Here is a 56,713-nt window from a genome sequence, read left to right as displayed (position 1 = left end):
TACGGCTTATGGCGCGCTCTCCCCGGGGAGCGTTGCACTATTGCCCCCGTCGCCTTGCGGATGAGCGATGCGCGTACCGGTCGGCCGCCACACCACCGCAAGCCTTGACGCACAGACCCCGGGCGTCAGGACCACACGCTTTTGCCGTCCGCGGACGTCCCTCCCCGGACATTCGAAAGCTCGCGCGTGCTCGCCCCCGAAGCGGAAAGGAAACGCTGTGACGGCGCCGTGTCGTTCCGCGGATCGTGATGGCTCACGGACGTAGCCCGCCCTGCCATCCCGTCGCGCGCCGGCGCTGCCGCGTCCATCGCATCCCGGCCTACGTATCGTGACGATCGCGAAACGCCCCTTTGGCGGGCCGGGATGTTTTGCGGTTTACCCGAAGAGATGAATTCGGTCAATCAGAATTTATTAAAGCCCGTCGATTGACCTTCATGTGGCGTGTTTTGCCCGTCGGGCAACGCGAGGGATTGTGCGAAGGCGTAGAAGGGTAGAGCGAAAACGAAACCCATCCTTCGAGCTATCAGCTTCGAATAGGCTGCCCGATTCCAAGAAGGTTGCCTTCGCTGTTGCGGAACCATGCGCCTCTCTCACCGATGCCCTTGCTTGCGTAGTTCCCGGCTATCTCGGCGATCCCGTTCACGGTCTTCAGGCCGGGCAGGTCGTATTCCTCGAACTTGACTCCGCGCGCGCGAAGCTCCCGCACCGTTGCCTCGATGTCCTCGACTTCCCAGCCCATCTGCGTGTGCGTGCCGGATTGCACGCCGGCCGAGATGAAAATGGCAAACTCGCCACTTGCGCAGACGTAGCGCAGTCCACCCTCGCGCTGTTCGACCGGGTCGAGCCCGAGCTTCTCGGAATAGAACGCCCGCGCCCGCTCCAAATCCTTGGCGGGAAGACGGGAGGCCACCTTCGCTTTCCCTAGCATCCTTCTCTCCCTCCGAGGCCGTTAAGCACGTAGAAGGCCGACATTGACGGATCCGCGCCTCAAGCCGGCACGATCACCTTGCCGATCGGCCAGAGCGCGATGCCGGCGAGCTTCAGATGGGCCCAGGCGAAGGGGATGCCGATGATGGTGACCGCGAGGACTAGCGCGGTCACGAGGTGGCCGAGCGCCAGCCACCAGCCGGCGAGCACGAACCAGATGATGTTGCCGATGACCCCGAGCGGGCCGGTGCCGATATCGCTCATGCCGGTGACGTCGTAGCGGTTGACCGCCTTCGAGCCGAACGGCAGCAGCGTGTAGACGGCGATGTTGAACGCCGCCCGCGCCCAGGGCAGGCCGATGATGGTGACGGCCATGATGACCGCCGCGATCAGCCAGCCGAACGCCATCCAGGCGCCGCCGATGAGAATCCAGAGCAGGTTGAGCAGGATGGAAACGGGGGTCATGGGTTTTATCCAGGGGGCAATGACCCCGCTTATATAGGTGCGAAAATCGTCGATGCGAAGACGGCCATCGGCGGCGGCAGGATGTGACTGCCTCAAATGGCGTCACCCGCTCTCACTTCATTGAATTGACGCACGCGACGACCACAATGGCACGGCTCTTGAAACATTCAGGACGCAACGGCGTTGCCGTCGCGGCCATCGGGGCCTGGGGGGTTCACATGTCCGATTTCATCATCGAGGAAGGCTTGCCCTATCCGCTGGGTGCCCATTGGAGCGGCAAGGGCACGAACTTCGCGGTCTTTTCAGCCAATGCCACCAAGGTGGAAGTCTGCCTGTTCGACGGCGACCGCGAGACCCATCGCTTCGAGCTGCCGGAATATACCAACGAGGTCTTCCACGGCTACATCTCCGGCGTCCGACCCGGCACCTTCTACGGGTACCGTGTCTACGGTCCCTACAATCCCGACGCCGGTCACAGGTTCAATCCCAACAAGCTTCTGCTTGATCCCTATGCCCGTGCCCATGCCGGGGCCCTGACATGGAATCCGGTCGTGTTCGGCTACAAGATGGAGACGGGCGACGACCTCACCTTCGACGACCGCGACAGCGCGCCTTTCGTGCCCAGATGCGTCGTCGTCGACCCCGACTTCGACTGGCACGAAGAGATCGCGCGCGACGATGTTCACTGGGACGAGACCATCATCTACGAAACCCATGTGAAGGGGTTTACGAAGAAGCATCCCGATGTGCCCGAGAACCTGCGCGGCACCTATGCCGGCTTCGCCACCCCGAAGCTGATCGACTATCTGACATCGCTCGGCGTGACCTCGGTCGAGTTGCTTCCGATCCACTCATTCGTCAACGACGACAATCTTCTCCGGAAGAACCTCGTCAACTATTGGGGCTACAACACCATCGGCTTCTTCGCGCCGGACCCGCGTTACGCCTCGGACGTGCCGAACAGCCTGCGCGAGTTCAAGGAAATGGTCTCAAAGGTGCACGGCGCCGGCATCGAGGTGATCCTCGATGTCGTCTACAATCACACTGCCGAAGGCAACCATCTCGGACCGACGCTGTCCTTCAAGGGCATCGACAATGCCAGCTACTATCGCCTGCTGCCGGACCGGCGGCGTTATTACATCAACGACACCGGCACCGGAAACACGGTGAACCTGTCGCATCCGCGCGTGATCCAGATGGTGATGGATTCCTTGCGTTACTGGGCCGACGACATGCATATCGACGGCTTCCGCTTCGATCTCGGCACCATTCTCGCGCGCGAGGTCTACGGCTTCGACGAGCAGAGCGGATTTTTGAAGGCGATGGACCAGGATCCGCTGCTGTCGACCATCAAACTGATCGCCGAACCCTGGGATTGCGGCCCCGGCGGCTATCAGGTCGGCGGCTTCCCGCCCGGCTGGGCGGAATGGAATGACAAATATCGCGACACCGTGCGCGACTATTGGCGCGGCGAGGCACCGCCGTCCGCGCTTGCAACACGGCTGCTCGGCTCGGGCGATATCTTCGGCCGCTGGGGCGGCCGCCGCTCATGGGCCAGCGTCAACTTCATCACCGCCCATGACGGTTTCACGCTGAACGACTGGGCGAGCTACAACGACAAGCACAACGAGGCCAATGGCGAAGGCAACCGCGACGGCAGCTCCAGCAACCGCTCCTGGAATTGCGGCGCCGAGGGCCCGACCGAGGACAAGGACGTCCTCGCGTTGCGCGAGCGGCAGAAGCGCAACATGCTGGCGACCCTGCTGCTCTCGCAGGGCACGCCGATGCTGCTCGGCGGCGACGAGTTCGGCCGCACCCAGCAGGGCAACAACAACGCCTATTGCCAGGACAGCGACATCTCCTGGTTCGACTGGAATATGGGCGAGGATTCGCAAAAGCTGCTGGCGTTCACCAAGCGCGTGATCCAGCTCCGGCGCGACTATCCGATCCTGCGCCGCAGCCGCTTCCTCACCGGCGCACACGACACGCAGCTCGACATCCGCGACGTCGTCTGGGTCAACGCCAATGGCAGCGAGATGTCGAACGGCGACTGGGAAAGCGGCTGGCTGAAATGTTTTGGCGTCGTCCTCGATGGCCGCGCGCGCAAAACCGCGATCCCGCGCCATGGCGAGGACGACAGCGTGCTGATCATCCTCAACAGTTTTGGGGGCGAGGTCGACTTCAAGCTGCCGCACACTTCGGCAGGGCCGTGCTGGTCGCTGCTGCTCGACACCAATGTCGGGGACGGCGGGTCCGGGGCACGGTTTGAATTTGACAGCATCTACAAGGTGCCGGGACGATCGTTCCTGCTGTTCGTTGGCGGAGAGCTGGTCTAGGCGCGCCGCCTGCGTAGCCCGGAAGGAGCGAAGCGTAATCCGGGGTCGTGCCACGAGCCAGAGCGGCCCCGGATTTCGCTACAGCGCAATCCGGGCTACGAACTGTCAGATTTTGCGACCGGCCTGCTCCCAATAGGGATCACGCAGGCGGCGTTTGAAGATTTTCCCCGAGTCTTCGCGCGGCAGCCCGCTGCGGATTTCGATGTGCTTCGGCACCTTGTAGTCCGCGAGCGAGGTCTTCAGCCGCGCACGGACGTCGGCGGCGTCGAGCGTGACGCCCGGCTGCGGCTCCACCATCGCCATCAGCGCCTCGCCGAATTCGGCATCGGGGATGCCAAACACCGCGCAATCATGCACGCCGGGCACGGCATGGAGCACCGACTCGATCTCCGCCGGATAGATGTTGACCCCACCTGAGATCACCATGTCGCGCTTGCGGTCGCAGATGAAGACATAGCCGTCTTCATCGATGTAACCGACATCGCCCGAGGTGATAAAACCGTCGCGGTCGATCTCGGCGCGCTTCTCCGGCTTGTTGTGGTAGGTGAAGTCGGCCATCCCGGCCATGCGGGAATAGATCTCGCCGATCTCACCGACATCAAGCACACGGCCGTCGTCGCCGATGAAGCGCAGCTCGGCGCCGGGCGAAATCTTGCCGACGGTGCCGGGCTTCTTCAGCGCGTCCTCGGAGGTCGCAAACGTGACGGCACTGGATTCGGTCGAGCCGTAGAACTCGTAGATCACCGGCCCCCACCATTCGATCATGCCGCGCTTGACGTCGGCCGGGCATGGCGCAGCGGCATGGATGATGTGGCGGAGCGAGGAGACGTCGTACTGCTTGCGCACCGCCTCCGGCAGCTTCATCAGGCGGATGAACATGGTCGGCACCATGAAGATGGTGTCGATCTTGTACCGCTCGATCAGCTCCAGAAATTCCTCGGCCTCGAAGCGCGGCATCAGCACCAGCGCGCCGCCGAGTTTTCCGGCGCGAATGCCGAACGAGTTCGGCGCGGAGTGATAGAGCGGGCCCGGCAGGATCGCGCGGGCGCCGGGCTTGAGCCCATAGATCATCGCGCGCATGCGCTCGCCGGCGGCCTGCTGATCCGGCGTCGGCGCATCGCGGCGCACGCCTTTGGGATGACCCGTCGTACCCGAGGTGTAGATCATGTTCATGGGCTGCGGCACGACCGGACCGTCATAGGGCTGGTGCTGCGCGAGCCAGGATTCGAAATCGATCGCGAAGCCCGGCGTTGTCAGGTGATCGGGATCGATCTTGTAGTTGGACAGGATTTCCGGCGGCGTCGGCACGCTGAGCACGGTGACATCAGCGGGAATCGCATCGCGCAAGGCGTGCAGCATGTCGGCGTGCCCTATCAGCACGGAGGTGCCGGTGTCATTGAGGATGTAGTTGATCTCCTCCGGCTTGAAGTGCCAGTTGATCGGCACGCCATAAGCACCCAGCCGCATTGCGGCGTAGGCAGCCTCCAGGAACGCAATGTCGTTGCGCATGAGCATGCAGACGCAATCGCCCTGCTTGACGCCGATCCTGGCGAGGCCGCTCGCGATGCGGTCGGCGCGGGCGGCGACTTCAGGATGGGTACGGCGGCGCTCGCCGGAGACGATGCCGAGGAACTTTGACGTTTCGCTCATTCTTGTTTTTCTTCGTTGTTCAGCGACGGTGCCAATTGGTCGTCATCACCGGGCTTGTCCCGGTGATCCACGTTCTTGCTTCGTCGCTGCCAAGAACGTGGATGGCCGGGACATCTAGCGCGAAGACGCGCTTCGCGCTTTTGCCCGGCCATGACGGAGAACTCGTTAATCCACGTACTTCGCCGCGCGCTTCTCGAGATTGGCGCGCACCGCCTCGGTCTGGTTCGCACTGCCGATCAGCTTCTGCTGCTCGACCGACTCCGCCAGTAGCGCGGGACCCGGATCGACCGAGAGATTGTTCAGCAGGCGCTTGGCGGCGCGGATCGCATCGGGGCTCTTGCCGGCGATCTCGCGCGCGACTTCGAGGGCAGCTGCGCGCGGATCATCGCAGATGCGGGTGGCGAGGCCGTAAGCCATCGCCTCCTGTGCCGAGAAGATGCGACCCGTGTAGGTAAGATCGCGCAAGATATCGTCGCGGACCAGCGAGGCCAGAATCGGCGTGCCCGCCATGTCGGGGACGAGGCCCCATTTGATCTCCATCACCGACATCCGCGCGTCGGGTGCGAGGAAGCGCATGTCCGCACCAAGGGCCAGCTGAAAGCCGCCGCCGAAGGCGACGCCATGCACGGCCGCGATGACAGGCACCGGAAGCTGCCGCCATCCCCACACCGCCTGTTGCGCAAAGTTCGCCTGGCCGTGGGTGCGCGCGGTAAGGTCGCGATTTTCGCCACCCGGAATTCCGTTGCCGCCCTTCTCCTTCATGGCGGCAAAACGCCCCATGTCGAGACCGGCACAGAAGGCGCGGCCCTCGCCGGAAAGGACAACAACGCGCACGCTTTTGTCCTGCGAAAGCCGCTTGGTTGCCGCGACAAGGGCATCGAACATCGCCTGATCGAGCGCATTCATCTTGTCCGCGCGCACCAGCCGCACGTCGGCGACGCCTTCCGAGATCGAGATCGAGACGCGCTCTTCCATGGATGAATTCTCCCCTAGTTCTTGCCTGTTCTTGTTCGGTGCCGCTTTACAGAAAGCCGGCGGCCGGATTTAGTCAATCGACCAATTAACTGACAATCCGTACGGGAGAAACAGCCATGTTCAAGGAAAATCTTTTGGCTGGACGCCGCATTCTCGTCACCGGTGGCGGCACCGGGCTCGGCAAGTCGATGGCGGCGCGCTTCCTCCAGCTCGGTGCCGAGGTGCACATCTGCGGCCGGCGCAAGATCGTCTGCGACGAGACCGCGACCGAGCTGATGGATCAATATGGCGGCCGCGTCACCAGCCACGGCGTCGACATCCGCAATGCGCTCGCGGTCGAGGAGATGATCGAGACCATCTTCCGCGATGCGCCCCTGACCGATCTCATCAACAACGCCGCCGGCAATTTCATCTCGCGCAGCGAGGAGCTCTCGCCACGCGGCTTCGATGCGGTCGCCAACATCGTCATGCACGGCACGTTCTACGTGACGCAGGCGGTCGGCAAACGCTGGATCGCTTTGAAGCAGCCCGGCAACGTCGTGTCGATCACCACGACCTGGGTGCGCAACGGCTCGCCTTACGTGGTGCCGTCGGCGATGAGCAAGTCGGCGATCCACGCGATGACGATGTCGCTCGCTGCGGAATGGGGCCGCTACGGCATCCGCCTCAACACCATCGCGCCGGGCGAGATCCCGACCGAAGGCATGAGCAAGCGCATCAAGCCGGGTGATGAGGCCGGCGCGCGCACCAAGGCGATGAACCCGATGGGCCGCGTCGGCACCATGGAGGAATTGCAGAACGTCGCGGTGTTTTTGATTTCAGGCGGCTGCGACTGGATCACCGGCGAGACCATCGCCATGGACGGCGCCCAGGCGCTCGCGATGGGCGGCAATTTCTACCAGCTGCGCGACTGGAGCGACGACGACTGGAAGACCGCGCGCGAGAGCATCATGGCGCAGAACGAGAAGGATCGGGCGAAGCGGGGTTAGCTCACTCTCCCGTATTGTCTTTGCCCGCGGATGACGCCAAACTCCGCGGCATAAAAACAAAGCGCTACGGGAGAGACATGTCCACACAGCCATTGGCGAATCTTGCCGACATGGTGCGCGAGCGCGCGAAAAGCCGCGGCAACGCCATTGCCTTTGAGTTCGAGGGTCGCGTCACCAGCTTTGCCGAATTCGACGCTAGGACCAACAAGGTCGCCAACGCGCTCATCGCGATGGGCGTGAAGAAGGGCGACCGCATCGCCTATCTCGGCAAGAACAGCGATTTCTATTTCGAACTGCTGATGGGCGCGATGAAGGCTGGCGTGGTGATGGCGCCCGTGAACTGGCGGCTCGCTGGGCCCGAGGTCGCCTTCATCGTCGCCGATTGCAAGGCGCCGGCGCTGTTCGCAGGGCCGGAGTTCATCACGCAGGTTCGCCAGATCAGGGATCAGTTGCCAAGCGTGCGCACTGTCATCACCACCGAGGGCGGCGCGCCGGAATGGCAGGATTTTGCCGCATGGCGCGATGCGCAGAGCGGCGATGATCCCAGGGTTACGATCGACACGGGGGATATCGCGATCCAGCTCTACACGTCGGGCACCACAGGCAAGCCGAAGGGCGCGATGCTGTCGCATGCGAACTTTCTCAACCTGGTGCAGACCGGCAATGCCGAAGACAAGCCGGAGTGGAACCGGTGGTCCACCGACGACGTGTCGCTGGTGGCGATGCCGATCTTCCATATCGGCGGCTCCGGCTGGGGTGTCATGGGACTCTATCACGGCGCCCGCGGCGTGATCGCGCGCGAGTTCGATCCGACCAAGGTGCTGGATTTCTTCGAGCAGTCCGGGATCACAAAACTGTTCATGGTGCCGGCGGCGATGCAGTTCGTGGTGCGGCAGCCGCGTGCAAAGACGGTCGACTTTTCACGATTGAAATACATGCTGTATGGCGCCTCGCCGATACCTGCAGCGCTCCTGAAGGAATGCATCGAGGTGTTCAAGTGCGGCTTCGTGCAGATGTACGGCATGACCGAGACGACGGGCACCATCGTCGCGCTGCCGCCGGAGGACCATGTCGAGGGCCTCGAGCGGATGCGCTCGGCCGGTAAGGCGCTGCCGGGCGTCGAGATTTCGATTTTGGATGCGGAGGGCAAGCCGCTGCCGCCGCGCGAGGTCGGCGAGATCGCGACGCGCTCGGGCTCCAACATGGCCGGTTACTGGAATTTGCCGGAGGCCACCGCCTCGACGCTGCGCGGCGACGGCTGGCTGCGCACGGGTGACGCCGGCTACATGGACGAGGACGGCTATCTCTACATCCACGACCGCATCAAGGACATGATCATCTCCGGCGGCGAGAACATCTATCCCGCCGAGGTGGAGAGCGCGCTGTGCGATCATCCTGACGTCGCGGAAGCCGCCGTGATCGGCATCCCCGACGACAAATGGGGCGAGGCGGTGAAGGCCGTCGTGGTGATGAAGCCCGGCAAGCAGGCCACCGCCACCGACATCATCAACTTCACCCGGGAGCGCATCGCCGGCTTCAAGACGCCGAAGAGCGTGGAGTTTCTGCCGGCGCTGCCGAGGAACCCGAGCGGCAAGATCTTGCGGCGGCAGTTGAGGGAGCCGTATTGGGCGGGGAAGGACCGGCGGGTGAATTAGGGATTAGGAGCGACGAAGCAATCCAGAATCCTCCCGCGGCGACATTTCTGGATTGCTTCGCTTCGCTCGCAATGACGGTGTGGAGGCAGAAGCGCGCCTCTCTCCTGCGTCATTGCGAGGAGCCCTTGCGACGAAGCAATCCGGACTGCCTCCGTGGAAGGGCTCTGAATCGCTCCGCTCGCAACGACAGCTAATGCTTCCCCGGCCCCATATACCCGAACAAGAATCCCGCCACCTTGCGCATCTGGATCTCCTCGCTGCCTTCGGTGATCCGGTAGCGGCGGTGGTGGCGGTAGATGTGCTCGAACGGCTTGTGGCGTGAATAGCCCATGCCGCCATGGACCTGCATGGCGCGGTCGGCGGATTCGCAGCAGAGGCGGTTTGCAAAATAGTTGCACATCGAGACACGGTCGGAGAGCGTGCGCTCGATCTGCTCTTCGTTGAGCTGGTCCATCTCCCAGGCGGTCTTGCGGATCAACAGGCGCAGCATCTCGGCCTGCGTCGCGAGCTCGACCAGCGGAAACTGGATCGCTTGGTTCTCGGCCAGCGCTTTGCCGAACGGTTTTCGCTCACGCGCGTACTTCACGCTCTCGTTGATGCAGTAGACGGCGGCGCCGAGCGAGCTCGCGGCCTGGCGGATGCGGTTCTGGTGCACGAAACACTGCGCCAAGGACAGGCCGCGGCCGACCTCGCCGAACAGGGCATCCTCGGGCACGAACACATCCGTAAAGCTAACGCGGGGATGATCGGTCGGCATGTTGAAGGTCCACATGTACTCTTCGATCTTCACGCCGTGGCTCTTGGCGGGCACCAGGAAGCAGGTGATACCGCGGGCATCGCCGTCATTGCCTGACGTGCGCGCAAACAGCGCGCAATGCGTAGCGACATGCATGCCGGTCGTCCACATCTTCTCGCCGTTGATGATCCAGCCCTTGACGTTGTCGCGGGTCGCCGGCACCGCGCGCGTCTCCATGTGGGTGGCGTCGGAGCCGTGATTTGGCTCGGTCAGGCCGAACGTGATGCGGTACTTGCCCCTGATCGAGCCGTCGATCATCGCCTTCTGGTCGTCGCGACCGTAGCGGTCGAGCATAGTGGCGACGGGAAAATTGCCGACGATGGAGTGCTCGTTCTGGAGATCGTTGTGCAGGCCGAGACCCTTGGCGGCAAAATGCTCGCGGATCACGGCCATCCAGAGATTGGAGCCGTCCTTGCCGCCATATTGCTTCGCCACCGGAAAACGCAGATGGCCGGCGGCGTCGGCAAGATCCTTGGCCTTGCGCAGCAGCGCTTCCCATTCATGACGCGGCAGGCCGCCATTCTCGAAATCGGTGCGCGCCCATTCGCGGCGGTGATCGAAGAAGCGGATGTTGTCGTCGGCTTCTTCGAGCGGCTTGATCTCGCGCTCGATGAAACGGTCGAGCTCTCCGAGATAGGCGACGAGATCGGCAGGCAATGAGAAATCCACAGGTTCTCTCCCGGATTGATTTTATGTTTTGCGTTAAGGCGCTAGGCGCATTTGTGCTTCGCACGATTAAGGTGAGAAGAGCGTGCGCAAGTCAAGCAATGCGAGGCGTGCCGGATGCGCAAGGCGCGCCCGCGCAATTCGATGGTGCTCCGGCGCTGACGCGCGGTAGTATGACGTCCATATTCCTTCACGAGAAAATGCGGGAGCGCGCGATGGAGCTGAAATTCTCAAAGGTGGAACGCAAGGGGCCGATCACGATCGTCACGCTGTCGCGGCCCGAGGTCTACAACGCACTGCACACCGACGCACATTTCGAGCTCCAAAAAGTGTTCGACGATTTCTCCGCTGACGCCGAACAGTGGGTCGCGATCGTCACAGGCGCCGGTGACAAGGCGTTTTGCGCCGGCAATGATCTGAAGTGGCAAGCGGCGGGCGGCAAGCGCGGCTGGGACAAGGGCGGCTTCGCCGGCCTGACTGCGCGCTTCGACTGCGACAAGCCGATCATCGCTGCTGTCAACGGCGTCGCCATGGGCGGTGGCTTCGAGATCGCGCTCGCCTGCGACCTGATCATCGCCGCGGAGAACGCGACCTTCGCCCTGCCCGAGCCGCGCGTTGGCCTTGCCGCACTCGCCGGCGGCCTGCACCGCCTGCCGCGCCAGATCGGGCTGAAGCGCGCGATGGGCATGATCCTCACCGCGCGTCACGTCAGCGCCAAGGAGGGCCACGAACTCGGCTTCGTCAACGAGGTGGTGCCGCAGGGCGAGGCACTCTCAGGCGCGCTGCGCTGGGCCGAGATGATCACCAAGAACTCGCCGATGTCGATCCGGGCCTCGAAGCAGACCATCCAGAAGGGCTTGGCCGTGTCGCTCGAGCAGGCGATCGAGGAGCAGCGGGAGTATCCGGCGGTGAAGGCGATGGTGGCCTCGCAGGACTACATCGAGGGGCCGAAGGCGTTCTCGGAGAAGCGGCCGCCGAAATGGGTGGGGAAGTAGGCGGGCCCTCTGTCGTCATTGCGAGCGTAGCGAAGCAATCCAGACTGCCACCGCGGAAAGATTCTGGATTGCTTCGTCGCAAGGGCTCCTCGCAATGACGGGGATGGAGCGTCGCCCAGCCGCGTAGGATGGGTAGAGCGCAGCGAAACCCATCAATGGCAGGGCAAGATGTGAGATGATGGGTTTCGCTTCCGCTCTACCCATCCTACGAATTGCGCCCCAGCTCGCGCTTGTAGGACGCATAGTTCGGCTGATCGACTGCGAGCTTGTCCATCGTGGTTGCCCACAGGTGCTCCGCGAGGCCCGGCGTTGCGAGATCGACCTCGCCTTTCGCAATCCGCTCGGCGAGCGCGGCGTTGAGCTCTGTCACCGAGCCGTCCATGCCGAGCAGTACCCGCAGCCGTTCCACTTCCGCAGCATCGCTCCCCTCCTCCTGCGTCAACTGCCGCGTGACGAGCTCGAGGATGTTGACGGCGACGCGCAGCTTGAAGGCCTGGTGGCCGGAGACCAGCGGCGCGATGTCGTTGCGGAGGAAATCGGCGACTGACTTGGTCAGCTCGACCGGTGTCGGTTCGTCCTGCATGTGTCAACTCCCGCGCGGCGCCAGCAGCCGCAACAGATCGATCTCGGTCTCGCTAGCGCGGCGGCCGATCATGGCGCGCTCCATGGAATGATCCGGTCCCTCGCGAAACCGCTGCATCATGCCACCGCACATGATGCCCCAGCGCAGCGTGCCCATGACTTCCCAGAATTTGACGCGCAACGGATCAACGCTGCGCCCGGCGGCCTCGTAGCCCGCGAACAACTCCTCGCGCGATCCAAAGCCGCCCACGGGCTTGTCAATCTCGCCAAAGCGCCACGAGTTGACGCAGACCCAGCCGAGATCCTCCATGGGATCGCCGAGATGGGCGAGCTCCCAGTCGAGCACGGCGCGAACGCCCTCGGCGCCGATGATGAGATTACCATTGCGGAAATCGCCATGCACCAGCGTCGTCTCGGCCGAGGGGCCGGGGTCGTGGTCGCGCAGCCAGCGCAGCGCAAGCTCGAACACCGGCTTCGGCCAGTTCAGGCTGCGATAGTCGCGCTCGAACTCAGAGATCTCCTGGGTCGCATTGCGGCTGCGCAACTCGGGCAATTTGTCCAGCGGCAGCCCGTGCAGGCCCGCCAGCACGTCGCCGATCTGCCGCGCCAGCTTCGGCCGCACCGCCGCGAACTCCTCATCGCGAAGGATCTTGCGGGCGATGGTCTCGCCCTCGACCCGTTGCATGATGAAGCCGGTGCCGAGATCTTCGTCCGGCGTCAGCACATGCATCACGCGCGGCGACGGCACGCCCGCCTCATAAGCGAGCTGCATCAGCTGCGCTTCAGCTGCGAGCCCCGCCGCGCGCGTTGGCGCTGCGCCATAGCCCTTCGGCGAGCGGCGCAGGATCGCGCCGATCGGCCCGTCGGGATGCGTGATGTCGAAGCGCCACGTCTCCTGACTGGCTCCGCCGGACAGTTTTGCCGCGCCGGTGACGCCGGTCGCACCGGAACACCAGCGCTGGACGCTGCGAAAAAGCTCCGCCTCGATCATTTGCCTTTGAACTGCGCGGGCCGCTTCTCCAGGAACGCACCGACGCCCTCACGAAAATCCTGCGTGTCGCCGGCGCGGAGCTGGCACTGGAATTCGAGATTAAGCTGGTCCTCGAAGGAATTTTCCGGGCTGTCCCAATAGAGCTTGCGGATCAGCGACAGCGCGATCGTCGGGCCGCTGGCGAGATCGCGCGCGAGCTTCATCGCCTCCTCCATCAGCACGCCGTCGTCATAGACGCGGTTGACGAGGCCCCATTCCAGCGCCTTCTCCGCCGGCAACCGCTCGCCCATCAGCGACAATTCGATCGAACGCGCCTTACCGATCAGGCGCGGCAACAGCCAGGTCGAGCCGCAATCCGGCACCAGGCCGATGCGGCGGAAGGCCTGCAGGAAGTAGGAGGAACGTGCGCATAAAATCATGTCGCCGAGCAGCGCGAAGCTCATGCCGGCGCCAGCGGCCGGACCGTTGACCGCGGTGATAATGGGACAGTGCAGATTGCGAATGCGGCGCAGGAACGGGTGAAAGCCGGTCTCCAGCGTGAGGCCGGCCTTGGTCTTCTTCGACTGGTTGTTGCGGCCCTGGAGGTTCGCACCGGTGCAGAACGCCCGCCCCGCGCCGGTCAGCACGACGCAGCGCACCTCGTCCTTTTTCTCCTCGATCGTATCGAGCGCCTCGGCGAGACCGCCCAGCATGTCCATGGAGACCGCGTTCATCACCTCCTGATGGTCGAGCCTGAGGACCGCTACCGAGCCATCGAAATCGAGCGTGACGTGTTTGAACTGCATGGTTTCCTCGTCGGTTGCTGCCCGCGATGTTTCGCAGACCGGAATTCGTTTTGCCGGGGCGCATATTTGATTTTTGGCGCGGCCTTGTCCATGGTGATCAGAGCATAGCAAGCAATCTTGCGCGCAGCGGCTGATGCGCGCCGTACCTAGAGACCTTGCCAAGAAGTCTTGCCAAAAACAGGAAACGCGCCATGAACCTTTTCGACCTCACCGGCCGCGTCGCCGTGATCACCGGCGGCAATGGCGGTATCGGGCTCGGCATCGCGCAGGCGCTCGCCGGCCAGGGCTGCAGCGTCTCGATCTGGGGCCGCAATGCTGACAAGAACAAGGCCGCTGCCGCGAGCATGGCGGGACTATCAGGCAAGGTCGACAGCCGCGTCTGCGACGTCACCGATCCGGCCTCGGTCAACGCCGCGATGAAGGCCACGCTCGACACCTTCGGCCGGGTCGACGGCTGCTTCGCCAATGCCGGCATCGGCGGCGGCGGAAGGCGTTCCTTCATTGAGCGCACCGAGGAGGAATGGAGCTCGATGTTCGCGACCAATCTCGACGGCGTGTTTCACGCGTTCCAGGCCGCCGCCCGCCATATGGTCGACCGCGCCGGCGCCGGTGATCCCTTCGGCCGGCTGGTCGCGACCTCGAGCCTCGCCTCGATCTTCGGCACCGCGCGCAACGAGCACTATGCCGCGACGAAAGCCGCCATCAACGCACTGGTGCGCGCGCTCGGCGTCGAGCTGGCGCGCCACGGCGTCACCGCGAATGCGATCCTGCCCGGCTGGATCAAGAGCGACATGACCGCGGGTATCATGAGCAACGAAAAATTCGTCGCCAATGTGATGCCGCGCATTCCGCAGCGCCGCTTCGGCGACGCATCCGATTTCGGCGGCATCGCGGTGTATCTGATGAGCAAGGCGTCGTCGTATCACACCGCCGATACGTTCGTGATCGACGGCGGCTATACGGCGTTTTGATTTTAGGTTCGTAGCCCGGATGGAGCGCAGCGCGATCCGGGACTGCCAAGAGCAAACAAGACCCGGATTGCGCTGCGCTCCATCCGGGCTACACTCTGAGGGGAATGGGCAAATGTTCTCACACATCATGATTGGTACCAACGACCTCGACAAGGCCAAGGCCTTCTACGACGATTTGCTGAACACGCTGGAGGTGCGCCCGGCCAGGGTCGACGGCCACCGCATCTTCTACATCACCAAGACCGGCGTGTTCTCGGTGTCAAAGCCGATCAACGGCGAGCCGGCAACGTGTGCGAACGGCGGCACCATCGGCTTTGCCTGCAATTCGCCTGAGCAGGTCGATGCGTGGCATGCAGCCGGCCTCGCCGCCGGCGGAACGTCGATCGAGGATCCGCCCGGCGTGCGCCAGGGTCCGGGCGTCAAGCTCTACCTTGCCTACTTGCGCGACCTGGACGGCAACAAGATCTGCGCGATGCACCGGATGGCGAACTGACGTCAAGCCCCGCGAAGGCGGGGCATCCAGTACGCCGCGGCCCCTCGATTCATCACTGCCGTCTCTGGAACACTGGATCGCCCGGTCAAGTCGGGCGATGACAACTGAGAATGTGGCGCGCGGCTCTCCCCACCTCGTCATTGCGGGCGTAGCGAAGCAATCCAGACTGCCGCTGCGGAAAGACTCTGGATTGCTTCGCTACGCTCGCAATGACGGAGGGAAGCCGCACTCCGTCTCGTGCGGCGCACGCTAAGCCTCGCCCGTTTCGGGCGCAACTCGCGGCACGATCATCTGGATCCGTGTCCCCACGCCGGGTTTGCTTTCGAGCTTGATACGTCCGCCCAGCCGACCCGAGACGATGTTGTGGACGATATGCAGGCCGAGGCCGACATTGCCTTCATGACGGCGCGTGGTGAAGAACGGATTGAAGGCCTGTCGGCGCAAGTCCGCGCTCATGCCGCAGCCATTGTCGGAAACGGCAATCTCGATATCCCCCTCACCGCACGCGCGGATCGCGAGGTCGATCCTTCCGCTCTTGCCATCCGGAAACGCGTGCACGATCGCGTTCATGAGCAGGTTGGTCAGCACCTGCCCACATGGTCCTGGATAACTGTTCATGGTCAGGCCGGACAGGCATTCGACATTCAGCGTCAGGCCGCTCTTCCGCAGTTCCGGCTCAAGACTCGCGGCTAGCCGCTGAGTGAGTTCACTCGGATCGAAGGTTCGGCGCTCGAGATGGCCTTGATCGACTGCGACCTGCTTGAACGACTGGATCAATTCCGCCGCTCGGGCGAGATTGCCAGTCAAATGCGTCGATGCGGTCTTAACGACTGCGAGAAACTCGTTCAGGCTCGACCGCTTCAGACCGCCCCGCGCGACTTCGGCCGCAAACTTCGCCGTCTTGCTCTCCAGCACGGAGGCGACAGTCAGGCTGGTGCCGACAGGACTGTTGATCTCATGCGAAACGCCCGCCACCAGCCGCCCGAGCGCAGCTAATTTCTCTGCCTCCACCAATGAGTCCTGAGCTTCCTTCAGGCGCCGCAACGCCGCCTCGGCCGTGTCGCGCGCGCTGCGAAGCTCCCGTTCGTGTCGCTTGCGGTCTGTGATCTCTTCGGCCGCGACGTTGACGCCGACGATGTTGCCGTTCGGCCCGCGCTGCGGATGCCAGTGGGTGATCCAGCAGCGCTCGTCGTTGTGGCCGGGGCGCTGGCCGTAGACTTCGATCCCGGTGACGGGCTCGCCGCTCTCCATGATGGACCGAACGATGTCCTCGACGGCGGACGCGAGCCCAGGCACGCAATCCCGCACCGTGCGCCCGAGGTGCCCTTCGACCGAGATGCCACAGATCTCGGTGAGGCGCTGGTTGATCTGCAGATAGCGGCAGTCCGGAGAGAGATAGGCAAGGCCGATCGGCGCCGTGTCGTAGATCAACTGCAACGCCGGCTGCTTTGGAAACTGCACTTCGCGTACGACGGAAGAACTCATGTGCTCTCTCCCTCCGCGCGAGCGGCAGGTTAGCCGGTTACGGGGCGACGTAACAGCCCAAATAACCCTGAAAACAGGCTCAGTCAGCCCCGGAGCCGGCACGTTGCCGGGCGGTTAAACAGCGTTTGAAACGCCGTCGCGATATTCCACGACGTGGTATGGGTCGGATGGAAAATACGCGCTCGCGCTTTGGCTTCGCCGCGTTTATTCTCGCCGCAACACGCTGATCCGAACGGGAGGAACAATGACAAAACACGCCTACATACCTCGCACCACCAACTACACCCTCAATCCGGGTGATGAGCTCAACGACCTGCGCATGTCGGACCAGGTCCGGCCGCTCTACGATCACGTCAGGAAATTCATCCGCGAGACCGTCGAGCCGATGTCGATCGAATTCGCCAAGGCCGGCGAGAAGAAGGAAGACCGTTGGAGCTTTACGCCGAAGCAGCTCGAGGTGCTCGAGGTCGCCAAGAACAAAGCCAAGAAGGAAGGCCTCTGGAATTTCTTCCTGCCCGATGACGAAACCGGCCAGGGCCTGAAGAACCTCGACTACGCCTATATCGCCTCCGAGCTCGGCAAGAGCCCGCTGGCCTCCGAGAGCATGAACTGCTCGGCGCCCGACACCGGCAACATGGAGGTGCTGGAGCGCGTCGGCACCAAGGAGCAGAAGGAGAAGTGGCTGAAGCCGCTGATGAACGGCGAGATCCGCTCGGCCTATGTCATGACCGAGCCGAACGTCGCTTCTTCCGACGCCAAGAACATCTCGACGACCGCAAAGCTCGTCGGCGACGAATGGGTCATCAACGGCGAGAAATATTACATTTCCGGTGTCGGCGATCCCCGCTGCAAGATCCTCATCGTGATGGTGAAGACCAATCCGGACGCAGCGCCGAGCAAGCAACAGTCGCAGATCCTGGTGCCGCGAGACACGCCCGGCGTCGAGGTGCTCGGGCCCATGTATGTGTTCGGCCAGGATCATGCACCGCGGGGCCACATGCACATGCGCTTCAACAATGTCCGCGTGCCGAAGGAGAACATGCTGCTCGGCGAGGGCCGCGGTTTCGAGATCTCGCAACTGCGTCTCGGGCCGGGCCGCATCCATCATTGCATGCGCACCATCGGCAAGGCCGAGAAGGCGCTCGATTTGATGGTGCAGCGTGGCCTCACCCGCGAAGCCTTCGGCAAGAAGATCGCCCATCTCGGCGGCAACATGCAGATCATCGCGCAGGCGCGCTGCGAGATCGAGGCGATGCGGCTGATGGTGCTGAAGGCGGCGAAGGCCATGGACGTGCTCGGCAACAAGGAAGCCCGCGTCTGGGTCTCCATGGTCAAGGCCATGGTGCCGGAGCGCGCCTGCAAGATCATCGACCAGTCGATCCAGATGCACGGCGCCACCGGCATCTCGCACTGGACCCCGCTCGCCGAGATGTACCAGGACGTGCGCCATCTGCGCTTTGCGGATGGTCCGGACGAGGTGCACTGGATGGTGGTGGGACGCCACGAGCTGAGCATGGCGTGATTCACGAGATGCCGTAGGGTGGGCAAAGGCGCGCTCTTCGCGCGCCGTGCCCACCATCACGGCCTGCGCAAGGAGTGGTGGGCACGCTTCGCTTTGCCCACCCTACGAGAATCTTCCCTTCAACGGAGCCACCATGCAATACGCCGCCAGCGACCTGACGCCACGCGAGCGCTACAAGGTGCTGACGTCCTTCATTCTGCCGCGACCGATCGCTTGGGTGACCACGGTCGGGCCATCGGGCGTGGTCAATGCGGCGCCGTTCAGCTTCTTCAACGCCTTCTGCGAGGATCCGCCGCTGTGCATGTTCGCGGCGAACCGCAAGCCGAACGGGCAGGACAAGGACACCTTCCTCAACATCCAGCGCACCGGCGAATTCGTGGTCAACCTCGCCGACGAGCCGCTGGCGAAAGCCATGCACGAGAGCAGCGGCGATTTTCCGCCTGACATCGGCGAACCCGATTATCTCGGCCTGAAGCTCGCGCCCTCAAGCAAGATCGCGGTGCCCAGGCTCGCCGACACGCCCTGGGCGATGGAATGCAAGCTCTGGAAGATGATCGACGTCAACGACGACCGCCGCCTGATCATGGGCGAAGGCATCCACTTCCATATCCGCGACGAGTTGTGGGACCACAAGGCGATGCGAGTGCACATGGACCGCTATCACCCGATCGGTCGCATGTTCGCCGACCGCTACTGCCGCACCGACGACCGCGTGGTGTTTCCCGCGGCGGAGGGGGCGAAGGGGAAGTAGAGGTTGCCGCGGAGAAGGGGCGCCCCCTCGCCCCGTTCTTACGGGGAGAGGGTTGGGGTGAGGGGCTTCTCTCCACGCGTGAGATCGCTGTGAGACCTGTACCTCCTCACCCGGATCGCGAGAGCGATCCGACCTCTCCCCGCAAGCGGGGAGAGGTAAGGAAGCAACCACCTACGCCGCCGGCGCGATCTTGTCCTGCGTCTTCGTCTCGAAATCGCTGGCGTCGTGGCGCTCGTGGAGCTGGCTGGCGGGATCGCCGGAGACTCGGTTGACCATGCGGCCGCGCTTCACGGCCGGACGCTGCGCGATCTGGTCGGTCCAGCGCTGCACGTTCTTGTAGTCCTGCACCGACAGGAATTCGCCGGCGCCGTAGACCAATCCCTTGGCAAGCGCGCCGTACCACGGCCAGGTCGCCATGTCGGCGATCGTGTAGTCGGAGCCTCCGAGATATTCGTTGTGGGCGAGGCGGCGGTCGAGCACGTCGAGCTGCCGTTTCACCTCCATGGCATAGCGGTTGATGGCATATTCGATCTTGGTCGGCGCATAGGCATAGAAATGGCCAAAACCGCCGCCGAGGAAGGGCGCGCTGCCCATCTGCCAGAACAGCCAGGACAGGGTTTCCGCCCGCGCCGCCCCGCTGGTGGGAAGGAAAGCGCCGAACTTCTCCGCAAGGTGCACCAGGATCGCACCGGACTCGAAGATCCGGATCGGCGTCGGCCCACTGCGATCGATTAGCGCCGGGATTTTCGAGTTGGGGTTGACCCCGACAAAGCCGCTGCCGAACTGGTTGCCGTCAATCCTGATCAGCCAGGCGTCGTATTCCGCGCCGCTATGGCCGGCGGCCAGCAGCTCCTCGAACATCACCGTGACCTTCACCCCGTTCGGCGTCGCCAGCGAATAGAGCTGGAAAGGATGCTTGCCGACCGGCAGCTCCTTATCATGGGTCGCGCCGGCAATCGGCCGGTTGATGTTGGCGAATTGGCCGCCGTTCTCCTTGTTCCAGGTCCAGACTTTGGGCGGCTCGTAAGGGGCGTCGGTCATGAGGGGGCTCCGGCGGAAAGATGCGCCTGCATTAATTAGCCCGCAAACAGCCGATGGCAAGCCCTGCCGGCCCTGCGTCCGGCGCGGGCCTCGGGCCGGCGTCATGCGACCAGCTGACCCGGCGAGCACTCTGCGGGCTGATGATCTGGCCGCGCTTGGCGGCAAGCGTCCATGCCCTCCCGACATATTTTATGCAGCGGAATGGTCCGTCCACGACGCAACGCCTGCGCGCAAGATGCTCCTCCAAATCCGGCGTGGCATCACCGGCAACGAAGGGCTAGCGTCAAACGGCCCTCGCAAGGCAAAACAAGAAGAGCAACGCAACGGCCGCCGGGAGAGAGCCATGAAATCGCCGATCTGCGACATGCTGGGCATCGAGTTCCCGCTGCTCGCCTTCAGCCATTGCCGCGATGTCGTTGCCGCCGTCAGCCGCGCCGGTGGCTTTGGCGTGCTGGGTGCGACCGCACATACGCCTGATACACTCGAACGCGAGCTGAAGTGGATCGACGAGCACGTCGACGGAAAACCCTACGGCATCGACGTGCTGATCCCCGAAAACATCTCGACATCAGGCGAGAAGGACGTCACCTGGAAGAGCCTGGAAGCGCGCATCCCGCAAGAGCATCGCAGTTACACGCGCGACCTCCTGAAGAAATACGATATCGAGCTGACCGCGACCAGCGTTGCCGACAACCAGCCGCAGCCGTTCGACGCGAAAACCGCGTTGGAGCTGCTCGAAGTCTCCTTCAATCACCCGATCCGCCTGATCGCGAATGCGCTCGGCGTGCCGCCGAAGGCGATGATCGAGATGGGCAAGACGCACGGCGTGCCCGTTGCGGCGCTCGTCGGCGCCAAGGAGCATGCGCTGCGTCAGGTCGCAGCCGGTGTTGATATCCTCGTGGTGCAGGGCACCGAGGCCGGCGGCCATTGCGGCGAGGTCTCGACCCTGGTGCTGGTGCCGGAGGTGATCAAGGCGATCAAGCCGATCCGCGACGTGCCGGTGCTGGCGGCGGGCGGCATCATGACGGGACGCCAGATGGCGGCCTGTATGGCGATGGGCGCGGCCGGCGCGTGGACCGGCTCGGTGTGGCTCGCCACGGTCGAAGCCGAGACCTCGGAGATCTTTCGCGAGAAGATGATCGCAGCGTCCTCGCGCGACGCGATCCGCTCGAAGGGCCGCACCGGCAAGCCCGCACGCCAACTCCGCTCGGTCTGGACCGATGCCTGGGACCGCGCGCCGGAAAGCCCGGGGGCGCTGCCGATGCCACTGCAAAGCATCATCAGCCGCGACGCCTTCAATTCGATCGACCGTGCGGCGGCGAGCGGCAACGCCAAGGCGCGCGATCTCGTCAGCTATTTCGTCGGCCAGGGCGTCGGGCTGATCGACAGCGTGAAGTCGGCCGGCGCGGTGGTGCAGGAGTTCAAGGAAGATTTTGCCGAAACTGTCGAGCACATGAATGCACTGGTGGCGGAGTAGTTGCCCGTGGCCGGAATGGTACTCGTGGCCCATCCTTCGAGGCTCGGCCACCGGCGCAAGTGCGCCGCCGGCCTCACACCTCAGGATGACGTCCCACCCGTAGCCGTCACCCTGAGGTGGCCGCTTCTTCAGCGGCCCTCGAAGGGCGACGGCGTGCCAAAGATCTGAAACGTGAAGCAAGAAGAAAATGATCAATATCCCCGAAGACCGCATTCCCGTCATCGTCGGCATCGGCGAGATCGTCGACCGCCCGAAGGACATCACCGCCGGTCTCGAACCGCTCGACCTGCTGGAGCAAGCTCTAGAGCGCGCCGAGGCCGATGCCGGCGCAAAACTGCTCGGCGAGGTGCAGTCGCTCGACGTCGTCAACTTCCTGAGCTGGCGCTATCGCGAGCCCGAGAAGCTGTTGGCGCAACGCCTCGGCGTTACGCCCGCGCATTGCTATTACGGCCCGGTCGGCGGCGAGAGCCCGATCCGCTACATCCACGAGGCGGCCAAGCGCATCGCGCGCGGGGAATGCACCGTGGCGGCAGTCTGCGGCGCAGAGGCGCAGTCGACCGCGACCAAGGCCGAGCGTGCAGGCGCAACACTGCCGTGGACGCCGTTCGCCCATGATGTCGAGGAACCGAAGCGCGGCGCAGCGTTTCAGAAGCCGCTGGCGGTGACGCTCGGCGTCTTCCGTCCGGTCACCGTCTATCCCTTCTATGAAGCGGCCTCGTCCGCACATTGGGGCCAGACGCCACGCGAGGCCATGGCGGAATCGGGCACGCTGTGGTCGCGCTATTCGGAAGCCGCCGCGCAAAATCCCAATGCCTGGCTGAAGCGGCGCTATGCGCCTGACGAGATCACGACGCCAACGGCGGACAACCGCCTCATCGCCTGGCCCTACAACAAGCTCATGGTCGCCAACCCCAGCGTCAACATGGGCGGCGCACTGCTGCTCACGAGCCTCGCCAGGGCGCGCGCGGCAGGTATTGCGGAGGACAGACTGGTCTATCCGCTCGGCGGCGCCTCGGCGGAGGAGCCGCGCGATTATCTCTTGCGCGACCAGTTCTACGAGAGCCACTCGCAGAACGCGGTGCTGAAGGCGGTGATGGACCTCGCCGGCGGCGATGGCAAAAAGTTCGACGCGATCGAGCTCTACAGCTGCTTCCCCTGCGTGCCCAAGATGGCACGGCGGACGCTGGGCCTTTCGTCCGACGTGCAGCCGACCGTGACCGGCGGACTCACCTTCTTCGGCGCGCCGCTCAACACCTACATGACGCATGCGGCCTGCGCGATGGTCCGGCGATTGCGCGACGGCGCCAGGCTCGGCCTGCTCTATGGCCAGGGCGGTTTTGTCACCAAGCATCACGCGCTGGTGGTGTCGAAGGCGCCGCCGCGCGGGGCGCTGGCTCAGGAGACGAGCGTGCAGGGCGAGGCCGACCGCAACAAGCGCGCGGTGCCGGAGTTCGTTAACGAGGCTTCAGGCAAGGGCAAGGTGGAGAGCTTTACCGTGCTCTACGGCCGCGGCGGCGATGTCGGGCATGGCGTGGTGATGCTGCGCACGGAAGATGACCGGCGCACGCTGGCGCGGATTCCGGCGAGCGATGGTGCGACGCTGGCGCATCTGCTGAATATGGATCGCACGCCGGTGGGGTCGCTGGGTGAGATCACGATGGCCGCGGATGGCGTGCCGGAGTGGCGGGTGGCGTAGCTCGCTCTCGTGTCCCGGACGCGGTGCGGCATGCAATGCCGCTCCGCAGAGCCGGGACCCAGAAAGCTATAAAACGAAACCGCGGTGAGATGGGCCCCGGCTTGGCAGCGCACCACTACGTGCTGCGCTGCGTCCGGGGCACGAGACCGCGCTAGCCCTTCGGCGCCTGCTTCTCCGACGCGGTCGCCGGCTTGCCCTTGGCACCGGGGCCGGTCACGCGGACCGCATCGCCGTCGGAGAGACCGTCCGGCGGGGCGGTGATGACGCGATCATCGGCTGCGATGCCGGAGGCGAGCTCGATCTCGCGGCCGAGATCGCGGGCGATCGTCACCGGCTTGAACAGCACCTTGTCGTCCGCACCGACGGTCGCGACGCGCAGGCCGCTGCCGTTGAAAATGAGCGCGCTGGCGGGGATGCTGAGCGGCGCGGAGTCGCGCTGGAGGCTCAGCTTCACGCTGGCATAGCCACCGGGCATCAGCTCGCCTGAGGAATTGTCGAGGCCGAGCTGCATGCGCGTGGTGCCCGAGGCAACGTCGACGGCCTGAGACGAGGCTTCCACCGTCGCCTGGAAATTCCGGTTCGGATATTCCGGCAGCGCGATGGTGGCCTTGGCGCCGATCTTGATCGCCGGCACGTAGTTCTGGGGCACGTTGATGTAGACGCGCAGCTTGGTGATGTCGGAGACCACGAACATCGCCGGGCCCGAGCCGCCGCCGGAATTGATCAGCGCACCGACGTCGGTGTCGCGCGCGGTGACCACGCCGTCGAACGGCGCGGTGATCTTCTTGTAGCCGGCCAGCGCCTCCAGCCGCTCGACATTGGCCTGGCCCGAATGAACGGCGGCGTTCTTGTTGGAGAGGTCGGCGGTGCGCTCGTCGATCTCCTGGGCGGAGACGAAGTTGGATGCGACCAGCGTCTTGCGGCGGTTCAGCGTGGCTTCCGAAAGCCTGGCGCTGGCCTGCTGGCTGGCCAGATCAGCACGGGCCTGCAACAGCTGCTGGTCGAGGTCGGGCGCCTCGATCTCGGCGATCACCTGACCGGCCTTGACGCGGGCGCCCATGTCGACGCTCCAGCTCTTCAGGTAACCCGAGACGCGGGCAAAGATCGGCGCGCGGTAATAGGCCTCGAGCCGGCCCGGCAGGTCGAGGGTGGAGTTGAGGGCCTTGGCGTTGGGCAGGGTCACCGCAACGCTCGGAACGGCCTGGTCGTCGGTCCATTCCTTCAGCTTGGAGCCCTGGTCCTCACGGGCGCGGATGCCGGTGCCGACCACGAGGCCTGCCGCGATCAGCGCCACCACGCCGAAAATGCCCAGTTTCCGGTGCGACACCGGTGAGCGGGGTTCAGTGGGCGACATGCGGAGTCTCCAAGGAGGCGGCGACTTTGGCGCCTTGTTTCTTGTGTACCATACTGAACACCACGGGAACAAACATCAGCGTGGCGAAGGTTGCAAAGATCAGGCCGCCGATCACGGCGCGGCCGAGCGGCGCGTTCTGCTCGCCGCCCTCGCCCAGCCCCAGCGCCATCGGCGCCATGCCGATGATCATGGCGAGCGCGGTCATCAGCACCGGGCGGAACCGGACGAAGCCGGCTTCCAGCGCGGCCGCAATGGGATCGCCAAGCTCCTCGTAGCGCTCACGGGCAAAGGTGATCACGAGCACGCTGTTGGCGGTGGCGACGCCCATGCACATGATGGCGCCGGTGAGCGCCGGCACCGACAGCGTGGTCTGCGTCGTGAACAGCATCCAGACGATGCCGGCGAGCGCGGCCGGGAGTGCCGTGATGATCACGAACGGATCGGACCACGACTGGAAGTTCACGACGATCAGGAGGTAGATCAGCACGACGGCGCCGAGCAGGCCGAACAGGAGGCCCGTGAAGGCGCTATTCATGGTCTGCACCTGGCCGAGCAGCACCACGGACGAGCCCTTCGGCACCTCCTTGGCGGTATCGGCGATCACCTGGCTGATGTCGTTGGCGACTGCGCCGAGGTCACGGCCCGATGTCGTGGCAAAGATCTGCACCATCGACTGGATGTCGTATTGCGACACCACCGCGCTCGACACCGAGCGCTTGATGTCGGCGATGCCGCCGAGGATCGGCGACTGCGCATTGCCAGCGGCCGTGATCGGCAGCGTCTGCAATGCGCTGAGCGAATCTATCTGGTATTGCGGCGTTTGCATCACGATCGAATAGGACACGCCGTTATCCGGATTGAGATAGTAGGTCGGCGCGACCTGCGAGGAGCCTGCGAGATTGACCACGAGGCTGTTGGTGACGTCACGTTCGGTCAGGCCGACATATTGCGCGCGGGTGCGGTCGACATCGATATTGAACGTCGGATTGCTCGGCGATTGCTGGATGCGCGCATCGGCAACGCCCGGAATGCGCCGGACTTTGGCAAGCAGGTTATTCGCGTAAGTGAAGTTCGCGCTGATATTGGCGCCGCGGATCTGGAGGTCGATCGGCGCGGGCGCACCAAAGTTCAGGATCTGGCTGACGATGTCGGCCGGCAGGAAGGAGAAGCTGACGCCCGGGAACAGCCGCGGCAGCTGCTCGCGCAGCGCGCGCACATGCTCTTCGGTCGGCTTGTGGCCTTCCCTGAGCTTGATCTGGATGTCGCCGTCCTGCGGGCCGATCACGCCGGTGTTGTTGTAGGTCATGTTGATGCCGGAGATCGGCATGCCGATGTTGTCGGTCAGCGTCTCGATCTCACCCGGGATCAGCTTGCGGACGGCCTTCTGCACGTCGGCGAGCTGGTTGGCGGTCTCTTCCACGCGGGTGCCAACCTGGGTGCGGACATGCATCAGGATGTTGCCGGCATCGACCGCGGGAAAGAAGTTGCGCCCGAGGAACGGCACCAGTGCAAAGGACGCGCCGACCAAGCAGACGAAGCCGATCACAAACACCCCGCGGTGCGCCAGTGCGAGCCCGAGGAAGTTGTGGTAGCCGCCGCGAATGCGTTCGAACCGCTTTTCGAAGCCGCGCTGGAACCAAACTAATGGATTGCGCGACCTCGGCGGCTCGCCCTCGTGATGGACATGCGGTTGCAGCAGATAGTTGGCCATGGTCGGCACCAGCGTGCGCGACAGGATGAACGACCAGATCATCGCGAACATCACCGCTTCCGCCATCGGCACGAACAGGAAGCGCGCGACGCCGGTGAGGAAGAACATCGGCACGAACACGATGCAGATGCACAGCAGCGAGACGAAGGCCGGTGTCACGATCTGGTTGGCGCCGTCGAGGATCGACTGCTCGACCGGCTTGCCCTGCTCCAGATGGTAGTTGATGTTCTCGATTGTGACGGTGGCATCGTCGACAAGGATGCCGACCGCGAGCGCGAGACCGCCGAGCATCATGATGTTCAGCGTCTCGCCGATCGCCGACAGCATGATGATGGCGCCCAGCACCGACAGCGGGATCGACACCGCGATGATCACGGTCGAGCGCCAACTGCCGAGGAACAGCAGGATCATGACGCTGGTGAGCAGCGCCGCGATCACGCCTTCGACGGCAACGCCTTGAATCGCACCGCGGACGAACACCGACTGGTCGCCGATGAAGCCGATCTTCAGCGCGTCCGGGAGCTGGTCCTTGACGTCGATCACCTTCTGCTTGATGCCGGCGATGATATCGAGCGTCGAGGTCGCGCCCGCCTTCAGCACCATCATCAGCACCGAGCGGTTGCCGTCGACATGGACGATGTTGGTCTGCGGCGGATTGCCGTCACGCACGGTCGCGACATCGCGCACATAGACCATCGCGCCGTTGACGGTCCTGATCGGCAAATTGCCGAGCTCGTCGATCCTGAGCGGCGAGTTGTTGAGCTGGATGTTGTACTCGAAGGTGCCGATCTTCTGGGTGCCGACCGGCGTGATCAGATTCTGCGCCGCCAGCGCGTTCGCGACGTCCTGGCCGGACAGGCCGCGGGCCTGGAGCGCGGTGGGGTCGAGGTCGATCTGGATCTGGCGCTGCTTGCCGCCGAACGGATACGGAATTGCCGCGCCGGGCACGGTGACCAGCGGGGTCCGCAAATTATTGATGCCGATGTCGGCGAGGTTTTGTTCGGTCAGGCCGTCGCCCGACAGTGCCACCTGGATGATCGGCACGGTCGAGGCCGAGTAGTTCAGGATCAACGGTGGCGTCGCACCGGGCGGCAGCTGCTTCAGCAGCGTCTGCGAGATCGCGGTGACTTGGGCGTTGGCCGTGCGGATGTCGACGGTCGGCTGGAAGAAGATCTTGACGATGCCGAAGCCGTTATAGGAGTTGGCGACGATGTGCTCGATGTCGTTGACCGTGGTCGTCAGCGAGCGCTGGAACGGCGTGGTGATGCGGCCGGACATCTGGTCCGGCGGCAGGCCGGTATACTGCCAGACCACGCCGATCACGGGGATGCGGATCTCTGGGAAAATGTCGGTCGGCGTCCGCAGCGCCGCCAGCGGTCCGATGATGAGGAGCAGCAGCGCGAGCACGACAAACGTATAGGGTCGGCTCAGGGCAATACGGACCAGAGCAATCATGCGCCAGGCAATTCCAAATCAGGGGACAGGGAACACGCCCCCGCGGGTTCCTAAGGCTGATTTACCCGAACACCGCTGGAATGGCCAACGCCAGCGCGTCACACGCGGTCACTTCCCTGCTATCGCACAGCGAAATCGCATTCCAGATATGCAGAGAGGACGAAATGCGGATGAAGGTGATCGTCACCCTGAGGCGCCGGAGCGTAGCGGAGGCCTCGAAGGGCGACAGCCCTTCTGCATCCGGGCCGTTCATCCTTCGAGGCTCGCTCTGCGGTGCACCTGCACCGCAGAGTTCGCGGCTCAGGATGACGGAGTTTGCCGCGAATTACGCCGCGCGGACGTTGGTCAGGAACTTGCTGACCTCGGTCTTGAGCCGGTTGGAGTCGTTGGACAGCATCTGCGCCGCCGACAGCACCTGCGAGGAGGCCGTGCCGGTCTCGGTCGCACCGCGCTGCACGTCGGTGATGTTGGAGGAGACCTGCTGGGTGCCCTGGGCGGCCTGCTGGACGTTGCGGGCGATCTCCTGGGTCGCAGCGCCCTGCTCTTCCACCGCAGCCGCGATGGCCGAAGAGATTTCCGAGAGACGCTCGATGGTCGAAGAGATCTCCTTGATGGCGCCGACCGAGTCGTTGGTCGCCGCCTGGATGCCGGAGATCTGCTGGCCGATTTCGCCGGTCGCTTTCGCGGTCTGCTCGGCGAGCGCCTTCACCTCGGAAGCGACCACCGCGAAGCCGCGGCCGGCTTCACCGGCGCGCGCCGCCTCGATGGTGGCGTTCAGCGCCAGCAGGTTGGTCTGGCCGGCGATGGTGTTGATCAGTTCGACCACGTCGCCGATGCGGGACGCCGCCTTGGAGAGTTCGCTGACGCGCTCGGTGGTGGAACGCGCCTGGCCGACGGCATCGCCCGCCATCCGCGCCGATTCCTGCACCTGACGGCTGATCTCGCCGACGGACGACGCCATCTCTTCGGTCGCCGAGGCCACCGACTGCACGTTGGTCGAGGCTTCCTCCGAAGCGCCGGCAACCGTGGTCGCCAGCCGCTGGGAGCGATCGGCGGTCGAGGTCAACGTCGAGGCGGAGGCCTCGAGCTGGGTCGAGGCCGACGACACGGTCTGGACGATCTCGCCGATCATCGTCTCGAATTCGCGGGTGATGTTGTCGACGCGGCGGCCGCGTTCGATCTTGGCTTCGGCGTCGGCCGCGGCCGCCTCGTCGGCCGCCTTCTTGGCGATCAGGGCCTCCTTGAAGATCTGGAGCACATCGGCCATGGCGCCGATCTCGGTCTTCTCGCCGCGATGCGGCACCTCGGCGGACAGGTCGCCCTTGCCCAGCGCCTGCATAGGCAGGGTGATGGAGTTGATGCCGCTGGAAACGTCGTGGACGAGATAGAAGCCGACGCCAAGGCCGGTGACGACGGAGGCGGCCAGAATGATCGAGACCAGCATGAAGGCGTAATAGTAGCTGTCGGCGGCATCCTTGGCGGCCTGATCACCGCCCTGGGTATTGAGCTCGATATCCTTGGTCAGGACCTCGTCCGACGCCAGGCCGATCTTGTTGACCGTCTTGGTGTTCAGCTCCTGCGCCTCGTGCGGGACCTTGCCGGCCTCCTTGCGCGACAGCGCGAAGACCTCCTCAGTGCCCTTCTTGTAGTCGTCCCAGAGCTTGGCCCATTCGTTGTAAAGTTTCCGCTCCTCGGGCGAGGTGACCATCGGCTCGTAGGCCTTGCGGGACTTGTTGATCGCCTCGATCACGGTGCCGGCCGTCTTTTCGTTGGCGAGCTTGTCCTCGAGGGTCTCGGACAGCATGTGCTGGCGGACGACGTTGCGATAGGTGATGACGCTGGCCCTGAGTTCGCCGAGCACCCGGACGCTGGGCAGCCAGCTCGTGGTGATGTCGGTGGTGTTGGCGTTCATCGACCGCATCTTCATGACTGCGAGCAGGCCCATGCCGGTCATGGCGACCAGCAAGAACGCCACGACACTGATGATCTTGGCGCGAATGGAGATGGTGGCGAACATAATCGGGTCTCTTTGCGTTGGCGCGGCGGCGCGTCCGGAAATGGTGGATCAACCAAAAGGCGCGGCGCCGATATCCAACAACAAAGCGACTGAGCAGTTGTTAACTACGACTCCGCACGAGTACGGAGCCTGAAAGAAATGAACAGGCAGCTAAGAACGCTCTGCGCTCAACGCATGAGCCCAAGCGCATCGCTGAAAAACTCTGGCCCGCCGAAATTGCCGGACTTCAACGCGAGCAACATGTCGCCTTCGACACCAACTGCGCGCAGCACCGGAACGCCCGCTGCAATTTCCACTCCTACGAGAAATCCGGGAATCCTCAACCGATCGACGACGGCGCCCGACGTCTCGCCGCCGGCGACAACCAATCGCCGAACGCCTGCTTTCACAAGGCCTTCCGCGATGTCGGCCATTGTCTGCTCGATGGCATGCCCGGCCGCGTCGCGGCCGTGACGCGCCTGGAGCGCGGCGACCTGATCCGGCGTCGAGCTCGATGCAATCAGCACCGGGCCTTCGGCCAAACGCGGCCTTGCCCAGTCCAGCGCACGCTGCGCTTCGTCCGCTCCCGTAAGAATACGGTCGGGGTCGAGATGAAGCACCGGCATGATCTTTTCGGCGCTCGCGATCTGCTTGAGCGTCGCCTGCGAGCAGCTGCCGGCAAGGCAGGCCGCCGGTCCGCCGACCGCAGCGCCGGCTTCGCTGCTCGCCACGGCCGATTTGACCTTGCCGGTCGACACCAGCGCCCGCGCCAGTCCAAGGCCGATGCCGGAAGCGCCGACCGACAGCCTATGTTCGGCGGCCACGCGGCCAATGGTCTCGAGGTCGCGGTCGAAGACGGCGTCGATGATTGCAGCACCGATCCCCTCGCCCGCGAGTTCGGCCAGCCGCTCTCGCACAGCCTCGACGCCGCGGGTGACGGTGGCGAGATCGACGAGGCCGATTTGCGTCTTGCTCTGACGCGCCAGCACGCGCACCAGATTGGAATCACGCATCGGATTGAGCGGATGATCCTTCAGCGGGCTCTCGTTCAGCGGCACCGCGCCGACGAACAGGTTACCCTGGTAGACGGTGCGGCCGGTCTCCGGGAAGGCCGGCGTGACCAGCACGTTCGCCTCGCCGCAATCGGCGCGCAGCGCGTCCATGACGGGGCCAATGTTGCCCGCATCGGTGGAATCGAAGGTCGAGCAGATCTTGAACAGCACATGGCTCGCGCCGCGGCCGCGGAGCCACTTCTCAGCAGCACGCGAGCGCGATACGGCAAGACCTGCCTCGATCGAGCGGCTCTTCAGGGACACCACGACGGCATCGACCTCGGGCAGCGCGAGATCATCGGCAGGTATGCCGATGGTTTGCACGGTGCGCAGGCCGGCGCGCGTCAGCGTGTTGGCGAGATCGGAGGCGCCGGTATAGTCGTCGGCGATGCAACCCAATGCCAGCGTCACGGCTTCACCCCCGCATAAGGCTTGAACCAGGCGAGGCCCTCGGTGGTCTTGCCGCGCGGATTGTATTCGCAGCCGACGAAGCCGGGATAGCCGAGCCGGTCGAGCTCAGCGAACAGGAACGGATAGTTCAGCTCCTCGCCATCAGGCTCGTTGCGCGACGGAATGCTGGCGATCTGGATGTGGCCGATGATCGGCATCATCTCGCGCAGCCGCATGGTGACATCGCCGTGGATGATCCCGCAGTGATAGATGTCGAACTGGAGCTTCAGGTTCGGAAGGCTCAGCTCCTGGATCAGGTCGCGCGCAAAGCCGAAATCGTTGAGGAAATAGCCAGGCACGTTACGCGCATTGATCGGCTCCAGCACGATGTCGATACCATGCGGCGCGAAGAATTCCGCCGCCCACGCCACCGATTTGTAGAACGCCTCGATCGCAACACGCTCGCCGCGGTTGGCGATGCCGGCCATCAGATGCAACCGCTTGACGCCGGTGGCCTTGGCGTAAGGCAGAGCGGTCTCGAGGCTCGCCTTGAGATCGGGGAAGCGCGCGGGAAGCGCAGCAAAGCCCTTCTCGCCGGCATTCCAGTCGCCCGGCGGCAGGTTGAACAGCGCCTGGGTCAGGCCGTTGCGCTTGAGCCGCTCTCCGACGGCCTCGGCCGGATGCTCGTAAGGAAAGAGGAATTCGACTGCGGTGAAGCCGGCCTGCGCTGCGGCATCGAAGCGGTCGAGGAACGGCACCTCGGTGAACATCATCGAGAGGTTGGCGGCGAAACGGGGCATTGGAAATCCTCTTGCTTACTTGTCGCCCGGGAGCTTCACGCCGGTGACCTGCGCGTACATGCGCGCGACCGACGCGTCGTCATCGCGGCCCATGCCGGCGGCCGACGTCATCAGGAACATCTGGAGGGCGGCGGCCGAGACCGGCACCGGGAATCGGGCACTGCGCGCCATGTCCTGGATGATGCCGAGATCCTTGACGAAGATCTCGACCGCGCTACGTGGCGTGTAATCGCCGTCGAGAACATGCGGCATGCGGTTCTCGAACATCCAGGAATTGCCGGCGGAGGCCGTGATCACCTCGTAGACCTTGCGGATGTCGAGGCCCTGCTTGGCGGCGAATGCCATCGCTTCGCTGGCGGCGGCGATGTGCACGCCGGCCAGCAACTGGTTGATCATCTTGAAGGCGGCGCCCTGCCCTGCGGCATCGCCGAGCTCGTAGAGCTTTGCCGCCATGGCATCGAGGGCAGGTCTCGCTTTCGCAAAGGCTGCTGGGCTGCCGGAGGCGAGGATCGTCAACTCGCCTTGTGCGGCGCGCTGCGCGCCACCGGAGATCGGCGCATCGAGATAATGCCGGCCGGTCGCCTCCAACTGCTTTGCGAGACGACGCGCGACGTCCGGGTCCATGGTCGCCGATGATATGAAGACGCTGTCCTTCGGCATGGTCTCAGCCGCGCCGTCCTTGCCGAACAGGATCGTCTCGGTTTGCGCGGCATTGACGACGACGCTGACGACGATGTCCGCGTCCTTGGCGGCCCCGGCCGGGCTCGTCGCCCCCGCGCCGCCGTCCTTCACGAAGCGCGCCACGGCATCCGCGGAAACGTCGCAACCGATCAGGGCATGGCCGGCGCGCTTCAGCGACGTCGCCATGCCGTATCCCATCGAGCCGAGCCCGATGACGGCGATACGCTGATTTTGTGAATTGGAGGCAGACATGCAAACTGACCCTTCAACTTATTCTTGCGAACGTTTCCCGGACGGCCCACCTTTGCGGCGGCTCGGAGCACCGAATAACACGGCTTGGCCGCGCTGCCAAAGCGTGAGACAAGCGGACATGACGGCCATGAGCAATGAGACAAGGCTGCGTGAGGATGTCTGCCGCTTCGGACGGTCCCTGTTCGAGCGCGGACTGACGCCGGGCTCATCCGGCAATATCAGCGTCAGGCTGGATGGTGGCGGCTGGCTGGTGACACCGACCAACGCCTCGCTCGGCTTCCTCGATCCCGCAAAACTGTCGCGGCTGGATGAGCAGGGCCGACTGGTTTCTGGCGATGCCCCAACCAAGGAAGTTCCGCTGCACACCGCGCTCTACGACACGCGCGGCAGCGCACGCGCGATCGTGCATCTGCACTCCACCCATTCGGTCGCGCTCTCGATGCTGCCGGAGATCGACCCGCGCGCCGCGCTGCCGCCGATGACGGCCTATTATTTGATGAAGTGCGGCGCCACCGCGCTCGTGCCCTATTACCGCCCCGGCGATCCCGCGGTGGCGGATGCGATCAAGGGGCTGGCGGGGAAATATTCCTCCGTGCTGCTCGCCAATCACGGCCCGGTGGTCGCCGGCGACACGCTGGAGGCGGCGGTGTTCGCGACGGAGGAGCTGGAGGAGACGGCGAAGCTGTATTTGCTGCTGCGGGGGATGAACCCGCGCTATCTGTCGCCTGAGCAAGTGAAGGATCTGGTGAAGGTGTTCGGGGTGACACTGCCTGAGCATGGGCACGAGCATTGAGCCCCCACCGCTGTCATTCCCCGCGAAGGCGGGGAATCCAGTGCGCCGCGGCTTCTCGGCTCAATCACAACGGCCTCTGGAATACTGGATCGTCCGCCTTCGCGGACGATGACACCGAGGGTGAGGGACGCGTGTGCCCAACACCTCCTGACTACAGCCCCAGATACGCCTTCCTGACGTCCGGATTGCCCGTGATCTCGGCTGCCGGGCCCTGCATCAGCACGCGGCCGGTTTGCAGGATGTAGGCGCGGTCGGCGATCTCCAGGCACTCGGCCATGCGCTGCTCGACGATCAGGACGGTCATGCCGGAGTCACGGATGAGCTTCACCGCCTGAAAAATCTCGTCGACGAGTTTCGGCATGATGCCCTGCGAGGGCTCGTCCAGCATCAACAGCCGCGGGCGCGTCATCAGCGCGCGGCCGATGGCGAGCATCTGCTGCTCGCCGCCGGAGAGCGTCTCGGCGCGCTGATCGAGGCGTTCGGACAGGCGCGGGAACAGCTTGAAGACGAGATCGAGCGGTTCTTCGCGGTTCGCCTCGCCGCGGTAAAGATAGCTGCCGAGGCGCAGATTGTCGCGCACCGACAGGCGCGGGAACAGGCGGCGGTTCTCCGGCACATAAGCGATGCCGGTGGCGGTGATGTGATGCTGCGCCATGCCGTCGAGGCGCTTGCCGTCGAACATCACCGTGCCCGAGCGCGGGCGCTCGGCGCCGGCGATGGATTTCAACAGCGTCGACTTGCCCGCGCCGTTGGCACCGGCAACGCAGACGATCTCGCCCTTCTGGACCTCGATCGAGACCGCAGATATCGCGACCAGGCCCTGATAGGCGGTCGTGACTTCATGCACCGACAGCATGACGATCTCCCAGATATGCCTTGATCACCTTGGGATCGCGAACGACCTCTTTGGGCTTGCCCTCGACCAGCACCTTGCCGAGGTCGAGCACGATGGCGCGATCGACCAGCGGCATCACGATCTCCATGACGTGCTCGACCATCAGCACGGTGATACCGGTATCGCGCACCTTGCGTACCAGCGCGACGCCAGTCTGCGCCTCGGTCGGCGTCAGGCCGGTGAGGACTTCATCGAGCAGCAACAGCTTTGGTTCGGTCGCGAGCGCCCGTGCGACTTCGAGGCGGCGCTTTTCGGCCGGCACGAGGTCGCTCGCAAGCACGTCGGCGCGCGCGGCAAGGCCGGTGAACTCCAGCACCTCATGCGCCTTGCGGCGCGCTTCGCGCATCACCGTGTTGCGCACCAGCGCCCCGACGATGACGTTGTCGATGACCGTCATGGTCTCAAAACTCTTGACCACCTGGAAGGTACGACCGACGCCGCGCTGGCAGCGCTCGGCCGCCGGCAAATTGGTGACGTCCTCGCCGTCGAACCAGATCGAACCCTGGGTCGGCGGCAGCACGCCGGCGATGAGATTGAACAGCGTCGACTTGCCGGCACCGTTCGGCCCGATCAGGCCGACGATCTCGCCGCGGCCGACCGAGATCGAGACGTCACTGTTGGCGACGAGGCCGCCGAACCGCTGCCAGACGCCGCGGGTTTCAAGGAGAGCTGTCATCGTGAAGCCTCCTTGCGGCGCGAAAACAGCCCGATCAGACCTTCCGGCCGCGCCAGCGCAATCACCACGATCAGCGTGCCATAGACGATGAGATCGACGCCGCGGCCGGAGCCGCCGATATAGGAGCGCGTCAGCTCGGTGAGCGGAATCAGGATGATCGCACCGAGCAGCGGCCCCCACAGCGTGCCGATGCCACCCAGCACCGCCGGCAACGCCATCAGCAGCGAGAACTGGAAGCCCATGACGCTTCCGGGGTCGATATAGGAAACGTACATGGCATAGAAGCTACCGCCGATCGCGACCAGGAAGGCAGAGACAGCCGCAGCTCCCATCTTGGAATCGAACACGACCACGCCGAGGCTCTGGGCTGCATCGGGATTGTCCTTCACCGCGCGCCACCAATAGCCCCATTTGGAATCTTCCAGCCACCAGGTGACGAACCAGGCGATGCAGGCGAGCGCCAGCGCGAAATAGAAGTACGGCAGCTTGCTGCGCGCGAACTGGAATTTCAGCCAGCTGTCTCCGCGCACGGGCATCTCGATGCCGAGAGCCGCACCCGCCCACTCCCAGTTCTGGATCAGCAGCAGGCCGATCTCGGCGATCACGATGGTGGCGATCGCAAAGTAGTGGCCGCCAAGGCGGAAGCAGGGATAGCCGAGCGCCATCGCGATCAAGGCGGAGATGGCGCCGCCAGCGAGCATACCGAACCAGGGCGGCACGCCGAACTTGGTGAACAGGAGCGTGGTGGTATAGGCGCCCAGACCGAAATAGAGGGCATGCCCGAGCGATATCTGCCCGCAATAGCCCGACAGGATGTTCCAGCTCTGCGACAGCGCCCCGAACATCAGCGTCAAGATCATGATGTTCTGGACGTTCGGGTTCTTGATGAACAACGGCACGAGCGCCGCGGCGACCGTAAGGGAAGCTGCAACGAGGAGTTCGCGGCGACGCCGCTCTGTGAAGCTCTTGTCCATCTCACATCGATCCGAACAGGCCGCGTGGCCGGACGAAGACCACGAGGAGATAGACGGCATAGATGCCGACCGACTTCAATGATGGCGGCAGCACGAGCGCAGTTGTGGCTTCGACCAGACCGACGATGATGCCGCCGGCAAAGGCTCCGAATACGCTGCCGAAACCGCCGAGTGCCACCGTGACATAGGCAATGAGCGCAAAAGACGCGCCGACATCGGGATAGATATAGAAGAAGCTCGCCATGATCGCGCCGGCGAGGCCGACCAGCGCGGCTCCCAAGCCCCAACCGAGCGCGAACACGCGGTTCTTGTCGATACCGACGAGCGCCACCGCACCGGGATCCTCACGGGTCGCTTCCAACGCGCGGCCGAAATCGGTGCGATTGATGAAGAGGTAAAGCCCGCCAAACGCTGCGATCGCGACCAGCGCGCCGAACAGCTGCGGCTGCGGCAGGAAGATTCCGGCGACCGATACCGTCTTGCCACCCAGCCATGAGTTGGGGACGCTGCGATAGTCAGCCGTGAAGAACAGCTGCGCCAGGCCGCGCATCACGATCGCGAGGCCAAAGGTCGCGAAGATCTGCACCATGCCGACATTGGCCTTGGCACGCATCGCAAACCGCACGATCACGAGATAGACCACCGCCCCCAGAACAAACAAGGCGGCGGCAGCCAGTGGCGCCGACAGCAGCGGATCGATCGCGAAGAACGTGAACAGGAAGAACGTCACGTACATCGCGAGCATCAGGAACTCGCCATGGGCGAAGTTGACGACGTCCATCAGGCCGAAGATCAAAGCCAGGCCAACGGCGATCAGTCCGTAGAGCAGCCCCATCAAGAGGCCGCTCGCAAGACTTTGGATAATGGTTTCGGCTGTCACGCTGCTTCGTCCCCCGCCCGCAACCTGGTCGCTTACTTCATCGGCCAGATCGCATCGGCAACCGCCGCCTGCGACGGGAAGATGGTGACGAACTTGCCACCGACATATTGCAGCAGCACCGGATCGGCGTCGTTGTTCTGGCCCATGTCGTCGAACTTGACGCGCTTCCAGGGCATGATGGTCTGCTCGCCCGGAATTTCGGTTGCGGCCAGCGCGTCGCGGATCTTCTCGCCGTCGGTCGACTTGGCGCGGTTGATGGCGTCCGCGATGATGATCATGGCCATGAACTGCCGCGAGGTGTTGTCGTTGAGGTCCTTGCCCGACTTCGCCTTGAATAGGTCGTTGATCTTGCCGACCATCGGCCGCTTGGCGGCGAGATCGAGCGAGAAGCTGCCGCGGGTGATCGCGCCTTCGAGCTTGTCGCCGACCGCGTCATAGAGAGCCTTTTCGGAGAAGCCGGCGGCTTGCGCCACGATCGCGTTCGGCTTGTAGCCGAGCTCGGCCATGGTCTTGACCAGCAGGATGCCGTCGGTGGTGTAGCTCGAGGGCAGCAGCACGTCGGCATTGGCGGCCTTGAGCTGCTGGACTTCGGCCGACAAAGACGGCGAGTTGGCGCGGTACTTGATGTCGGCGACGATCTTGTAGCCGCGCTCGGTCGCGAGCTTGGTCTGGGCATTGGCGGAGTCGGTGCCGAAGATCGTGTCTTCGTGGAACAGCGCCAGCGTGTCGGCCTTGGCGCCCTTCTTCTTCATCGCATCGAGGAAGTCGAACATGCCGGCCGAAAACATCTCGTCATGCGGCGAGGCGCGGAAATAATACTTCAGGCCGCGGCGATGCAGGCTCGGCGAGGAGTTGTCCGCCGACAGGAACGGGGTCTGGTAACGTTCGCAGATCTGGCTGATCGTGACGGCGACCGCGCTTTGATAGGAGCCGAGGATGGCGCAGACCTTTTCCTGGGTGATCAGGCGCTCGGCCTCGGCGCGCCCCTTTTGCGGGTCCCCTTGCGTGTCGGCGTAGACGAGACGGATCTTGGCACCGCCGAGGCCGGGCAAACCCAGGCCCTTTGCCAGAGGAAGGTCGAAGTCCTGGTCGTTGTTGATGATATCGACCGCGGTCTCGAACGCGCGTTGCGCGTCGACGCCCACCTGGGCACCCGAGCCCGACAACGGATAGGTGGCGCCGATCACCACTTCGCTGGTTTGCGCGCGGGCGGCTAGCGGCATCAGCGCGGCAGTGGCGGCGGCTCCGAGCAGAACGTCGCGGCGAGTGATCGTCATAGGCAAAGTCCCCTGTTATCCGAATTTTGCGCGTATCGAATGAAACGATTGGCAAACAGCGTAAAGCCCTAAGAAGCAGCAGAAGCTGCCTACTAAATCACGGCCATGGTCCTGTTCTTCAGATCCGTCACCAGCATCAGGCCGGGCGAATGCGTGATCGCGAAAGGTACCTTGGCGGCGTTGATCACCGATTGCGGCGTGACGCCGCAGGCCCAGAACACCGGAATCTCGTCATCGGCGACAGGTACGGGATCACCGTAGTCGGGCTTGGCGATGTCCTTGATGCCGATCAGATGCGGATGACCGAGATGCACTGGCGCGCCGTGCACGGCCGGATAACGCGAGGTGATCTGCACTGCGCGGATCGCGTCGGCCGGCTTGAACGGACGCATCGACACCACCATGGGGCCGGCGAACGGGCCGGCCTCGCCGCAGGCGATATTGGTGCGGTACATCGGCACGCGCACATTCTGCTCGATGTGGCGGATCGGCATACCTTCGTCGAGCAGCGCCTCTTCGAAGGAGAAGGAGCAGCCGAGCACGAAGGTCACGAGATCGTCGCGCCAATAGCTCTTCACGTCAGTCGGCTCGTCGACGACTTCGCCGTCACGCCAGACGCGGTAGCGCGGCACGTCGGTGCGGATGTCGAGATCGGCGCCGAGCGCGGGGATGTGCGGGCTGCCGACGTCGGACATGCCGATGATCGGGCACGGCTTCGGGTTGAGCTGGCAGAAGCGGTGAAAGGCGCTGGCGTATTCCGCCGGCAGGATCGCCAGATTGCCCTGGACGAAGCCGGGGGCGACACCCGCGGTGGAACCCACCTGGCCGCCACGATAGGCGAGCCGCGCCTGGCGGCTCGGGAGAGTGTCGGGCGTCTCAGTTTGCTGCGCTGCCACCAAAACAGTCATGTGAACGACCTGCCTATAAACTCGACAAAGACAAGCCAACACCAAGCGTGCTATAAAGTCTAATCTTCCTTTCTAATCAATATCGATAAATCTGATTTATCGATCGGGAAAATCCCTCCAATGCTGGACTTCAGGTCGATCGAGACGTTCCTCTGGGTTGTGAAGCTCGGCAGCTTCCGCGGCGCCGCAGCACGGCTCAATACGACCCAACCGGCGATCTCCCAGCGCATCGCGGGGCTCGAGCGCGAGATGGGCGTGAAGCTCCTCAACCGCGATCATCGCGTGGCCTCGCCGACGCCAAGCGGCCGGCAGATGATGGTCTATGCGGAAAAGTTGATCGGCCTGCGCGCGCAGATGATGGCCGAGGTCGGTGACCGCTCCGCCATGCGCGGCGTGATGAGGCTCGGCGTCGCCGAGACCATCGTGCACACCTGGCTGCCGCGGCTGGTGAAGAGCATGAACGAAGTCTATCCGAACCTGTCGCTGGAGATCGAGGTCGACATCACGCCGAACCTCACTGCGCGCCTGCTCGCGCAGGAGATCGAGCTCGCCTTCGTCGTCGGACCGTTGTCGACCTCGGGCGTGCACAACCGCGTGCTTGCCGATTATCCGATCGGCTTTCTCGCGAGCCCCTCGCTCGGCCTCGGCAATGGTCCAGTGACACGCGCCGAGCTGGCGCGGTTTCCGATCATCACTTTCCCGCGCAAGACGCGCCCCTACGAGGTCGTGCGCGAGGTGTTCGACCGGCCCGAGCTACCGCCGATCCGGCTGCATGCGTCCGCGTCGCTTGCGACCGTGATCCACATGGCGGTCGAAGGGCTCGGTATCGCCGTGATCCCCGACGCCATTGTCGAGAACGAGCTTTCCGACGGGCGGCTGCAATTGCTCGACACCGATCTCGCAATCGCGCCGCTGACATTCACGGCGAGCTGGCTCGCCTCGCCCGACGTCGTGGCGGTGGAGCGCGTCGCCGAGCTTGCATGTCAGATTGCGCAGAGCAGCCTCGCGGTTGACGCGCCCGCGTTGGCGCGTCATTGAAACAAGCGCCGGATAATCGAGAGACCGACCGCATGAGCCGAGCCGCCACCAATCTGCAAATCGATTCCGCCCGCCTCTGGGGCTCCATCCACGAGACCGCGCAATTCGGCGCGACAGCCAAGGGCGGCGTGCGGCGGCTGACGCTGAGCAGCGAAGACAAGCAGGTGCGCGACTGGTTCCGCAAGGCGTGCGAGGACGCAGGCCTCGACGTGCACACCGACGCACTCGGCTCGCAGTTCGGCCTGCGCAAGGGCCGCGACATGTCGAAGCCGCCCGTCGGCATCGGCTCGCATCTCGACACCCAGCCGACCGGCGGCAAGTATGACGGCATTTTGGGAACGCTCGGCGCGCTTGAAGTGATCCGCACGCTGAACGACGCCGGCATCGAGACCGAGGCGCCGATCTGCATCGTCAACTGGACCAACGAGGAAGGCTCGCGCTTCGCTCCGGCGATGATGGCCTCCGCCGCTTACGTTGGCGACTTCACCACTGACGACATTTTGTCGCGCAAGGACGTCGACGGCACCACCGTCGGCCAGGCGCTCGACAGCATCGGCTATCGCGGCGAAAAACCGGTCGGCTTCCAGAAGCTCGGCTGCTTCGTCGAGCTGCACATCGAGCAGGGTCCGATTCTCGAAGCCGAAGGCAAGACTATCGGCGTGGTCGATTCCGGCCAGGGCGTGCTCTGGTACGACGGCAAGATTTCCGGGTTCGAAAGCCACGCGGGCTCGACGCCGATGCCGCTGCGGCGTGACGCACTAGCGACGCTGTCGGAGATCGTGCTGGCGATGGAGGCCATCGCGAAGAAGCACGGGCCGAACGCGGTCGGCACCATCGGCGAGGCCGTGATCGCAAATCCCTCACGCAACGTCATTCCCGGCGAAATCGCCTTCACCATGGATTGCCGCAGCGCGGACGGCGCCATCATGGATGCGCTTGATCGCGATCTTCGTGCGGCCATTGCCGAAATCGCCGCGCGCCGCAAGGTCGAGGTCAAGATCGACCTCGTCTGGCGCAAGCCGCCGACGCATTTCGATCCGAAGCTCATCGCAGCGGTCGAGAATGCGGCAAAGACGCTCGGCTATTCCTCACGTCGCATCACCTCCGGCGCCGGCCACGACGCCTGCAACCTCAACACCGTGATGCCGGCGGCGATGGTGTTCGTGCCCTGCAAGGACGGCGTCAGCCACAACGAGCTGGAGGACGCCACGCAGCCCGACTGCGCTGCAGGCACCAACGTGCTGATGCACACTGTGCTGGCGATCGCCGGCGTCGCCTCCTGACCGGAGAGAGCCATGCGTGGAGTTTTCGTTGACGCCAATGAGGCTCTCGCCGTGATCATGGAGCGGCTGGAGAAGCCTGGTGATCCCAAGGTGCGGATCCACAGGGATCCCGATATCAAGCCCGAGCAATATCCAGAAATTCTCGATGGCGCCGAGATCGCGATCGTCGATCACACCGCATTGCCGACCGAGGTCGCCAAGAAGTGCGCAGGGCTGAAGCACGTCGTGTTCCTCGGCACCGGCGCGCGCAGCTACATGAACCCGGAGGAGCTCGCCGAGCTCGGCATCTCCGTGCACCTGATCAAGGGCTATGGCGACACAGCCGTGGCGGAATCCGCGATCGCGCTGATGTGGGCCTCGGCCCGCGTCATCGCAATGATGGACCGCGAGATGCGCGCCGGAAGCTGGCTGCGCGAGGACGGCATGCAGCTCACCGGCAAGACGCTCGGCCTGATCGGCTTCGGCGGCATTGCCGCCGAAGTTGCGCGCATCGCCACCGGTGGCGGCATGAAGGTGATCGCCTGGAACCGCTCGCCGAAGAGTTTTCCGGGCGTCGAGTTCACCGATCTCGACACGGTGCTGGCGAAGAGCGACGTCGTCTCGCTGCATCTGCTGCTCAACGATGAAACGCGCGGCATGATCACGCGCGAGAAGATCTTTGCGATGAAGCCCGGCGTCATCCTCATCAATACCGCCCGTGCCGCGGTCGTGGACGAGGCCGCGATGATCGATGCGTTGAAGTCGGGCCATATCCGCCATGCCGGCCTCGACGTCTTCAACATCGAGCCCCTGCCGGCGGACCATCCGCTGACGAAGATTCCGAACGTGACGCTATCTGCGCATTCGGCGTTCCGGACGCCGGAGGCGAGCGAGAACCTGATTGAAGCGGCGTGGGTCCACTGCCGCCGGATCGTGAAAGGATAAGAGCAACACCAATGGCCGACTATCGCACCATCAAGGCTGAGCCGCTCACCAATGCCATCCGCGCCATCGTCAAGGCCGGCGGCTCCTCGGACCGCGAGGCCGAACTCGTCTCCACCAATCTCGTCGAGGCCAACCTCAAAGGACACGATTCGCACGGCGTCGGTATGATCCCGCGCTATGTCTCGAGCGTCACCACGGGCGGCCTCGCCTTGAACCAGCACGTCAAGATCGTGCTCGACACCGGCCCGCTTCTGACCCTCGACGGCCTCACCGGCTACGGCCAGGTGATCGGCCATGAAGCGATGGAGCTGGCGGCAGAGCGCGCCAAGCAAAACGGCGTGTGCCTCGTCGGCCTCTCGAACTCGCACCATATCGGCCGCATCGGCCACTGGGCCGAGCAGTGCATCGACCACGGCCTGGTCTCGATCCACTTCGTCAACGTGATCTCGCGCCCGATCGTGGCGCCGTGGGGCGGCAGCGATGGGCGCCACGGCACCAACCCGTTCTGCGTCGGCATCCCGCGCAGGGGCAAGGACCCCATCGTGCTCGACTTCGCCACCAGCAGGATCGCGCAGGGCAAGACCCGCGTCGCCCACAACAAGGGCGTCGAACTCGAGCCCGGCACCATCATCGACAACGAGGGCAAACCGACCACCAATCCGCGCTATACCGTGATCCCGCCACACGGCGCCATCTTGCCGTTCGGCGAGCACAAGGGCTCGGGGCTCGCGCTGGTCTGCGAAATCCTCGGCGGCGCGCTCTCCGGCGGGCAGGTGGTCAAGGGCCCGTCCGACGGCAAGTACAACGTCCTCAACGGCATGCTCTCGATCATCATCGATCCGGGCAAGCTCGGCACCGGCGAGAACCTCGCGCGCGAAGTCGAGAGTTTTGTTGCCTGGCACACCGGCTCGCCGCCCGCCCCGGGCGTCGACAAGATCAAGATCGCCGGCGAGCCCGAGCGCGAGACGAAGAAGAAGCGTTTGGCCGAGGGCATCCCGGTCGATCCGACCACCTGGCAGGAGATTCTTGAGGCCGGGAAGAAGTTCGGGCTGGATCAGGCCGCGATCGAGAAGATCGCGGGCTAGTCTGAGACGAAGCAATCACAACCGGTGTCGTCCCGGACAAGCGAAGCGCAGATCCGGGACCCATAACCACAGGAAGTGGTTTGGCAAAGATTGCCAACCACCATCTCGCGCAACAACACTCCCTGTGGGTATGGGTCCCGGCCTTCGCCGGGACGACATGGGAGTTCGTTGTTGCAGCGGGGCTAGCTCTCGCTGACGCCCTGCGTCAGTCCACCATGTCCGCGACGGCCTTGCCGCACGCCGTGGTATCGGCGTTGCCACCGAGGTCCTTGGTCCGCAGCGTACGCTCTGCCAGAGTGCGCTCGATTGCCTCGACGATGGATTTGCCGGCGACCTTCTCGCCGAGATGCTCGAGCATCATCGCGCCCGACCAGATCGCGCCGATCGGATTGGCGATGCCCTGCCCCGCGATATCAGGCGCCGAGCCGTGCACGGGCTCGAACACCGACGGGAAATCGCCCTCGGGGTTGACGTTGCCTGACGGCGCGATACCGATGGTGCCGGTGCAGGCGGGGCCGAGATCGGAGAGGATGTCGCCAAACAGGTTGGAGCCGACCACGACGTCGAACCAGTCGGGGTGCAGCACGAAGTTCGCCGTCAAAATGTCGATGTGGTACTTGTCCCACTTCACGCCCGGGAACTTCTTCGCCATCGCCTCCACGCGCTCGTCCCAATAGGGCATGGTGATGGAGATGCCGTTCGACTTGGTCGCGGAGGTCAAGTGCTTCTTCGGTCGCGACTGCGCCAGCTCGAAGGCGAACTTCAGGATGCGGTCGACGCCCACCCGCGTCATCACCGTCTGCTGCGTCACGAACTCGCGGTCGGTATCCGGGAACATGCGGCCGCCGACAGAGGAATATTCGCCTTCGGTGTTCTCGCGCACCACCCAGAAATCGATGTCGCCGGGCTTGCGGCCCGCCAGCGGTGACGGCACGCCGGGCATCAGCCGCACCGGGCGCAAATTCACATACTGGTCGAACTCACGGCGGAACTTGATCAGCGAGCCCCACAGCGAGACGTGATCCGGAATTTTCGCCGGCCAGCCGACCGCGCCAAAGTAGATCGCATCGTGCTTGCCGATCTTCTCTTTCCAGTCGTCCGGCATCATCTGACCGTGCTTCTCGTAATAGTCCCAGGACGAGAAGTCGAAATGATCAAAATGCAGGGACACGCCATGCTTCCTGGCAGCTGCCTCCAGAACGCGCAGGCCTTCCGGCATGACTTCCTTGCCGATGCCGTCGCCAGGAATGACTGCGATCCGGTATTGTTTCTTGCTCATCGAGAACGTCCTTTTTGGGTCCGGCAGCCGCCGCCTTTTTTGACCGCACTGCAATGGACCAAACTCGGCGTCAGTGCAACGCTGCACTGCAATGTTGACCATGGCGCAGCCGAGCGCCTACTGATTTCATTCTGTATCCCACCGAGCGAGTAGCCCCTATGGATCTGCATCTGCGTGGCAAGCGCGTCCTGATCACGGGCGCCTCCAAGGGCATTGGCGCAGCCGCCGCCGAAGCGTTTGCCGAGGAAGGCGCAAACCTCCTGCTCGCCGCCCGCAGCGGCGATCAGCTCAAGACGCTGGCGGACCGCTTGCGCTCGGCGCACCAGATCGATGCCACGACGATCATCGTGGATTTGCGCAAGAGCGAAGACCTCGCACGGCTCGCGAAAGAAGCCTCCGACATCGATATCCTCGTCAACAATGCCGGCGACATCCCCGGCGGCTCCATCGACAAGATCGACGAGGCGACCTGGCGGCATGCCTGGGAATTGAAAGTATTCGGCTACATCAACCTGACGCGGCAGATCTACGCGCAGATGAAGGCGAAGGGCGGCGGCGTCATCGTTAATGACATCGGTGCTGCGGGCGAGAAATTCGACGCCAACTATATCTGCGGCAGCGCAGGCAATGCCGCGCTGATGGCCTTCACCCGCGCGCTCGGCGGCAAGAGCCTCGCCGACAACATCCGCGTGGTCGGCATCAATCCCGGCCCTGTCGGCACCGACCGGCACGTCACGCTGCTCAAGACGCGGGCCAAACATCAGTTCGGTGACGAGAGCCGTTACAAGGAATTCCAGAAGAGCCTGCCGCTCGGCCGCCCCGCTCATGCGCGCGAGATCGGCGATCTCATGGCGTTCCTCGCGTCGGATCGCGCGGGGTATACGTCGGGTGTGATCTATACGGTCGATGGTGGCATCACCGCCGGATGGGGTTAGTTTTTTCCGTCATTGCGGGCGAAGCGAAGCAATCCAGGAATGCCTCTGCGGCAAAAGTCTGGATTGCTTCGTCGCTTCGCTCCTCGCAATGACGGAGTCCAGAATAAGAACAGGAGTAAAATAGTTGTCTCAAGACCTGATCCGCGAAACCGCCTGCGTCGTCGTCGACAAGCTGCGCTCCGGCGACGTCTCTCCGCTCGAGCTGCTGGATGTGGTGGAAAAGCGCGTCAAGGAAGTCGACGGCAAGGTCAACGCGCTGCCGACGCTGTGCTTCGATCGCGCGCGGACCAATGCGAAGGCGCTGATGCAGAAGCCGGCCGGCGCGCGCGGCCTGCTCGCGGGCCTGCCGGTGCCGATCAAGGACCTCACCGACGTTGCCGGCGTGCTGAACACGCAGGGCTCGCCGATCTTCAAAGACAACATCCCCGCGACGTCCGACCTCATGGTCGAGAATCTCGAGGCCAACGGCGCGGTGGTCTACGCCAAGTCCAACACGCCGGAGTTCGGCGCAGGCGCCAACACCTTCAACGAGGTGTTCGGCGCGACGCTCAATCCCTGGGATACGACGAAATCCGCGGCCGGCTCCTCCGGCGGCGCGGCGGTGGCGCTGGCCACCGGCATGGCCTGGCTCGCCCAGGGCTCCGACATGGGCGGCTCCTTGCGCAGCCCCGCGGCGTTCTGCGGCGTCGTCGGCATGCGGCCGAGTATCGGCCGCGTCGCGCACACTCCGAAGTCGGCGATCGATCGCAATCTCGGCGTGGTCGGCCCGATGGCGCGCAACGTCGAGGATCTCGCGTTGCTGCTGGATGCCATGAGCGGCGACTATGCCGATGATCCGCTGTCGCTGCCGGCGCCAACGACCTCGTTCCTCTCGGCGGCACAATCGGGCAGGAAGCCGAAGCGCATCGCCTATTCGCCCGATCTCGGCATCACGCCTGTCGATCCCGAGGTCAAGGCGATCACGCGCAAGGCGGCGGAACGCTTCGCCGAAGCCGGCGCGATTGTCGAGGAGGCGCATCCGGACTGGCGCGAGGCGCATGAGTGCTTCCACGTGCTGCGTGCGTTCGATTTTGCCATCACCAAGGCCAATCTGCTGCGCACCAAGCGCGACCTGCTCAAGCCCGAGGTGATCTGGAACATCGAGGAAGGCCTCAAGCTCACGGTCGAGCAGCTCGCGCGCGCCGAAGCGCAGCGCGTCGGCATGACCGCGCGCGCCGTCGAGTTCTTCAAGACCTATGACCTGCTGCTGACGCCCACTACGATCGTGCCGCCCTTCCCGATCGAGCACCGCTATGTCGCGGAATGCGCGGGCAAGAAGTTCGAGAACTATGTCGAGTGGCTCGGCATCGTCTACGCCATCACGCTGGCCTGCTGTCCCTCGCTCTCTCTCCCCTGCGGCTACACGGCATCAGGCCTGCCCGTCGGCGTGCAGGTCGTCGGCGCGCCGCGCGCGGATGCGCAGGTGCTGGCGGGGGCTAAGGTGCTGGAGGATATTTTGGGTGTGCGTGGGAGCACACCGATTGACCCGAGGGTGAAGATGTAACCTCTCGCGTGCCCCGGACGCAACGCAGCGCCACTTCGGCGGTGCGCTGCAGAGCCGGGGCCATGTTACAACGACTTCCCGTGCATCTCCTGGGTCCCGGCTCTGCGGTGCAGCGCTCACGCGCCGCACCTTGTCCGGGACACGAGATACTCACCTTCCGCTCGTAGCCTCGAGGCTTCGGCTATACCGCGACATCGCGAAGCAGAAGACAAAATAGATCGCCGCGACGAAGATGTAGACCTCGACCGAAAACTGCTGCCAGGCCGGATCGATGATCGCGGTCTTGGCCGTCGTCAGCAGGTCGAAGATGCCGATGATCAGCACGAGGCTGGTGTCCTTGAAGAAGGCAATGAAGGTGTTGACCAGCGGCGGGATGACGTGGCGGATCGCTTGCGGCAGGACGATCAGCCGGTGCTTGCGCCAGTACGACAGCCCCAGCGCATCGGCCGCCTCATACTGCCCGCGCGGTACGGCCTGAAGGCCGCCGCGGATGACTTCGGCAAGATAAGCGCCCGCGAACAGGATGATCGCGATCTGTGCGCGCAGCAGCTTGTCGATATTGAATCCACTGGGCATGAACAGCGGGAACATCACGCTCGCCATGAACAGCAGGCTCACCAGCGGCACGCCGCGGATCAGTTCGACATAGAGCACGCTGAGCGAGCGAATCGCCGGCAATGTCGAACGTCGGCCGAGTGCGACGAGGATGCCGAGCGGGAAGCCGCATGCCAATCCGAATGTCGCCAGGATCAGCGTCACCGGCAGTCCGCCCCAGCGGTCCTGCGAGACGAAGGAGAGCCCGAACACCCCGCCCCACATCAGCGCGCTGATCAGCGCCAGCGCGCCGATCCAGAGATAGACCAGTTCGCGCCGCCAGAAGGCACGGCGGGTCGAGAGATAGAACAGCGCGATGAACAGCACGACCGCCAGCGCCGGCCGCCACTGCTCGTCGAACGGATAAGTGCCGAACAGAATGAAGCGGTATTTTTCCGGAATGATCGCCCAGCAGGCGCCGACGCCGCGTACCGCGCGGCAGGCGCTGGAATCGTTCGCCGGCGTCAACCAGACTGCGTTGGCAATCCCCCATTGCACGAAGCTGAAAACGCCCTTGGCCAGGATTGCCAGCAGCACGACCGAGAGGATGCCGTTGGGGATCGACGAGAACAGATTGGCGCGCAGCCAGCGCAGCACCGGGTTGCTTATCTGCGGACGACGGGCGGCGCGCGGTGCGTCGGGAATGTCCGTGATCGCTGTCATGCTCAGCGCTCCACCAGCGCGATGCGCGAATTGTACCAGTTCATGAAGAAGCTGATGCCGAGGCTGATGGTCAAAAACACCGCCATGATCAGCGCGATCGCCTCGATCGCCTGCCCGGTCTGGTTCAACGTGGTGTTGGCGACCGAGACCACGTCCTGGTAGCCGATCGCGACCGCGAGCGAGGAGTTCTTGGTCAGGTTGAGATACTGGCTCGTCATCGGCGGCACGATCACCCGCAGCGCCTGCGGCAAGATGATCTGCCGCAGCATGAAGCTGCGGCGCAGGCCGAGCGCGTTGGCGGCATCCCATTGCCCGCGCGGCACCGACTGGATGCCGCTGCGCACGATCTCGGCGATGAAGGCCGAAGTGTAGGTGACGAGCGCGATCAGCAACGCAAAATATTCCGGCGCAAGCGTCAGCCCGCCGACGAAGTTGAAACCGCGCAACTCGGGCCATTCGATCGTCCAGGACACGCCAAGCAGCAACGACACCGCCGCCGGAAGCATGACGACGAGGCCGAGCGCAAAGGGCCAGGCCGGCCGCGGCTTGCCGTCGCGCATCTGCTGGACGATCAGCCGTCGCCGGATGACATAGAACGCCGCACAGCCCAGAACGGCGGCGCCGAGCACCCAAAGCTGCATCGGCCCGAGCGGAATCGCCGGCAGGATCAGGCCGCGGTTGGACAGGAAGACTCCCTCCATCGGCCGCCAGGCCGCGCGCGCGGCCGGCAGCGCCTGCATCAGCACGTACCAAAACAGCAGCTGAAGCAGCAGCGGGATGTCGCGCAGCGTTTCGACATAGACGGCAGCAAGCCGCGACAGCAACCAGTTCGCCGAAAGCCGCGAGATGCCGATCAGCGTACCCAAAATGGTCGCGAGCACGATGCCGATCACGGCGACGCGCAAGGTGTTGGCGATGCCGACAATGAAGGCCCAGAGGTAGCTATCTCTCGGATTGTAGGCGAGCAGACTGTCGGCAATGGGCATGCCGGCCTCGCGGCCGAGGAAGGCAAAGCCGGTCGTGATGCGGCGGGCGGAGAGATTGGTGACAGTATTGGACCAGAGGAAGACGACGACCCCGGCTACGATCCCGACGACCAGGACCTGCCAGAACAGGCCTTTCAATTCGTTGCGCCCGATCGCGAAGAAGCGGCGGCGCGGCGGCGGTCTGGGGTGATCGGCGGTCACAGCACAAAAATCCTTGTTGAAATGCAGCGATTTCCGGCGGCGCACGTCAACTGTTGCACCGAACTCCATTTCATGCAACAAATGTTTCATGGCCGAGCCCGCGAAATCCTCGCCGCTGAGCGAACTGCGCATTGCATTGCCATCGCTGCCCCTGCGTCTGCAGGAGGTCGGCCGCTTCGTCGCCGCCAATGATTACGACGCCACCACCCGTTCGATGCGCGATCTCGCGGCAGAAGCCGGCGCCGATCCCGCCGCCTTCACACGGCTTGCCAAGGCGATCGGCTATTCCGGCTGGGACGAACTGCGCGCGGCGCTGACGGAAGCGCGGCGGCCGTCGCAGACCTCGCCCTTCTCCGGCCGCGCCAAAAGCCGCCGCCACGGTCCGAACGCGGATGTCGCGCTCGTCACCGACAAGCTCGAGGCCGAAGCTGCCGGTCTTCCGCGTATCCCGGCCTCCCCGATCGTGGATGCTGCCCGCGTGTTGCACGACGCCAAGCGGATCTGGATTGCTGGCTATCGCAGCTGTCGTAGCGTCGCGGAGCTGCTGAACTACGAGCTCCGGCTGTTCCGCCCCGAACAGGTGCAACTCGTCGGCACATCCGGCCCTGATGATCTCGACCTCGGCGCGTTCCGGGCCGGCGAAGCCGTCATCGTTATCGGCTTCCTGCCCTACACCCACGCGAGCGTCCGCGTCGCGCAAGCCGCGCATCGCGCCGGCGCAACGCTGATCGCGATCGCGGACAGCCTCTCGGCACCGATGGCCGAGGGCGCCGACCACGTGCTGCTGTTCGAGGCGGCCTCCTCCCCCGGCTTCTTCCCGAGCCTCACCGGTGCCATCGCGATCGCGCAGGCGCTTGCTGCGGTGACATTCTCGCTCGGCGGCCCGGCCGCGAAGAAGCGCCTGGAAAATACCGAGGCGCGGCTCACCGCAGCCTCCACCTACGTCACAGAGAAAGGTTGACCCATGAGCACTCGCACCAGCCGCGTGCTGCATCGATCGCTCCGCGAAACGCCACCCAAGGCGATCGGCGGCGAGGGCGTCTATCTCTTCGCCGAGGACGGGCGGCGCATCATCGACGCCTCCGGTGGAGCCGCGGTCTCCTGCCTTGGCCATCAGCATCCGCGCGTGATCGCGGCGATGGCGAAGCAGGCTTCGACGCTCGCGTATGCGCACACGGCGTTCTTCTCGTCCGAGCCCGCGGAAGCGCTGGCCGAGAGGCTGGTCGGGCACGAGCCCGGCGGTCTCGCCTACGCCTATTTCGTCAGCGGCGGATCGGAGGCGATCGAAGCCAGCATCAAGCTCGCGCGACAATATTTCATCGAGCGCGGCGAGCCGCAGCGTCAGCATTTCATCGCACGGCGGCAGAGCTATCACGGCAACACGCTTGGCGCGCTCGCCGCCGGCGGCAATGCATGGCGCCGCGCGCCATATGCGCCGCTGCTCTCCGAGGCGTTCAGCCATGTGACGCCCGCCTTTGCCTATCACGAGAAGCGCGACGGAGAATCCGATGCGCAATTTGTGGCGCGGCTCGCTGCCGAACTCGAAGCCGAGTTTCAGCGGCTCGGTCCCAACACGGTCGCAGCATTCCTCGCCGAGCCCGTGGTCGGCGCCACCGCCGGCGCGGTGACGGCACCGGATGGCTACTTCAAGGCGATGCGCGAGATCTGCGACCGCCACGGTGCGCTGCTCATTCTCGACGAGGTCATGAGCGGAATGGGCCGCACCGGCACGACGCACGCCTGGGAGCAGGAAGGAATCGCGCCCGACATCCAGGCGATCGCAAAGGGGCTCGGTGGCGGCTACCAGCCGATCGGCGCGATGCTCGCAAGCGGCAAGATCATCGACACCATCCGCTCAGGCTCTGGCGCCTTCCAGCACGGCCACACCTATCTCGCGCACCCCCTCGCCTGCGCAGCCGCGCTCGCGGTGCAGGACGTGATCCGGGAGGACGGCCTGCTCGATCGCGTCAAGGAGCGCGGACGACAGCTCGAGCAGCGGCTGACCGAGCGCTTCGGCAATCACCGCCATGTCGGCGACATCAGGGGACGCGGGTTGTTCTGGGCGATCGAACTCGTCGCCGATCGGGCGACGCGCACCTCGTTCGATCCCGCGCTCAAGCTGAACCAGAAGATCAAGGCGGAAGCTTTTGCCAACGGGCTTGGTTGCTATCCCGGCGGCGGCACCGTGGACGGCGTCCGCGGCGACCATGTGCTGCTGGCGCCGCCCTATATCGCTTCGACTGAAGAGATCGACCTGATCGTCGACAAGCTCGGCACGGCCGTCGACAAGGTGTTGCGTAGTGTCAATCACTGAGGGGAGAGTAGGATGATGAGGAAAGTAATTATCGCGGCGGGCGTGCTCGCGGCATCGACGGTTGCTGCGTCGGCAGCGACGCTCGACACGGTCAAGGGCCGTGGCACGCTGGTGTGCGGCGTCAGCGCCGGCTTTGCCGGCTTCTCCGCGCCGGACTCGCAAGGCAATTACAAGGGTCTCGACGTCGACTATTGCCGCGCGCTCGCGGCCGGCGTGCTCGGCGATGCCAGCAAGGTGCGCTATGTCTCGCTGACCGCGCAGAACCGCTTCACCGCGCTTCAGTCGGGCGAGATCGACGTGCTCTACCGCAACTCGACGCAGACCTATCTGCGCGGCGTCACGCTGGGCCTGCGCCAGGGGCCCATCAACTTCTACGACGGCCAGGGTTTTGTCGTGAAGAAGGATCTCGGCGTGAAGGAGATCAAGGACCTCAAGGGCGCGACCGTCTGCGTCGCGCAGGGCACCACGCATGAGGTCACGCTCGGCGATTACGGCCGCGCCAACGGCATCGACTGGAAGCCGCTGGTGTTCGACCGCGTCGACACCATGTACCAGACCTTCTTCGGCGGCCGCTGCGATGCCATGACCCAGGACGCCTCCGCGCTCGCCGGTGCCGTGACCACGGCTGCGCCGAATCCGGCGGACTACGTCGTGCTGCCGCAGACCATCAGCAAGGAGCCGCTCGGGCCCTTCACCCGCAACGGCGACGAGGTCTGGAGCGACATCATCACCTGGTTGCATTACGGCCTGATCGAGGCCGAGGAGCTCGGCGTGACGCAAGCCAATGTCGACGAGATGGCGAAGTCGCAGACGCCCGCGATCCAGCGGCTGCTCGGCGCATCCGGCGATCTCGGCTCGCGGCTTGGGCTCGACAACAAATGGCTGGTCACGGCGATCAAGGCCACCGGCAATTACGGCGAGATCTACGAGCGCAATGTCGGCAAGGCGAGCCCGCTTAAGCTCGAGCGCGGCCTCAACGGCCTCTGGAGCAAGGGCGGCTTGATGTACGCCGTGCCGTTCAAGTAAACATCTCTCGTGTCCCGGACGCGGTGCGGCGCGCAACGCTGCTCCGCAGAGCCGGGACCCAGCGGCCAAAATGGGCCCCGGCTCTGCAGCGCAATGCTACGCATTGCACTGCGTCCGGGGCACGAGACCTGCCAGGTAGCCACATTCAATGACGACGCCCCCTCGCATCGCCCTCATCCACGCCCTCAAGCACTCCATCGCTCCGATCGAGGCGGCATTCGCGACGGCGTGGCCGGAGGCGCGGCTGATGAACCTGCTCGACGATAGCCTGTCGGCGGATCTGGCGCGCGACGGTGCGCTCAACGACACCATGACCGAGCGCTTCCTTGCGCTTGGCGATTATGCGGCAGCAACGGGGGCGGACTCGATCCTGTTCACCTGCTCGGCCTTCGGCCCCTGCATCGAGGCGGTCGCGCGGGCGCATGCGCCGATGCCGGTGCTCAAGCCGAACGAGGCGATGATCGAGCGGGCGGTGACCATGGGCAAAAAGATCGGGCTGCTCTCGACCTTCCCGCCGACGCTGGCCTCGATGCCGCCGGAGTTTCCGGCCTCCGTCCAGGTGGTGCCAAAGCTTGCCGACGGCGCGCTGGCCGCACTCGACCGCGGTGACCGCGCCACGCACGACAGGCTGATTGTCGAGGCGTCAAAGGACCTGCGCGATTGCGACGTCATCGCGCTCGCGCAATTCAGCATCGCGGCCACCGCACCGCTGGTCGCCGAGGCCACCGGTCGCCCTGTCGTGACAACCCCGGACAGCGCGGTCAACAAGCTGATGAGACTGCTGAAAGCGAAAGCTTAAGCGTCGACTTTTTTTCGTCGCCGCACGTCCTTGATCGCAACCGCGAGCGCAGCCTTCGTCTCGTTGACGAAATCCTCGACCAGCTCCTCGCGCGTGGCATGTGCGGCCTCACCGGTGAACAGGCCCTGCTCGGCCAGCATCACCACGCCGTGCAGCGCCGCCCAGATCTTGAGCGCTTGCCGCTCGCGCAAGAAACCGACCGCGGGCGCTTCCAACGCTTCGATCACAAGCCCAAAAGTTTCGCGCGTGGCCTCATGCAGCTCGCTGCCTTTGGCCGCGCATGACACGGTGCGGGACGCGAACATCAGGCGATAGATGCCGTTGCGGCGTAGGCCGAATTCAAGCGTCGCCTGTGCCAGCCGCGACAGCTTTGATTGCTTCGACGGCTTCGCCATCGCCTCGCGCAGAAGTGCACTCAGCTGCCGGAACGCCTCCGCCGTCACCGCCGTTAGCAGCGCATCACGGTCGACGAAATGCCGATACGGCGCCGGCTGCGAGACGCCGAGCTGCTTTGCCAGCGCCTTGATGCTGATCGCCTCAGCCCCGCCCCGCTCGGCTTCGCGCAAGGCGGCCTTGATCAGGGCGTCGCGGAGATCGCCATGGTGGTAGGTGTTCGCAGGCTTACGGGCAAGTTGTGAACGCATCTCGGCCCGAGCCTATAAGTTTGCGCTTGACAGGGGAAGCCTGTCGCGAATGTAATAGGATATAACTTATATAAAAACCACATGAGGAACGCGCCGCCCTTCGGGCCCCGCGCACACGACCAAGGAAGCCGCGATGACAGAGCGACTGAGGGTTCACGTCGATCCCGACAAATGCCAGGGCCACGCGCGCTGCAAGGCGCTGGCGCCGGAGCTGTTCGAGCTGGACGAATACGGCAACGCCCACGAAGCCGGCGACGGCACTGTACCGCCCGGTCTCGAAGACAAGGCCTGGCTTGCCAAATCCAATTGCCCGGAAATCGCGATCGATGTGATCGAGGAGTAGTGCGGCTTCTGCCGCCCCAGGTGCTTTCAGCGAACACGAGCCTCAAGGGATTCGAAATGTCCGACGTCAGCCAGCCCGCCGCCCATCCGCCGGTCACCGACTGGGTCCACGATTTCGACCACACCGATCCGCAATGGACGGAGGATCCTTTCCCGATCTGGGAGGAGCTACGCGCCGCAAGCCCGGTGGTCCACACCGAGCGCTTCCTCGGGTGCTACATGCCGACGACCTATGAGGCCGTGCGCGAGATCGCCAACGACAGCGAACACTTCTCCTCGCGCCGCATCATTGTGCGCGACGTCCGGCCCGAGGTCGCGCGGAACGCGGCGCCGCCGATCACCTCAGACCCGCCCGTGCACAAGCCGGCCAAGCAATTGCTGCTGCCGCCGTTCACGCCGGATGCAATGAAGAAGCTGGAACCGCGGATGCGCGCGATCTGCAACGAGCTGATCGACGGGTTCATCGCCGACGGCAAGGTCGACGCCGCCGCGCGCTACAGCAAATACATCCCGGTTCAGGCCATTGCGCACATGCTCGGCATCCCCGAGGGCGACAGCGATCTTTTCATCAACTGGATCCACATGATCCTCGAGCTCGGCATCAAGGACGAGAGCAAGCTGCTCCAGGCCGTGCAGGAGATGAGCGCCTATTTCAGGACGCATATCGAGGAACGCAGGACAAAGCCGACCGACGACCTCATCTCTTATCTCATGAATGCGAAGGACAAGGAGGGCAACCCGCTCGAGGAATCCCACGTGCTCGGCTCGCTGCGGCTGCTCTTGATCGCCGGCATCGACACCACCTGGAGCGCGATCGGCTCCTCGCTCTGGCATCTCGCAAAGACCCCGGCCGACCGCGAGCGGCTGATCGCCGAACCCGGGCTGATCCCGACCGCCGTGGAAGAGCTGCTGCGCGCCTATTCACCGGTGACGATGGCGCGCGAGGTGGTCAAGGAAACCACGATCTCGGGCTGCCCGGTCAAGGCGGGCAACATGGTGCTGCTGTCCTTCCCGGCCGCCAACCGCGACCCCAGGATGTTTCCAGACGCTGACAAAGTCGTGATCGACCGCCGGGAGAACCGCCACGCCGCCTTCGGCCTCGGCATCCACCGCTGCGTCGGTTCCAACCTGGCGCGGATGGAGATGCAGGTTGCGCTGGAGGAATGGCTGAAGCGGATTCCGAACTTCGCCCTCGATCCGGCAGGCACCGTGACATGGTCACAAGGCACGGTCAGAGGCCCCCGCCAGTTGCCATTTCTGCTCGGAAAGGCGATGTAGGCCTTTCCAATCATGCGGAGAGGCCGGACGTGACTGAGCAAGCAACCCAACCGGCCTCCGACCACATCGACATCGCCGACGCCAAGCGCCGGATCAGGGCGATCTTCATCGGCTCGATCGGCAATCTCGTCGAATGGTATGACTTCTACGCCTATACGGCGTTTGCGCTCTATTTCGCTCCTGCCTTCTTCCCCGGCAGCGATCCCGTGGTGCAGCAATTGAACGTCGCCGTGGTGTTCGCTGCGACCTTCCTGATGCGTCCGCTGGGCGGCTGGCTGTTCGGCTATATCGCCGATCATTTCGGCCGGCGCATCTCGCTGACGCTGTCGGTCGTGTTTATGTGCTTCGGCTCGCTGATCATCGCGCTGACGCCGACCTATGCCACGATCGGCTTTGCCGCGCCGGTGATCCTGGCGCTGGCCCGTATGATCGAAGGC

51 protein-coding genes (1 of these 51 cut by a window edge) are annotated in these 56,713 nt (G+C 64.4%); 24 read left to right on the top strand and 27 right to left on the bottom strand.

Features of this window, described 5'->3' with window-relative positions:
- Positions 1-523: 523 nt before the first annotated feature.
- Both B5V03_RS08395 and B5V03_RS08390 read right to left on the bottom strand, forming a co-directional pair.
- Positions 524-928, bottom strand: a complete 405-nt coding sequence (locus tag B5V03_RS08395; RefSeq protein WP_129269049.1) for a VOC family protein — start codon at positions 926-928, stop codon at positions 524-526.
- Between the two features lie 59 nt (positions 929-987).
- On the bottom strand, positions 988-1,392 hold the full coding sequence (locus B5V03_RS08390; protein ID WP_129269047.1) for a YccF domain-containing protein: 405 nt from the start codon (positions 1,390-1,392) through the stop codon (positions 988-990).
- A gap of 218 nt (positions 1,393-1,610) precedes the next feature.
- Between B5V03_RS08390 and glgX the strand changes: the two genes are divergently transcribed.
- Positions 1,611-3,728, top strand: a complete 2,118-nt coding sequence (gene glgX / locus B5V03_RS08385) for a glycogen debranching protein GlgX (RefSeq protein ID WP_129269045.1) — start codon at positions 1,611-1,613, stop codon at positions 3,726-3,728.
- Positions 3,729-3,833: 105 nt separating this feature from the next.
- Here the strand turns inward: glgX and B5V03_RS08380 are convergent, their stop codons facing one another.
- Together B5V03_RS08380 and B5V03_RS08375 are read right to left on the bottom strand one after the other, a co-directional pair.
- On the bottom strand, positions 3,834-5,378 hold the full coding sequence (locus tag B5V03_RS08380) for an acyl-CoA synthetase (RefSeq protein WP_129269043.1): 1,545 nt from the start codon (positions 5,376-5,378) through the stop codon (positions 3,834-3,836).
- Between the two features lie 165 nt (positions 5,379-5,543).
- Positions 5,544-6,353, bottom strand: coding sequence for a crotonase/enoyl-CoA hydratase family protein (locus B5V03_RS08375; RefSeq protein ID WP_129269041.1), 810 nt, complete (start codon positions 6,351-6,353; stop codon positions 5,544-5,546).
- A gap of 116 nt (positions 6,354-6,469) precedes the next feature.
- Here B5V03_RS08375 and B5V03_RS08370 point away from each other — a divergent pair, with 116 nt between their 5' ends.
- Positions 6,470-7,342 carry an SDR family oxidoreductase gene (locus B5V03_RS08370; protein ID WP_129269039.1) on the top strand — a complete coding sequence of 291 codons (873 nt, stop codon included), beginning with the start codon at positions 6,470-6,472 and terminating at the stop codon, positions 7,340-7,342.
- Positions 7,343-7,419: 77 nt separating this feature from the next.
- On the top strand, positions 7,420-8,997 hold the full coding sequence (locus B5V03_RS08365) for a fatty acid--CoA ligase (RefSeq protein WP_129269037.1): 1,578 nt from the start codon (positions 7,420-7,422) through the stop codon (positions 8,995-8,997).
- A 190-nt stretch (positions 8,998-9,187) separates the two neighbouring features.
- Here the strand turns inward: B5V03_RS08365 and B5V03_RS08360 are convergent, their stop codons facing one another.
- The gene (locus tag B5V03_RS08360) at positions 9,188-10,462 is read right to left on the bottom strand and encodes an acyl-CoA dehydrogenase family protein (RefSeq protein WP_129269035.1); all 1,275 of its coding nucleotides are present in this window, start codon (positions 10,460-10,462) and stop codon (positions 9,188-9,190) included.
- A 212-nt stretch (positions 10,463-10,674) separates the two neighbouring features.
- On the opposite strand from B5V03_RS08360, the gene B5V03_RS08355 reads away from it, so the two are divergent.
- A complete protein-coding gene (locus B5V03_RS08355) occupies positions 10,675-11,454 on the top strand; it encodes an enoyl-CoA hydratase-related protein (protein ID WP_129269033.1) in 780 nt (259 codons plus the stop codon).
- 205 nt (positions 11,455-11,659) lie between these two features.
- Here the strand turns inward: B5V03_RS08355 and B5V03_RS08350 are convergent, their stop codons facing one another.
- The 3 genes from B5V03_RS08350 to B5V03_RS08340 are packed head-to-tail and all read right to left on the bottom strand — an operon-like array spanning position 11,660 to position 13,812.
- Complete coding sequence (locus B5V03_RS08350) at positions 11,660-12,037, bottom strand: DUF6285 domain-containing protein (RefSeq protein WP_129269031.1); 378 nt, start codon at positions 12,035-12,037, stop codon at positions 11,660-11,662.
- A gap of 3 nt (positions 12,038-12,040) precedes the next feature.
- Complete coding sequence (locus tag B5V03_RS08345) at positions 12,041-13,027, bottom strand: phosphotransferase family protein (protein WP_129269029.1); 987 nt, start codon at positions 13,025-13,027, stop codon at positions 12,041-12,043.
- Entirely contained in the window at positions 13,024-13,812 is a 789-nt protein-coding gene (locus tag B5V03_RS08340; protein ID WP_129269027.1) for an enoyl-CoA hydratase/isomerase, read from the bottom strand. Before B5V03_RS08340 ends, B5V03_RS08345 begins: the two co-directional genes overlap by 4 nt.
- 191 nt (positions 13,813-14,003) lie before the next feature.
- On the opposite strand from B5V03_RS08340, the gene B5V03_RS08335 reads away from it, so the two are divergent.
- On the top strand, positions 14,004-14,783 hold the full coding sequence (locus B5V03_RS08335; protein ID WP_129269025.1) for an SDR family NAD(P)-dependent oxidoreductase: 780 nt from the start codon (positions 14,004-14,006) through the stop codon (positions 14,781-14,783).
- 112 nt (positions 14,784-14,895) lie between these two features.
- Positions 14,896-15,276, top strand: coding sequence for a VOC family protein (locus B5V03_RS08330; protein ID WP_129269023.1), 381 nt, complete (start codon positions 14,896-14,898; stop codon positions 15,274-15,276).
- A gap of 249 nt (positions 15,277-15,525) precedes the next feature.
- Here the strand turns inward: B5V03_RS08330 and B5V03_RS08320 are convergent, their stop codons facing one another.
- Entirely contained in the window at positions 15,526-16,761 is a 1,236-nt protein-coding gene (locus B5V03_RS08320) for an ATP-binding protein (RefSeq protein ID WP_129269019.1), read from the bottom strand.
- A gap of 244 nt (positions 16,762-17,005) precedes the next feature.
- Between B5V03_RS08320 and B5V03_RS08315 the strand changes: the two genes are divergently transcribed.
- Positions 17,006-18,283, top strand: coding sequence for an acyl-CoA dehydrogenase family protein (locus B5V03_RS08315; RefSeq protein ID WP_129269017.1), 1,278 nt, complete (start codon positions 17,006-17,008; stop codon positions 18,281-18,283).
- Positions 18,284-18,416: 133 nt separating this feature from the next.
- On the top strand, positions 18,417-19,034 hold the full coding sequence (locus B5V03_RS08310; protein ID WP_129269015.1) for a flavin reductase family protein: 618 nt from the start codon (positions 18,417-18,419) through the stop codon (positions 19,032-19,034).
- Between the two features lie 171 nt (positions 19,035-19,205).
- Here B5V03_RS08310 and yghU read toward each other — a convergent pair whose 3' ends face one another.
- Positions 19,206-20,075: a glutathione-dependent disulfide-bond oxidoreductase gene (gene yghU, locus B5V03_RS08305; RefSeq protein WP_129269013.1), complete on the bottom strand. Its 870-nt coding sequence runs from the start codon at positions 20,073-20,075 to the stop codon at positions 19,206-19,208.
- A 343-nt stretch (positions 20,076-20,418) separates the two neighbouring features.
- Here yghU and B5V03_RS08300 point away from each other — a divergent pair, with 343 nt between their 5' ends.
- Both B5V03_RS08300 and B5V03_RS08295 read left to right on the top strand, forming a co-directional pair.
- A complete protein-coding gene (locus B5V03_RS08300; protein WP_129269011.1) occupies positions 20,419-21,552 on the top strand; it encodes a nitronate monooxygenase in 1,134 nt (377 codons plus the stop codon).
- A gap of 187 nt (positions 21,553-21,739) precedes the next feature.
- Complete coding sequence (locus tag B5V03_RS08295) at positions 21,740-23,248, top strand: acetyl-CoA acetyltransferase (protein WP_129269009.1); 1,509 nt, start codon at positions 21,740-21,742, stop codon at positions 23,246-23,248.
- Positions 23,249-23,399: 151 nt separating this feature from the next.
- On the opposite strand, the gene B5V03_RS08290 is transcribed toward B5V03_RS08295, so the two are convergent.
- The 7 genes from B5V03_RS08290 to ltnD form a co-directional block, all read right to left on the bottom strand.
- Positions 23,400-24,602: an efflux RND transporter periplasmic adaptor subunit gene (locus B5V03_RS08290; RefSeq protein WP_129269007.1), complete on the bottom strand. Its 1,203-nt coding sequence runs from the start codon at positions 24,600-24,602 to the stop codon at positions 23,400-23,402.
- Positions 24,589-27,768 carry an efflux RND transporter permease subunit gene (locus B5V03_RS08285; protein WP_129269005.1) on the bottom strand — a complete coding sequence of 1,060 codons (3,180 nt, stop codon included), beginning with the start codon at positions 27,766-27,768 and terminating at the stop codon, positions 24,589-24,591. Before B5V03_RS08285 ends, B5V03_RS08290 begins: the two co-directional genes overlap by 14 nt.
- 61 nt (positions 27,769-27,829) lie before the next feature.
- Entirely contained in the window at positions 27,830-28,021 is a 192-nt protein-coding gene (locus B5V03_RS08280) for a hypothetical protein (RefSeq protein WP_129269003.1), read from the bottom strand.
- Positions 28,022-28,093: 72 nt separating this feature from the next.
- Positions 28,094-29,785, bottom strand: a complete 1,692-nt coding sequence (locus tag B5V03_RS08275; RefSeq protein WP_129269001.1) for a methyl-accepting chemotaxis protein — start codon at positions 29,783-29,785, stop codon at positions 28,094-28,096.
- A gap of 167 nt (positions 29,786-29,952) precedes the next feature.
- Complete coding sequence (gene otnK / locus B5V03_RS08270; RefSeq protein ID WP_129268999.1) at positions 29,953-31,227, bottom strand: 3-oxo-tetronate kinase; 1,275 nt, start codon at positions 31,225-31,227, stop codon at positions 29,953-29,955.
- The gene (otnI, locus tag B5V03_RS08265; RefSeq protein ID WP_129268997.1) at positions 31,224-32,006 is read right to left on the bottom strand and encodes a 2-oxo-tetronate isomerase; all 783 of its coding nucleotides are present in this window, start codon (positions 32,004-32,006) and stop codon (positions 31,224-31,226) included. Before otnI ends, otnK begins: the two co-directional genes overlap by 4 nt.
- 15 nt (positions 32,007-32,021) lie before the next feature.
- Positions 32,022-32,939: an L-threonate dehydrogenase gene (ltnD, locus tag B5V03_RS08260; protein ID WP_129268995.1), complete on the bottom strand. Its 918-nt coding sequence runs from the start codon at positions 32,937-32,939 to the stop codon at positions 32,022-32,024.
- 118 nt (positions 32,940-33,057) lie between these two features.
- Between ltnD and B5V03_RS08255 the strand changes: the two genes are divergently transcribed.
- Positions 33,058-33,732, top strand: coding sequence for an aldolase (locus B5V03_RS08255; protein ID WP_164987871.1), 675 nt, complete (start codon positions 33,058-33,060; stop codon positions 33,730-33,732).
- A 151-nt stretch (positions 33,733-33,883) separates the two neighbouring features.
- Here B5V03_RS08255 and B5V03_RS08250 read toward each other — a convergent pair whose 3' ends face one another.
- The 6 genes from B5V03_RS08250 to B5V03_RS08225 all read right to left on the bottom strand — a co-directional run bounded on the left by B5V03_RS08250 (position 33,884) and on the right by B5V03_RS08225 (position 39,342).
- Positions 33,884-34,588 carry an ABC transporter ATP-binding protein gene (locus B5V03_RS08250; RefSeq protein WP_129268990.1) on the bottom strand — a complete coding sequence of 235 codons (705 nt, stop codon included), beginning with the start codon at positions 34,586-34,588 and terminating at the stop codon, positions 33,884-33,886.
- Positions 34,572-35,303, bottom strand: coding sequence for an ABC transporter ATP-binding protein (locus B5V03_RS08245; protein ID WP_129268988.1), 732 nt, complete (start codon positions 35,301-35,303; stop codon positions 34,572-34,574). The genes B5V03_RS08250 and B5V03_RS08245 overlap by 17 nt, the downstream gene beginning before the upstream one ends.
- Positions 35,300-36,277 carry a branched-chain amino acid ABC transporter permease gene (locus tag B5V03_RS08240; protein ID WP_129268986.1) on the bottom strand — a complete coding sequence of 326 codons (978 nt, stop codon included), beginning with the start codon at positions 36,275-36,277 and terminating at the stop codon, positions 35,300-35,302. The genes B5V03_RS08245 and B5V03_RS08240 overlap by 4 nt, the downstream gene beginning before the upstream one ends.
- Before the next feature lies 1 nt (position 36,278).
- Positions 36,279-37,157, bottom strand: a complete 879-nt coding sequence (locus tag B5V03_RS08235; RefSeq protein ID WP_035965171.1) for a branched-chain amino acid ABC transporter permease — start codon at positions 37,155-37,157, stop codon at positions 36,279-36,281.
- A 32-nt stretch (positions 37,158-37,189) separates the two neighbouring features.
- Positions 37,190-38,434: an ABC transporter substrate-binding protein gene (locus tag B5V03_RS08230; RefSeq protein ID WP_129268984.1), complete on the bottom strand. Its 1,245-nt coding sequence runs from the start codon at positions 38,432-38,434 to the stop codon at positions 37,190-37,192.
- Between the two features lie 92 nt (positions 38,435-38,526).
- Complete coding sequence (locus tag B5V03_RS08225) at positions 38,527-39,342, bottom strand: putative hydro-lyase (protein ID WP_129268982.1); 816 nt, start codon at positions 39,340-39,342, stop codon at positions 38,527-38,529.
- A 120-nt stretch (positions 39,343-39,462) separates the two neighbouring features.
- On the opposite strand from B5V03_RS08225, the gene B5V03_RS08220 reads away from it, so the two are divergent.
- From B5V03_RS08220 to B5V03_RS08205, 4 genes are read left to right on the top strand one after another with little or no spacing between them, the layout of a single operon-like run.
- Positions 39,463-40,380, top strand: a complete 918-nt coding sequence (locus B5V03_RS08220; protein WP_129268981.1) for a LysR family transcriptional regulator — start codon at positions 39,463-39,465, stop codon at positions 40,378-40,380.
- A gap of 32 nt (positions 40,381-40,412) precedes the next feature.
- Complete coding sequence (locus B5V03_RS08215; protein WP_129268979.1) at positions 40,413-41,663, top strand: Zn-dependent hydrolase; 1,251 nt, start codon at positions 40,413-40,415, stop codon at positions 41,661-41,663.
- A gap of 12 nt (positions 41,664-41,675) precedes the next feature.
- Positions 41,676-42,587 (top strand): NAD(P)-dependent oxidoreductase, encoded by a 912-nt coding sequence (locus tag B5V03_RS08210; RefSeq protein WP_129268977.1) that lies wholly within the window; start codon positions 41,676-41,678, stop codon positions 42,585-42,587.
- Between the two features lie 11 nt (positions 42,588-42,598).
- Positions 42,599-43,672 carry a malate/lactate/ureidoglycolate dehydrogenase gene (locus tag B5V03_RS08205; RefSeq protein ID WP_129268975.1) on the top strand — a complete coding sequence of 358 codons (1,074 nt, stop codon included), beginning with the start codon at positions 42,599-42,601 and terminating at the stop codon, positions 43,670-43,672.
- A gap of 205 nt (positions 43,673-43,877) precedes the next feature.
- Here B5V03_RS08205 and B5V03_RS08200 read toward each other — a convergent pair whose 3' ends face one another.
- Positions 43,878-44,951 (bottom strand): tartrate dehydrogenase, encoded by a 1,074-nt coding sequence (locus B5V03_RS08200; protein ID WP_129268973.1) that lies wholly within the window; start codon positions 44,949-44,951, stop codon positions 43,878-43,880.
- Positions 44,952-45,109: 158 nt separating this feature from the next.
- Here B5V03_RS08200 and B5V03_RS08195 point away from each other — a divergent pair, with 158 nt between their 5' ends.
- The gene (locus tag B5V03_RS08195) at positions 45,110-45,886 is read left to right on the top strand and encodes an SDR family oxidoreductase (protein WP_129268971.1); all 777 of its coding nucleotides are present in this window, start codon (positions 45,110-45,112) and stop codon (positions 45,884-45,886) included.
- A gap of 124 nt (positions 45,887-46,010) precedes the next feature.
- Entirely contained in the window at positions 46,011-47,429 is a 1,419-nt protein-coding gene (locus tag B5V03_RS08190) for an amidase (RefSeq protein WP_129268969.1), read from the top strand.
- Between the two features lie 150 nt (positions 47,430-47,579).
- Here the strand turns inward: B5V03_RS08190 and B5V03_RS08185 are convergent, their stop codons facing one another.
- Together B5V03_RS08185 and B5V03_RS08180 are read right to left on the bottom strand one after the other, a co-directional pair.
- Entirely contained in the window at positions 47,580-48,686 is a 1,107-nt protein-coding gene (locus tag B5V03_RS08185) for an amino acid ABC transporter permease (protein WP_129268967.1), read from the bottom strand.
- A gap of 2 nt (positions 48,687-48,688) precedes the next feature.
- Positions 48,689-49,873 (bottom strand): amino acid ABC transporter permease, encoded by a 1,185-nt coding sequence (locus B5V03_RS08180; protein WP_129269679.1) that lies wholly within the window; start codon positions 49,871-49,873, stop codon positions 48,689-48,691.
- Positions 49,874-49,961: 88 nt separating this feature from the next.
- Here B5V03_RS08180 and B5V03_RS08175 point away from each other — a divergent pair, with 88 nt between their 5' ends.
- The 4 genes from B5V03_RS08175 to B5V03_RS08160 all read left to right on the top strand — a co-directional run bounded on the left by B5V03_RS08175 (position 49,962) and on the right by B5V03_RS08160 (position 54,012).
- The gene (locus B5V03_RS08175) at positions 49,962-50,834 is read left to right on the top strand and encodes a MurR/RpiR family transcriptional regulator (protein WP_129268965.1); all 873 of its coding nucleotides are present in this window, start codon (positions 49,962-49,964) and stop codon (positions 50,832-50,834) included.
- Positions 50,835-50,837: 3 nt separating this feature from the next.
- A complete protein-coding gene (locus tag B5V03_RS08170; protein ID WP_129268963.1) occupies positions 50,838-52,187 on the top strand; it encodes an aspartate aminotransferase family protein in 1,350 nt (449 codons plus the stop codon).
- Positions 52,188-52,199: 12 nt separating this feature from the next.
- Entirely contained in the window at positions 52,200-53,213 is a 1,014-nt protein-coding gene (locus B5V03_RS08165) for an amino acid ABC transporter substrate-binding protein (RefSeq protein ID WP_129268961.1), read from the top strand.
- Positions 53,214-53,361: 148 nt separating this feature from the next.
- Positions 53,362-54,012 carry an aspartate/glutamate racemase family protein gene (locus tag B5V03_RS08160; protein ID WP_129268959.1) on the top strand — a complete coding sequence of 217 codons (651 nt, stop codon included), beginning with the start codon at positions 53,362-53,364 and terminating at the stop codon, positions 54,010-54,012.
- Here the strand turns inward: B5V03_RS08160 and B5V03_RS08155 are convergent.
- Positions 54,009-54,656, bottom strand: coding sequence for a TetR/AcrR family transcriptional regulator (locus tag B5V03_RS08155; protein WP_129268957.1), 648 nt, complete (start codon positions 54,654-54,656; stop codon positions 54,009-54,011). The two genes, B5V03_RS08160 and B5V03_RS08155, sit on opposite strands and share 4 nt — an antisense overlap.
- 133 nt (positions 54,657-54,789) lie before the next feature.
- Between B5V03_RS08155 and B5V03_RS08150 the strand changes: the two genes are divergently transcribed.
- The 3 genes in view from B5V03_RS08150 to B5V03_RS08140 are tightly spaced (at most 56 nt apart) and all read left to right on the top strand, a layout consistent with a single transcriptional unit that may run on beyond the window.
- Positions 54,790-54,999 (top strand): ferredoxin, encoded by a 210-nt coding sequence (locus tag B5V03_RS08150; RefSeq protein WP_007607931.1) that lies wholly within the window; start codon positions 54,790-54,792, stop codon positions 54,997-54,999.
- A 56-nt stretch (positions 55,000-55,055) separates the two neighbouring features.
- Positions 55,056-56,276 carry a cytochrome P450 gene (locus tag B5V03_RS08145; protein ID WP_129268955.1) on the top strand — a complete coding sequence of 407 codons (1,221 nt, stop codon included), beginning with the start codon at positions 55,056-55,058 and terminating at the stop codon, positions 56,274-56,276.
- 29 nt (positions 56,277-56,305) lie between these two features.
- On the top strand, positions 56,306-56,713 hold the 5' portion of the coding sequence (locus tag B5V03_RS08140) for an MFS transporter (protein ID WP_129268953.1). It continues 915 nt past the right edge of the window; only the first 408 of its 1,323 coding nucleotides appear in the window; it begins with the start codon at positions 56,306-56,308; its stop codon lies beyond the right edge, outside the window.

The organism is Bradyrhizobium betae (assembly GCF_004123905.1).
Classification (GTDB): Bacteria; Pseudomonadota; Alphaproteobacteria; order Rhizobiales; family Xanthobacteraceae; genus Bradyrhizobium; species Bradyrhizobium betae_A.
The sequence above is the reverse complement of the archived record's forward strand: the minus strand, read 5'-3'. Positions and strand labels throughout refer to the sequence as shown.

Excerpts from the sequence above, each read along its gene's own strand:
- B5V03_RS08290 (WP_129269007.1), bottom strand. The coding sequence starts at position 24,602 with ATGTCGCCCACTGAACCCCGCTCACCGGTGTCGCACCGGAAACTGGGC.
- B5V03_RS08350 (WP_129269031.1), bottom strand. The coding sequence starts at position 12,037 with ATGCAGGACGAACCGACACCGGTCGAGCTGACCAAGTCAGTCGCCGAT.
- B5V03_RS08255 (WP_164987871.1), top strand. The coding sequence starts at position 33,058 with ATGACGGCCATGAGCAATGAGACAAGGCTGCGTGAGGATGTCTGCCGC.
- B5V03_RS08285 (WP_129269005.1), bottom strand. The coding sequence starts at position 27,768 with ATGATTGCTCTGGTCCGTATTGCCCTGAGCCGACCCTATACGTTTGTC.
- B5V03_RS08240 (WP_129268986.1), bottom strand. The coding sequence starts at position 36,277 with ATGGACAAGAGCTTCACAGAGCGGCGTCGCCGCGAACTCCTCGTTGCA.
- B5V03_RS08155 (WP_129268957.1), bottom strand. The coding sequence starts at position 54,656 with ATGCGTTCACAACTTGCCCGTAAGCCTGCGAACACCTACCACCATGGC.
- B5V03_RS08280 (WP_129269003.1), bottom strand. The coding sequence starts at position 28,021 with ATGAACGGCCCGGATGCAGAAGGGCTGTCGCCCTTCGAGGCCTCCGCT.
- glgX (WP_129269045.1), top strand. The coding sequence starts at position 1,611 with ATGTCCGATTTCATCATCGAGGAAGGCTTGCCCTATCCGCTGGGTGCC.
- B5V03_RS08375 (WP_129269041.1), bottom strand. The coding sequence starts at position 6,353 with ATGGAAGAGCGCGTCTCGATCTCGATCTCGGAAGGCGTCGCCGACGTG.
- B5V03_RS08200 (WP_129268973.1), bottom strand. The coding sequence starts at position 44,951 with ATGAGCAAGAAACAATACCGGATCGCAGTCATTCCTGGCGACGGCATC.
- B5V03_RS08225 (WP_129268982.1), bottom strand. The coding sequence starts at position 39,342 with ATGACTGTTTTGGTGGCAGCGCAGCAAACTGAGACGCCCGACACTCTC.
- B5V03_RS08320 (WP_129269019.1), bottom strand. The coding sequence starts at position 16,761 with ATGAGTTCTTCCGTCGTACGCGAAGTGCAGTTTCCAAAGCAGCCGGCG.
- B5V03_RS08195 (WP_129268971.1), top strand. The coding sequence starts at position 45,110 with ATGGATCTGCATCTGCGTGGCAAGCGCGTCCTGATCACGGGCGCCTCC.
- B5V03_RS08215 (WP_129268979.1), top strand. The coding sequence starts at position 40,413 with ATGAGCCGAGCCGCCACCAATCTGCAAATCGATTCCGCCCGCCTCTGG.
- B5V03_RS08230 (WP_129268984.1), bottom strand. The coding sequence starts at position 38,434 with ATGACGATCACTCGCCGCGACGTTCTGCTCGGAGCCGCCGCCACTGCC.
- B5V03_RS08165 (WP_129268961.1), top strand. The coding sequence starts at position 52,200 with ATGATGAGGAAAGTAATTATCGCGGCGGGCGTGCTCGCGGCATCGACG.
- B5V03_RS08335 (WP_129269025.1), top strand. The coding sequence starts at position 14,004 with ATGAACCTTTTCGACCTCACCGGCCGCGTCGCCGTGATCACCGGCGGC.
- ltnD (WP_129268995.1), bottom strand. The coding sequence starts at position 32,939 with ATGTCTGCCTCCAATTCACAAAATCAGCGTATCGCCGTCATCGGGCTC.
- B5V03_RS08330 (WP_129269023.1), top strand. The coding sequence starts at position 14,896 with ATGTTCTCACACATCATGATTGGTACCAACGACCTCGACAAGGCCAAG.
- B5V03_RS08160 (WP_129268959.1), top strand. The coding sequence starts at position 53,362 with ATGACGACGCCCCCTCGCATCGCCCTCATCCACGCCCTCAAGCACTCC.
- B5V03_RS08205 (WP_129268975.1), top strand. The coding sequence starts at position 42,599 with ATGGCCGACTATCGCACCATCAAGGCTGAGCCGCTCACCAATGCCATC.
- B5V03_RS08310 (WP_129269015.1), top strand. The coding sequence starts at position 18,417 with ATGCAATACGCCGCCAGCGACCTGACGCCACGCGAGCGCTACAAGGTG.
- B5V03_RS08340 (WP_129269027.1), bottom strand. The coding sequence starts at position 13,812 with ATGCAGTTCAAACACGTCACGCTCGATTTCGATGGCTCGGTAGCGGTC.
- yghU (WP_129269013.1), bottom strand. The coding sequence starts at position 20,075 with ATGACCGACGCCCCTTACGAGCCGCCCAAAGTCTGGACCTGGAACAAG.
- B5V03_RS08175 (WP_129268965.1), top strand. The coding sequence starts at position 49,962 with ATGGCCGAGCCCGCGAAATCCTCGCCGCTGAGCGAACTGCGCATTGCA.
- B5V03_RS08365 (WP_129269037.1), top strand. The coding sequence starts at position 7,420 with ATGTCCACACAGCCATTGGCGAATCTTGCCGACATGGTGCGCGAGCGC.
- B5V03_RS08395 (WP_129269049.1), bottom strand. The coding sequence starts at position 928 with ATGCTAGGGAAAGCGAAGGTGGCCTCCCGTCTTCCCGCCAAGGATTTG.
- B5V03_RS08210 (WP_129268977.1), top strand. The coding sequence starts at position 41,676 with ATGCGTGGAGTTTTCGTTGACGCCAATGAGGCTCTCGCCGTGATCATG.
- B5V03_RS08145 (WP_129268955.1), top strand. The coding sequence starts at position 55,056 with ATGTCCGACGTCAGCCAGCCCGCCGCCCATCCGCCGGTCACCGACTGG.
- B5V03_RS08170 (WP_129268963.1), top strand. The coding sequence starts at position 50,838 with ATGAGCACTCGCACCAGCCGCGTGCTGCATCGATCGCTCCGCGAAACG.
- B5V03_RS08150 (WP_007607931.1), top strand. The coding sequence starts at position 54,790 with ATGACAGAGCGACTGAGGGTTCACGTCGATCCCGACAAATGCCAGGGC.
- B5V03_RS08275 (WP_129269001.1), bottom strand. The coding sequence starts at position 29,785 with ATGTTCGCCACCATCTCCATTCGCGCCAAGATCATCAGTGTCGTGGCG.
- B5V03_RS08245 (WP_129268988.1), bottom strand. The coding sequence starts at position 35,303 with ATGACAGCTCTCCTTGAAACCCGCGGCGTCTGGCAGCGGTTCGGCGGC.
- otnI (WP_129268997.1), bottom strand. The coding sequence starts at position 32,006 with ATGCCCCGTTTCGCCGCCAACCTCTCGATGATGTTCACCGAGGTGCCG.
- B5V03_RS08355 (WP_129269033.1), top strand. The coding sequence starts at position 10,675 with ATGGAGCTGAAATTCTCAAAGGTGGAACGCAAGGGGCCGATCACGATC.
- B5V03_RS08345 (WP_129269029.1), bottom strand. The coding sequence starts at position 13,027 with ATGATCGAGGCGGAGCTTTTTCGCAGCGTCCAGCGCTGGTGTTCCGGT.
- B5V03_RS08380 (WP_129269043.1), bottom strand. The coding sequence starts at position 5,378 with ATGAGCGAAACGTCAAAGTTCCTCGGCATCGTCTCCGGCGAGCGCCGC.
- B5V03_RS08390 (WP_129269047.1), bottom strand. The coding sequence starts at position 1,392 with ATGACCCCCGTTTCCATCCTGCTCAACCTGCTCTGGATTCTCATCGGC.
- B5V03_RS08220 (WP_129268981.1), top strand. The coding sequence starts at position 39,463 with ATGCTGGACTTCAGGTCGATCGAGACGTTCCTCTGGGTTGTGAAGCTC.
- B5V03_RS08250 (WP_129268990.1), bottom strand. The coding sequence starts at position 34,588 with ATGCTGTCGGTGCATGAAGTCACGACCGCCTATCAGGGCCTGGTCGCG.
- B5V03_RS08185 (WP_129268967.1), bottom strand. The coding sequence starts at position 48,686 with ATGACAGCGATCACGGACATTCCCGACGCACCGCGCGCCGCCCGTCGT.
- B5V03_RS08315 (WP_129269017.1), top strand. The coding sequence starts at position 17,006 with ATGACAAAACACGCCTACATACCTCGCACCACCAACTACACCCTCAAT.
- B5V03_RS08370 (WP_129269039.1), top strand. The coding sequence starts at position 6,470 with ATGTTCAAGGAAAATCTTTTGGCTGGACGCCGCATTCTCGTCACCGGT.
- B5V03_RS08300 (WP_129269011.1), top strand. The coding sequence starts at position 20,419 with ATGAAATCGCCGATCTGCGACATGCTGGGCATCGAGTTCCCGCTGCTC.
- B5V03_RS08295 (WP_129269009.1), top strand. The coding sequence starts at position 21,740 with ATGATCAATATCCCCGAAGACCGCATTCCCGTCATCGTCGGCATCGGC.